The sequence below is a fragment of the Halorubrum tropicale genome (assembly GCF_001280455.1).
Taxonomy (GTDB): domain Archaea; phylum Halobacteriota; class Halobacteria; order Halobacteriales; family Haloferacaceae; genus Halorubrum; species Halorubrum tropicale.
Map to the genome: position 1 here is coordinate 111,286 of NZ_LIST01000003.1, position 54,419 is coordinate 165,704.

The following is a 54,419-nucleotide window of genomic DNA, read 5'->3' on the forward strand; positions in this document are numbered from 1 at the left end:
GCCCTCGACCAGCGAGATGTCGAGCGCGCGTTCGAGCTTCCGCTGGACCTCGTCGGTCGGGAGCGTGTCGCCGCGCTCCAGCTTGCGGATGAGGCTCGCCTTCTCGTTGAGCTGGTCGGCCAGCTCCTCCTGGCTCAGCCCGCGCGACTCCCGCGCCTCGCGGATCCGCTCGTCGTAGTCGGTAGCGATCTCGTCCATGTCGTCGAACATGTCGCGGCGGCGGGTCGAGCTCCCCGGGGAGCCACCGGAGCCGGAGGAGCCGGACGACGAAGACGACTTCCCGGTGCTGGAGCTGGTGGAGTACTTGCCGCCGCCGGAGCTCGTCGACTCGTCGCGGACCTCGGTGCCGAAGTCCGTACACGAGCTACAGAGCTCCAGTTCGGCGCCTTCGACCTTCGTCGTCGTCAGCGAGGCCTCCTCGGCGCCGCACATCTCACACTGGGGCATACGCGACGCTAACGCTCCCGGTGGTATAAAGGGTGTGCCGCGGCGTCGCGGCGAGTGTCCGCGGCGGGTCGCCCGCCGCCGACGGCGCGGCCGCAATCGTGCCGCGGCCGGTACCGACTTGTCGCCGGGGGCGGCAGAGTGGGTATGGACGTCCACATCACGCGCTCGACCCTCCGGGGGACCGCCCGCGCGCCGCCGTCGAAGAGCTACACGCACCGCGCGCTCCTCGCCGCGGGGTACAGCGACGGCGCGACCGTCGAGTCACCGCTCGTCTCCGCCGACACGCGGGCCACCGCCCGCGCGGTCACCGCGTTCGGCGGGGCGGTCGAGCCCGCGGGGGCCGACGGCGGGGCCGAGGTCGAGCCGGACCTCACCGACGCCGACGCGCTCGCCGTCGAGGGGTTCGGCGGCCGCCCCGCCGTCCCGGACGACGTGATCGACTGCGCGAACTCGGGGACGACGATGCGGCTCGTCACCGCCGCGGCCGCCCTCGCCGAGGGCACGACCGTTCTCACCGGCGACGGGTCGCTGCGCTCGCGGCCCCAGGGACCGCTCCTCGACGCGCTCGGCGACCTCGGCGTCCGCGCGGAGTCGACCCGGTCGAACGGGCAGGCCCCGCTCGTGGTCGCCGGCCCGCTCGCGGGCGGCGAGGTCGCGATCCCCGGCGACGTCTCCTCGCAGTACGTCACCGCGCTGCTGATGGCCGGCGCGGTCACCGACGAGGGGATTGAGGTCGAGCTCACGACCGAGCTCAAGTCGGCGCCGTACGTCGACATCACGCTCGAACTGCTCGGCGACTTCGGCGTCGAGGCGACCCCCGTCGGCGCCGGCGGCGACCCGCTCGACGGCGCCGCGGGCGCGGCCGGCTTCTCGGTCCCCGGCGGCCAGACGTACGCGCCGAGCGGCGGGACGTACGCGGTGCCCGGCGACTTCTCGTCGATCTCGTACCTGCTCGGCGCGGGCGCGGTCGCGGCCGACCCCGGCGGGGCGGTCCGGATCGAGGGCGCGCGACCGAGCGCGCAGGGCGACGCCGCGATCGTCGACGTCGTCGAAGAGATGGGGGCGCCGGTCGACTGGGACCGCGAGGCCGGCGAGATCGCGGTCGAGCGCGCCGACCTCGCCGGCGTCGCCGTCGACGTGGGCGACACGCCCGACCTCCTCCCGACGATCGCCGCGCTCGGCGCGGTCGCGGACGGCGACACCCGGATCGAGAACTGCGAGCACGTCCGCTACAAGGAGACGGACCGCGTCTCGGCGATGGCCGAGGAGCTCGAAAAGATGGGCGCGGAGACGACCGAGGAACCGGACGTGCTCACCGTCCACGGCTCCGAGAGCGACCTCCGGGGCGCGGCGGTCGACGGCCGCGGCGACCACCGGATCGTCATGGCGCTGTCCGTCGCCGCGCTCGCGGCCGAGGGGACGACGACGGTCCGCGGCGCCGAACACGTCGACGTCTCCTTCCCCGGCTTCTTCGACGCGATGGCCGACCTCGGGACGGACGTCGAGCGCGACGGCGCGGTCGAGTAGCCGCAGTCGTCCCGCGCGACGCCGATTCGTCCGTCAGCGCGCTTCGAACGCCCGAACCAGCGTGTAGACGAGGTAAACGAGCACGAGCGGGACGGCGAGGGTTGCGAGTTTCAGCACCTCCATCGGCAGGGCTTGGAGGACGAGCATACCGCGTGTCGGTGAAGTCGAGGTAACTGTCTTGCGGGCGCTCCACCGCGGACCCCGAATCGAACGCGAACCGCCTCCGACCGGTGGGGGCGGCGACGGGGACTCGGCGAGGGTGGTTCGGCGGGTCCGACGGAACTATTGTCGGACGATAAGAGGGAGGAGCCGTGAACGTACGCGAACCGGAGAGCGCGGCGGAGGTTCGTGCGGGGAGGGAACTGACGGTCCGGGCGTGGGCGGAGGGCTACGATGACCTCCTCTCGCCGGACGCGCTGTCGACGATAGAGGAGGTGATGCTCGACCAGGGCTTCGAGCGGGAACACGCGGAGTTCACGGGATCGGCGGCCGACAACCGCGCGTTCGTCGCGGTGGCCGACGACGGATCCGAGGATTCGACGACCGTCGTCGGCTGGGCGACCCTGGTGTGGGACGACGAGTGGACCAACGAGTTCGTCGGGGACGACGAGGCTGAGCTGCGCGCCTGTTACGTCGACCCTGAGTACCAGGGCACCGGTGTCGGGGGCGCGCTGGTCGAGGCGGTCCTGTCGCGCGTTCCGGCGGGGCGGGACCGGCTCGTCTTGGAGGCGTTCGAAGCCCACGACGAGAGCCGCGCGTTCTACGAGGGGCAGGGATTCGAGCCGCGCGCGACGGGCGAGATCGTCGTGGTCGGCGAGGCGAACCCGTCGGTCGTCTACGAGCGGGAGTGCTGAGTGCGGCGTCGTCCGCCGTGGGCCGAGCCGACCGGATCTCTCGCGGCGACCGCGTCGACGTCTCCGCCGGACCGACGGGTACAGGTATCCGCCGGAACGACACGCGTGTATGGACGACATCGACGTCGAACCCGTCGACCGGGTCGACGAGCCCGAAGACGAGGAGCCCGACGAGGCCGCCGTCGAACCGGCGGACGCGGACGAGGCGCTGCCCGTCGACGACGACCTCGCCGACCTCCCGGCGGGCGTCGACGCGCCCGACTACGTGCTGTACGGCGGGAAAGGCGGCGTGGGGAAGACGACGATGGCGGCCGCGACGGGGCTCGCCTCGGCCGCGGGCGGCGTCCGGACGCTCGTCGTCTCCACCGACCCCGCGCACTCGCTGTCGGACACCTACGAGACGGAGATCCCGGCCGAACCCGCGCGCATCCGCGAGGACCTGCCGCTGTACGCCGCCGAGATCGACCCCGACGCCGCGATGGAGGAGGGGATGTTCGGCGCCGACGCCGACCCGCTCGGCGGGCTCGGCGAGATGGGAGACGCGATGGGCGGGATGGGCCCCGGCGGCGACATGGGCGACGAAGTCGGCGAAGACGAGGGGCTCGGCGGCCTCCTCGGCGGGACGATGCCGGGCGCCGACGAGGCCGCGGCGATGCGCCAGCTGCTGGAGTACCTCGACGACCCGCGCTTCGACCGCGTCGTCGTCGACACCGCCCCGACCGGCCACACGCTCCGGCTGCTCCAGCTGCCCGAGATCATGGACTCGATGCTGGGGCGCGTGATGAAGCTCCGCCAGCGCTTCTCCGGGATGATGGACGGACTCAAAGGAATGTTCGGCGGGAGCGACGACGAGCCCGACCCGTCGGCCGACCTCGACGAGCTCCGCGAGCGCATCGAGCGCCTGCGGGCCGTCCTCCGCGACCCGGCGAAGACCGACTTCCGCGTCGTGATGATCCCCGAGGAGATGAGCGTCGTCGAGTCCGAGCGGCTGGTCGCGCGCCTCGACGAGTTCGAGATTCCGGTGGACACGCTCGTCGTTAACCGGGTGATGGAGGGCGTCGACGACGTGACTGGGGAGAGCGGCGCCGGCGTCGACCCCGACTGGGTGGTCGAGCCGAACCCGGAGACCTGCGAGTTCTGCGCGCGCCGCTGGGAGGTCCAGCAGAACGCGCTCCGCGAGGCCACCGACCTGTTCCGCGGCCGCGAGGTGAAGCGCGTGCCCCTGCTCGCGAACGAGGTGCGCGGCGAGGCCGCGCTGCGGGTCGTTGCCGCCTGCCTGAACTGACCGCCGCGGCCGGCCCGGCGTCGGGTCGGCGTTACTCGGCCGCGCTCCCGAGGACCCGGTCCCGGACTAACTCGGCGACCCCGGTGAGGTGCGCCTGTCCGAACAGGCCCACCAGCACCGCGCCGATGGTGTTGTAGGTGAGGTCTTTGACCGTGTCTTCGAGCCCGTGCTGCGCGAGCGGCATGTCGATGCCCGTCTCCGTCGCGACGATGTCGAGCCCGAACTCGAACAGCTCCCAGAGCACGCCGAACGCGAGCACGACGACGACGATGAAGACGAACGCGAACCGCGGCGGGATGCGGATGCCGTCGCTGTGGAGGTCGACCGCCCGGAGCGTCGTGTACCCGACCGCGGCGACCAGCGAGGCCGACAGCGCGTGGGTCATGTGGTCCCACCACTCGACCCGGGCGTAGAACCCGGCGGACCCGACGGTGTGGAGGAACACCGCCATCGTGATCCACAGGGCGAGCCACGGGTCCAAGGGGAGGTCGTACCGGCGTTCCAGCGCCGCCGGGACCAGCGTGACGAGGAAGGCGATGATCCCGTTGCTTATCGCCTTCTGCTCGCCGGTGAGGAAGCCGTAAGCCACGATGGCGATCAGGAGGACCTGCATCGCGCCGGTGAGGCGCCGCTGCGACCGGATGGAGGGGCGCGGGAGCAGCCTCATCGCCGCACCACCCGCCGGATGGCGCGGCGGAGGCGGCGCCCGCGTCCGCGGAAGTAGCCGTCGAAGAGGAGCCCCGCCGCGAGCCCCGCCAGCGTGACGTACAGCCACTCGATCATAAGCGCGTCGTTCGTCGTGAGGTACGCCGTCCCGCCGCGCTGGTCGAGGTTCCAGCGCAGTACCGTCCACACCGCCGCCGTCGCCAGCGTCGCCATCACGACGAAGACGACCGCGAACCAGTGGGTCACCCGCAGCGACGTGAACATGTGGAGGTCCACGGTGACCACGAGCGCCAGCGCCGCGATGGCGACGTAGGTGGCGAACGTCCCCAACTCGCCGCCGAACACCGCGCGCACGAGGACCGGCAGCAGCGCGAGGCCGACCAGCTCCGCGGGGAGCATCGCCCGCCAGTCCCGCGCCGCGACCGTCGGCGCGAGGACGACCGCCCCGAGGCCGACGACGATGACCGCCGAGAGGAGGTCGTAGTCGAGCGCGCTCTCGACGAGCACCCCCGTCAGGACCGCGATCATCGTCCACGCCGCGAGCGCGTTGAACCGCCCGTCGCGGACCAGCCGCGCCAGCCGGTCCTCGACGGTCTCCGGCTCCCCGGCGTCCCGCTCGGGGCCGTCACCGCCCCGAGGGCGTCGGTCTCCGTCCATACCCAGGAGGGAGACCGGCGAGAGTTATAACCTGTTGCTCCGGACCGGGCGGCGATTCCGGATCGAGGCCCGACGGGCCGGTCGCACGGCGAACGGACGGCCTTTTACCGCACACGACCGTCCGATCGGTATGAACTGCCGGCGGTGCGGGACCCCGTTGGAGAAGCCCGGGGACTACTGTCTGACCTGTAACACCGCCAACGCCGACGCCGTCGTCGCCGAGTTCGAGCCCGACCGGGCGCGCCTGACGCTGCTCGACGAGGACGACGTCGTGGGCGAGACGACCGTCACCACACGGCCGGAGGACCGGGAGCGGCTGAGCGAGGTCCAACTGCGGAACTTCGCGGGCCGCGTCGCCGACGAGATCCGTCGGAAGCGCCCCGAGACCGTCTACGCAGCCGGGGAGCGCGAGCCGCTCCGCGAGACCCGCGCGCAGCTCCACCACGAGTTCTACCGCGTGCCGGACGGCGGCGCGAGCGACGACGCCGGAGCCGCGGGCGACCCCTCGGACGACGACCGCGAGCCGGACGTGAGCCCGGTCGTCCGCTGGGTGCTCGACAGCCGGGGCGACCGGTCGCTGGCGGTGGTCGAGACGCCGCCGCGGGAGAAGATCGGCGGCTCGCACTCGACGCTCATCGGCGGCCGCAAGGGGCGGAAGGCCGTCCAGACCGTCGCGGAGCACCCGCACGTCAAGAAGATCGTTCCCGGCCCAATCGACGCCGGCGGGACGGGGTCGCGGACCGGGCTCCGCGCGAAGGCGACGCGCGCGGGGACGAACGGCAACGTCCGGCTCCTCTTGCGCGACGGCTCCAGCGTCCAGGAGAACCGGATCGTCACCACGGCGATGGACCGCGAGACCGGTGAGCGGGTCCGCAAGGACCTCAACGAGGCGCTCCGCGACGCCGAACTCCAGGACGCGTAGGCGCGGGGTCGCCGCCGGCCGGGGTTTGTCGTCCGCGGTGCGCACCGACGTTCGGATCCGTCCGTCGATGTCCCGATCCCGGGCGTGACGGCCGGTGCCGTCCGCTGCTGTCCGCCCCTTCTTCGCGGGCTTTTTCACGAAATCGGACGTTTCGAGCGACGTGAGTACCCTCGTCACGCTCGGTGCGGGCGTCGTCTTCGGCCTGGCGCTCGCGGCGCCGCCCGGACCGATGAACGCGGTGATCGCCGAGGAGTCAGTCCTCCGCGGCCGCCTCGCCGGCTTCCGGGCCGGGCTCGGCGCGGCGACCGCCGACGCGATTTTCTTCGTCCTCGCGTACGTCGGCGTCGTCGCGGTCGTCGAGTCGCTTCCGCTGTTACAGGGCCTGATGGTCGCGGTCGGCGGCGTGCTGATGCTGTACTTCGCCGCCGGCGCCGCCCGCGGGGCCCGGGAGTCGTTCCGGCCGACCGCCGGCGAGGAGCCGATGGTCGCGGAGGGGAAGGGGTTCCGCAAGGCGCTGGTGCTCGCCCTGACGAACCCGTACCAGGTGCTGTTCTGGCTGACGATCGGCGTCGGGCTGCTCCGGCCGGGCGAGCTCGACGTGCTCGCGCGGCTCCCCGTGGTCGGGAGCGACCTGGCGGGGACGCTCGTGGTCGCGACCGGCTCGCCGGCGCTCATCGGCGGGTTCTTCCTCGGCGTGCTGACCTGGATCGTCGGCTTCCCGACCGGGCTCGTCGCCGCCGAGCGCCGGATCGAGACGTTCGCGCCGATCGTCGCGGTGCTGTCCGCGGTCGTGCTCGCCGGGTTCGGCGTGTACTTCCTCTACGACGCGGCGACGACGCTGGCCGCCCTCGGCGCGTAGCGGGCGACCGCCCCCGACCGCTCGCGCCCGCCGCCCGGCCGCGTCCGCGCGGCCCGCGACGCGCATGGACAACGGCTTTGACCCGTCGGCGCGACCGCCCGATATGTTCGAGAAGACGACGTGGATCAAGCTCCCGCGGAACGTCCTCGTGGGACACGACGTCATCGACGACCTCGGCGAGGCGGTCGGCGAGCTCTACCTGACGGGGCGGCCGCTGATCGTGACGAGCCCGACGCCGAACGAGATCGCCGGCGACCGCGTCCGGGCACAGTTCGACGACCCCGCGACCGCCGTCGTCGAGGACGCCTCCTTCGACGCGGTCGAGGAGCTGAAGGCGACCGCCGAGGCGGTCGACCCCGGCTACCTGATCGCCCTCGGCGGCGGGAAGCCCATCGACATCGCGAAGATGGCCGCCGACCACCTCGACGTCGGCTTCGTCTCCGTCCCGACCGTCGCCTCCCACGACGGCATCGTCTCCGGACGCTCGTCGATCCCCGAGGGCGACACGCGCCACTCGGTCGCCGCCGACCCGCCGCTCGCCGTCGTCGCGGACACGACGCTGCTCGCGGAGGCGCCCTGGCGGCTCACGACCGCGGGCTGTGCCGACATCATCTCCAACTACACCGCCGTGAAGGACTGGCGGCTCGCCCGACGCCTCCGCAACGTCGAGTACAGCGAGTACGCGGGGGCGCTCTCGGAGATGACCGCGGAGCTGCTCGTCGAGAACGCCGACATGATCCGCCCGGGGTTAGAGGAGTCGGCGTGGGTGGTCGTGAAGGCGCTCGTCTCGTCCGGCGTCGCGATGTCCATCGCGGGCTCCTCGCGGCCCGCCTCCGGCGCGGAGCACCTCATCTCCCACCAACTCGACCGCATCGCGCCCGGCAAGGCGCTCCACGGCCACCAGGTCGGCGTCGCCTCGATCATGACGGAGTACCTCCACAGCGGCGAGAACGGGCGGTGGGCGGCGATCCGCGACGCGCTCGCCGAGCTCGACGCCCCGACGACCGCCGACGAGCTGGGGATCGAGGACGCCGAACTGATCGCCGCCCTGACGAGCGCCCACGAGATCCGCGACCGCTACACCATCCTCCAGGGCGGGATCAACGAGGAGGCCGCCGTCGAGGTGGCGACCGCGACGGGCGTCATCGACCGGTGACCCCGGATCGTCGTCGGGACCGCCCCCGGCTGCGGCGCCCGACCTCGAAAGCGAAATAACCGTGCCGCGACAACCGGTCGTATGGCCACCGCCAGCGTCCGCGACCGGGCCAAAGACCGGGCCCGCGCGATCACCGTACTCCTCACGCTCGTCGGCTACGGCGCGGTCGGCGGCGTCTTCCTCGTCCCCGAGTTCCAGGCGCTGTTCCCGACGCTCACGAAGGGCACCGTCGACCTCCTCGCGCACGCCATCGCCGTCGTCAACACGATGGCCGTGATCAGCCTCTCGCTCGGGTGGTACTGGATCCGCAACGACGAGGTGAAGAAACACGCCGCGGCGATGACGACCTCGTTCGTCCTCATCCTCGTGTTCCTCGGCATGTACCTCCCGAAGGTCGCCGGCGGCGGCACCAAGGAGTTCGTCCTGGAGTCGTCGTACGCGTGGGTACCCCTCTGGGACTGGGTGTACCCGGCGTACCTGGTCATGCTCGCGGTCCACATCGTCCTCTCGGTGGTCTCCGTACCCGTCGTCCTGTACGCCATCGTGCTCGGGCTCACGCACACGGAGCAGGAGCTCCGCACGGAGACGCCGCACCGCCGGGTCGGCCGCATCGCCGCGAGCGCGTGGATCCTCTCGCTCGTGCTCGGGGTCGTCACATACCTCCTGTTGAATCACCTGTACGGGTCGACGTTCGAGGCCGCGGAGGCCGCGGCGGTGCTCCTCCCGGCGCTCCCCGTCTGAGCCGACGGCGACCCCGTCGAATCCGGTCCCGGCCGCCTCCGCCGCCACCGAAACGCTTGAGCGGCGCCCGCGACACCGCTACCCATGACCGACTGGATCGGCGAGACGTTCACGAGCGACGCGGGCTGGAACCACCTCACCGACCTCGTCGACGTCGGCGACCGGATGGCCGGGTCCCCGGGCGAGCGCGAGGCGCTCGAGCTGACCCGCGACGCGTTCGCCGACGCCGGCGCACGAAACGCCGCGGTCGAGGAGTTCGAGATCCAGGGCTGGGAGCGCGGCGACAGCGCGGTCCGGGACGCCGCGAGCGGCGACCCGGTCGCGGTCGGCCCGAACGCCTGTATCGCGCTGCCCCGGAGTCCGAGCGGCGAGGCGACCGGCGAGTTCGTCGACCTCGGCCACGGCGTCCCCGAGGACTTCGAGGCCGACCTGGAGGGGAAAGTCGTCATGGCGTCGTCGGACACCCCCGACTCCGTCGACCGCTTCATTCACCGCCGCGAGAAGTACTACCGCGCGGTCGACGCGGGCGCCGCCGCCTTCGTCTTCGCCAACCACGTCGAAGGGACGCTCCCGCCGACCGGCAGCGTCGGGACCGCGGACGCGCCGATCGGGGCGGTCCCGGCGGTCGGCGTCTCGAAGGAGACCGGCGCCCGCCTCGCGCGCCGGAACGAGGGCGACGAGCTCACCGTCGCGGTCGACTGCGGGACCCCGACCGCGACGAGCGGGAACGCCGTCGCCGAGCTCGGCCCCGACACCGACGAGCACCTGATCGTCTCCTCGCACGTCGACGCGCACGACCTCGCGGAGGGCGCCATGGACAACGGCGCGGGCACGGCGACGATAGTCGAGGTCGCGCGGGCGCTGGCGGCACGCGAGGACGAACTCGGCGTGCGGGTGCGGTTCGCCGCGTTCGGCGCAGAGGAGGTCGGGCTCGTCGGCTCGTCGGTGGCCGCCGAGGCGGCGGACCGAGAGGCGGTCCGCGCCGTCGTCAACGTCGACAGCAACGTGTTCGGGCGGACGCTCCGCGTCGACCACCACGACTTCGACGCGCTGGCGGCCGCCGCCGAGCGCGTGAGCGACCGCTTCGATCACCCGGTGTCGACGGGCGGAGAGCTGGTCCCCCACAGCGACCACTGGCCGTTCGTGAAACGGGGGATCCCGGGGTACATGATCTCGGGCGAGACCGAGGGCCGCGGCCGCGGCTGGGGCCACACCCACGCGGACACGCTCGACAAGCTGGAGTCGCGGAACCTCCGGGAGCAGGCGATCCTGCTGACCGAACTGGTCGTCGACCTCGCCGAGGCGAGCGCGTCGATCCCGCGTCGGGACACCGACGAGATCGCGGCGGCGCTCGAAGCGGAGGGCAAGGCGACCGGGATGAAGCTCACCGGCGACTGGACGTTTTGACGAAGGAAACGTCGGGACAGGGCGATCGAGCAGGACGCCGGAAACCCGCCGCCTTCTCGGTCCTAACTAACAGCAACTTGGTTTGTCTGGAAGTGTTAATTAAGAACTGACGGAAATGTAGACGATGTGCTCGGAGACCGGGAACAACTACCGAGAGAGACTACGCGGCCGTTAGGCCGGTACAGCAAGAACAGTCGCCGAATAGGCGGTGACCGAATCGTTCGGGTCTTCAGCAGTTACGACAAGCGTGGTCTCACCGCCAGGATCAACGGTTTTTGTTTCGGTTTGTGTCACGACCGCGTTCTCGTCATTGCTGACCTCCCAGATGACCTCGGCATCCGTGTCAGCGGTCCTCTCTGAGTTGTTGCTGACGGTGATCGCCAGTTCGTATCCAGTATCAGTGGCAGAAAGATCGGTTGACGCGGAAACGCTCACCATCGGCCCCTCGACAACCATCTCACCGTCAAGACTGGGACCGGACCCGCCGTCAAGACACCCGGCGGTCGCGAGGATCGTTCCGCTAGTTACCAGCGTGGCGATTGATCTCAGTGCGCCGCGACGCGTACTGGCGTTTTCTTCCACTACCCCAAATATCTGGACGAACGCATATAAATCGCTGTGAGGAGAAGGGAGAGTGGAGAGGGGTAGATGGAGCGTGACGAAAGAATCGGGCGAGGGGGGAGATATGGGGAGCGTCGGAGCGGTGGAAAAGGGGAGCGAGAACGTCACGCGCCGAGCGCAAATTCGCTCAATCCGGAGCGCGCCCGTCAGGCGACGACGAACTGGTTCCAGATCCCCTCGACGAGGAAGAACAGCGCGTAGTACGACGACCAGATCAGCACGACGAGCGAGGCGGCGATCGAGCTCTTCGGCGCCTCGATCTCCATGTCGTTGCGGGCCTCGACGTTCCGGGCCTCCAGCTCGAAGAGGTCGGCGATGAACATCGCGAGCACGAGCACGATCAGGATCGTCCCCCGAACGGGCGCGGTGAGGATGTACAGGAACGTCAGGAGGACGAGCCCGACGTTCGTGAAGACGTGGGGCGTGTACGCCTCCACGCTGTCGGCGTCCTGACCCTGTTCGACGTGCCGCCTGTGCGCGAGGTGCCGGGTCGCGAGGTTCGCGACTGTCATCACGAATATCGCGTACGGCAGCGCCGGCCCGACGGCCGACAGCCAGCCGAGGGGTACGAGGAACTGCAGTGGGTCCATATCCACCATTTCCGTTCACGACGTATTAGAGTGTTTCCGATCGGCGCGCCGCCCGCGGGGCGGGTGTCGCCGCCGCGGACGCGGGACGGGCCGCCGCTCACTCCGCCGTCGGCGCGAGGAGATCGACCCGCGCCGCGACCTCGACAGCCACCGCGCGGTGCGGCTCGACGGTCCCGCGCCGCGTCCCGTCGACGACCAGCGCGACCGGCTCCTCCTCGCGCTCGACCGTGACCCTGACGCCGCCGCTCACGACCCAGGTGTCGGGTCGCGTGGTGAACGGCGAGACCGGGACGACCGCGAGGCCGCCGCCCGGCGACACCACCGGCCCGCCGGCCGCCGCCGCGTACCCGTCGCTGCCGAACGGCGTCGCGACCACGGCGCCGTCCGCGCGCACCGACGCCGACTCCCCGTCGTCGAGCGCGATCTCGAACTCGGAGATCCGGGCCGGCGCTGCCGTGACGAACGCGACGTCCGCGACCGCGACCCGTCGCTCGCCGTCGCCGGCGTCGACCGCCAAGAGCGGGTGCCCGACGCGGGAGAACCCCTCGACCGCGTCCGAAGCGTCGTCGAGCCCGTCGACCGCGGCCGCGACCCGCTCGGTCGCACGGTCGAGGTCGACCGCGTGACGGCCGCCGCCGACCGGGAGGATCGGCGCCGGCCGCGCGTCGCTCGCCGCCGCGCGCATCGCCTCCCGAAGCGCGGCGTCCCCGACCGCGACGACCGCGTCCGCCGCTGGGCGGTCGACGAGGCGGGCGCCCGCGGCGGTCGCCGCCGATCGGATCGCCGCCGCCGGGTCGCCGTCGCCGAGAACCGCGAGGCCGCGCGTCGGCTCACTCATGCGCGAGGCTGGGGCGAGCGGCGGTGAAAAGCTCTCGGTTCGTCGGCGGGCGCCGTCGCGTCGCTCGCGGGGGAGGGAAACGAGGGGAGAAACGGAGACGAGCGGTGTCCGGTTCAGTTCGCGGCCGCGTCGTCCTCGCCGTCGTTGAGGGCGTCGCGGAGCTGGCGGCTGGCGGGAATGAGGACCCAAAACGTCAGCGCGCCGAGGATCATGAGCCAGAACAGCACGTCGCCGGCGAGCAGGCCGATCTCGCCGTACGCCGTGTTCACGCCCTCTGCCGGGTTCACGAGCTGCGAGATCTGGTAGTACGACGGCGTCCGGTACCAGCCGCCGAAGGTGATCCACCCGAGACCGCCGATCGTGAACAGGGCGAAGCCCTTCATGAACTCGTCTGCCATTATCTCACGTTTCGCTGGAGTCGTCTTGAGACTTTCCCATCCCTTGTCCGCGGAACCGGGTCCCGAGCACGTACACGGCGGTCCCGAGGACGATGAAGCCCACGCCGGTGATGGCCATGATCGCGACGAGCACGTCCTCCGGCGGGAGGATCCCGGCGTTGTCGAGCAGGTAGACGATGGTCGTCCGGACGAAGCTGATCTGGAGCGTCGCGGCGTCGATGAGCGTGAACCCGATGAAGTACGTGACGACCGCGGCGAGCGTCGAGAAGACGGTGACGGCCTTGTACAGCCGGAACGGGACGACGACCTCTCGGCCGCTCGGTCCGTCCCGCGGGCCGGTCGGCTCGTTGCGCGGGTCGGCGTCGTCGTCGGCCGCGATCGGGTCGCCGGTCTCGTCGAACGCCTGCGAGGCGTCGCCGTCTGTTGAGGATGACATGTGTGACACGGGAAGGCGGAACGGTGACCGCGACCGCGCGTCGGTCACGGGGTCGCGGCGGGCGGGTCTCGGCCGCTTACTTCGGCGGGCGCAGCATGTAGTACCGGCGGTTGAGGTCGTACATGTACCCCTCGCGCATCGTCTTCAGCACCGCGTAGGTGATAACGCCGCCCGCTATCGGCAACATGAACACGAGCGAGAACAGCAGCTCGAGCGGGACCGAGAAGAAGTTCTGGATGGCCAGCACCGCGAGCGTGAACGCCAGGATGACCCCGGTCACGCCGAGCGCGGCCCAACCGGGCTCCTCGACGGGGCGGCGCGCGTTCCCCTTGTTGAGGAAGGGGACGAGCGTGATGACGCCGAAGATGGCGCCGTGGGCCACGAGCCCGTACAGCTCGTTGGACATGATGATGTTCCCGCCCAGCACGGCGAGCTCGGGGTTGATCGGGCTGAGCTTCAGCAGGCCGAACGACCAGTAGAGGTACCAGTCGGGCAGGATGATCGCCGGCGTCGACCCGGGGTTCGCCGGGTCCCCGAAGTGCGAGGGGAGGATCGAGGCCACGAGCAGGATGATCCCGAGGAAGAACGAGGTGATAGCGAGGTTACGGATCGTCTCGTGGGGCCACGTCGGGAAGCCGAGCACGTCGCGCTCGACGTACGTCGACTCCGTGCGCAGGTCCTCGTCCTCGCGCCGGGAGCGCTCGAAGTACTGGTAGGTGAGCTGGGCGAGCCCCTGGCTGCGCTCCTTCCGCTCGGACCAGGTCGGCGTCTCGTCGTCCGGCGGGACCGTCGCCGGCGGCCCGCCGTCGGTCCGCGCCTCGTCGTCGGTGCCTCCGTCCGTCATTGGGGTGGTGTCGTCGGTCATTGGATTAGTGCGGCTCCGCGATGCCCTGCACCCAGACGATGCCGACGTGGATCGCGATGAGCGCGGTGACCACGAACGGCAGCACGAACACGTGCAGGATGTACATTCTCACGAGCGTCGCCTGTCCGAGGGTGAACCCGCCGAACAGCAGCTGGGCCGCCCACTCACCCACGATGGGGGTCGCGAGCGCCAGTTCGACGCCGATCTGCGCCGCCCAGAAGGACAGCTGCTTCCACGGGAGGACGTACCCGGAGAACCCGAACAGCAGCGTCAGGGCGATGAGCACGACGCCGAGGATCCAGTTGACCTCGCGCGGCTCCTTGTACGCGCCGGTGAAGTAGACGCGCAGCATGTGGAGGAACACCGCCGCCACCATGAACTGCGCCGCCCAGCGGTGGATCGACCGGAGCATGAAGCCGAACTGGACGTCCTGCATGATCATCACCATCGAGTCGTACGCGGCGGTCGGGTCGCCCTGCGCCGCCGCCCCCGCGGTCGACGGCGCATAGTAGAACCCGAGCATGGCGCCGGACACCGCCGCGAGCAGGTACGCGATGATGGAGAGGGACCCGAGCGAGTACAGCGGGTACCAGTACCAGAACTTGTTGTCGAGGTCGTACTGTTCGGTGTGGCTCTTCGGCATCTGGAGGTTCGCGCGGTAGTACATCGTCTCCAGCAGTTCGAGGTAGTCGACGATGCGGAGCCGCTTGTCCAGCCAGATGAGCGTCGTCAGGAACGCCGTCTCGATGGCGGTGAGGTCCTGGCTCTTGAGCCACGCGTTGTGGTCCATGTCGTCTTGTTTTTTCAGACTCATTGTCAGATCACTTCTTGTAGTACGGGTACACCGCGCGTTTCAGCGTCTCCGTCAGCCCGCCGGTGTCGATGCCCTTGCCGTCTTTGTCCTCTTCGCGGACGTACAGGTCCTCCCACTTGCGGCGGCGCTTCTTCACGATCATCACGTCCGGAAGGAACTCTTTCCGGTACAGGAGGAGGATGAACGCGAGATCAATAAAGATGAAGGCCAGGAGCGCGCCGACGTACATGTTCCCCGCCTCCGTCGACGCCCACGCGGACATCAGCCCGTAGGTGAAAAGCGAGACGAAGACGACCTCGATGACCGTGAGGAGGACGATCGCGATCGCGGCGGCGGTGCTCTCGCGGGCCGGCTCGTACCGATGGATGTCCCCGTACGAGGAGTTTCCGGAGCTCATCTCGCACCCCCGTGGCCGGTGTGGGCCGACTCGCCGTACTTGAGCATGTAGAACGTGAACACGAACGTCATTCCGATTCCGAGTATCGCCGAGATGCCGACCCAGTGGGCGTGGAGGGGGACGCCGACCTTGGCGATGTCCTCGGGCCACCCGGTGTTCGCCCCGCCGGTCTCGACGGTGGCGACGTCCTCGCCGACGGCGATGCCGCCGTGCATGCCGACCGCGGTGTGGGGGACGCAGTGGTAGTGGGTGATGCCGGCGTCCTCGCTCGACGTCTCGTACTCGTAGGTGTACCCCTCCTCGCCGACGGGGTCTCCGCTGTCGAGGCTGGCCGGGCCGCCGTCCTCGACGGTCTGGACGTTGTGGTCGCCGCCCGCGCCCGTCCACTCCCAAGTGATCGTCGTCCCCTCGTCGACCCACACGAGGGTCGGGTCGAACGCGAGGCCGTTGCTCCCGGCGCCGACCGAGATGGTCACCGAGTCCTGGCCGCGGGCGTCGGTGTACGACCCGACGTTTCCGCTGGCCGCCCCGCTGGGCCAATCGGGCTGTACCTCCTGTGCAGCCGCCGTTCCGGTCGCCCCGGCGGAGGCCGCGACGGCGGCGGTCGCGCCGCCGGCCGTCCGCACGAAGTCCCGCCTTTTCATACGGTTTCACTCAGGACGGGCGCCGCTTAAACCCTCCGACTGAAACCGCCGACGTGGAGGAGGTTGGAGGGGCTGAGACCGTCGAAATCGGCGTAATTACTCGTCTCGGTCGCGGTCGGTCGCGGCGGCGTCGCCGTCGGTCACGACGCCGTCCTCGACGGGCACGAATTCGGGCCGCTCCTTCGCCTCGCGGAGCGCCCGGAGCCGCTCCCGGTACTCCTCCGAACGGAACCGGTCGGAGAGCCGCGCGTTCGCCACCATCGCGAACAGGAACACGCCCACCAGCAGGAAGACGATCCCCATCACCGGAGCGACGATGGTCCCGAGGTCGGCCACGGCGCTCGCGACGAGGAGCGCGGCGCCGGCGAGCACCTGGATCGCGGCGACGGCCTGTACCACGAGGTTCCCGAACTCGCCGGAGCCCTCGGGGACGCTGTCCGGGTGCGGGAGCGACCAGTCCTCCGGCGGCTCGGGCACCTCGTACGAGTCCATCGCCGCGAGCGCGACGACCGGCTCGATGTCCCGGAGCACCGTCCCCTCGCCGCGGACCTCGCCCGTGGGGCGGATGATCGCGTACCCCTCGTCGGAGTAGACGAGGATGCGTTCCTCGCCGTCCTCGCGGACGCGCTCCAAGACGCCGAACACGTCCCGGGTCGCGATCCGGGACTTCAGCTCGGCGTCGACGCGGTCTAAGAGCCGGTCGCCGGTGATCCACGTGTCGGGGTCGAACGCGGCGTCCCACTCCTCCGCGCTCATCCGAGCCATGTCGGACGGGCCGAAGTCGTCGAAGTCGTACTCCGACTCGACCCGCTCGCGGAGGGCCTCGATGTCGGTCTCGTCGTCCCGAGTCTCCTCGTCGGCCGCCGAGCGCCCTCCGTCCTCGCCCGTCGGCCCGGGGTCGTCCGGGCCGTCGGGGGCCGGATCGACCGGCTCCTCCGGCGGCGACTCCGACTCCGACCGCGTCGAGGTGTCCTCCATCACCCCGACGGTACGTGCTCCTGACGCTAACTGTTTTCGTCCGCGCCCGGCCGCCGGGGCGTCGCGAGTCGGCGACCGCGTCGCCGGACGCGGATCGCGGGGCTTTACGCGCCGGAGCACGTACCCGTCGACATGGTCGACGAGTCGGTCATCGCGGCGCTCGCCGGGGTGTCCGTGACGACGAGCCTCCCGTTCCTCCTGTACGGTGCCTGGATCATGATCGACGCGGAAACGGTGTCGTGGAACGTGCTGATGCGGCACCTCCGGTACATCCTCGTCGGGCTGGTGCTCACGACGGTCCCCATCGTCACCTGGATGATCCCGCGCGTCCTCGACCAGGTGAGCGGGATGGCGATCCTCCACGCGTTCTTCGGCGTTCAGGCGTACGCCCTGCTGGCGTTCGCGCTCACCGGCATCGTGCGGATCTTCCAGGCGAAGCGGAACGCGGACGCCTACGAGGACCCCAGCGTGGACATCGACGAGCTCCACGAGGACATGGGCCACTGGCGGAAACGCCTCAGGGCCGGCGTCGCGGGGTTCATGCTGCTGTGGCTGTGCGCGTGGGTGACCGGTCTCTACCGGCTGGTCACGCTCCACTTCGGGTCGGCGTTCTAGGCCCGGTCTCCCCGACCAACAGGTTCAATCCGGGTTTGGCCCTAACGATGGTATCGTGGCAGTCACCTTCGACCTCTTCGGGACCCTCGTCGACGTCGAGTACCCGTCAGACCCGGCGGAAGCGGTCGCACGCGAACTGGAGTCCCGCGACGTGACGGTCCCCGACGACTGGCACGTCGCGTACGGCGAACAGCACGTCGAGGCGCCGGCCGGCGCGGAGGTCCCCCTCCCCGCCCACGTCGCCCGCGCGCTCGACTCGCGCGGCGTCGACGCGTCCCAGAACGTCGCCAGGCACGCCGTGATCGCGGCGTTCGACCCCGACGTGACCCGGCGCGACGACGCGCTCGACGCGGTCAGGGGCGCCGCCGAGCGCGGCCCGGTCGGCCTCCTCTCGAACTGCGCGGTCCCCGAGCTCGTCCCGCGGACGCTGATCCGCGCGGGGCTCCGCGGCGAGTTCGACGCGGTCACGACGAGCGTCGGCTGCGGCTGGCGGAAACCGCATCCCTCCGCGTTCGAGGCCGCGGCCGAGGCGCTCGGGACCGCCACCACCGGGCTCGTCCACGTCGGCGACGACGCCGAGACCGACGGCGGCATCGTCGCCGCGGGCGGCCGCTTCGTCGACGTGACGGAGACGCCGCTGTCCGAGGTCGTCGGCGAACTCGAGGCCGAGCCGTAGGCGGGGCCGACGGCGCCGAGCGGCCCCGTCAGTCGAAGCCGCGGTCCGCCAGCCGCGCGCGCCACGCCCCGTCGACCCGCCCCTCCGCGACCAGCTTCTCGACGTGCGCGGCGACCGTCGCCAGCGCGAGGTCCCGCACGCCGGAGAGGTCCTTCTCGTAGGCGCCGTCGACGACCGCGTCGAGGTCGGCGGCGCCGCGGTCGATGGCCGCGATCACGTCGCGCTCGCGCGCCAGCCGGTGGTCGATCAGCCGCTGACAGGTCGCCTGGGGATCGCCGATCGGCGGCCCGTGCCCGGGGAGCAAGCGGCCGTAGCCGGCGTCGCGGACCCGTTCGAGGCTCGCGAGGTACGCGGACAGGTCGCCCTCGGGCGCGACGACCGCGACGCTCCCCTCGGCGACGGCGAGGTCGCCGCAGCACAGCACCGCGCGCCCGGGGGCGTCCGGGTCGCCGGCCGCGAACGCGAGGTGGTCCGGCGCGTGCCCCGGCGTGTCGACGACGCGGACGGCGGTGTCCGCGACACGCTCGCCCGGCGCGACCGTCTCGTCAGGCTCGGTCCCGGTCGTCGCGGCGAACCGGTCCGCGTGTCCCTCCCGGGCGACGACGGTCGCGCCCGTCGCGGCGGCGTAGTCGGCGACCGCGCCGACGTGGTCCGGGTGGGCGTGTGTGACCGCGATCGCCTCGACGCCGCGATCGCCCGAGCCGCGCGCCGCGACCGCGGCGTCGAGGGCGTCGGTCCGGGCGGCCGGGTCCACGAGGAGCCCGTCGAGGAGGTACGCGTTGGTGGTCCCGCCGGGGGCGCGCGTGTCGACCGGGACCTCGACACGGGTGACCGCGGGGTCGCGGGACCGCTCCGCGTCGCCGGGGTCGTCTGGCGCCATCGCTCAGTCCCCGCGGCCGAGCGACGACCGCGCGGCCGGGCCGGGGCCGGATCCGCGTCGGTCGCGGCCCGGGATCGACACGTCGGTGTCGCCCGCGACCGCGTAGGCGGCGAGGTCGACGGTCCCGGGGGCGACCGCGTCGACGGCGTCTACGGAGTCGTACGGGCGACCGACAACGACGTCGCCGGCCGTGCTCCGGTTGATCCCGGGGATCGCCGTCAGCTCGTCCATCGACGCCGCGTTCACGTCGAGCGGGTACGGGACGCCCGTCACGGAGCGGTAGCCGTGGTCGGTGATCGCCACGTCGATGCTGGTGCCTAACTCGCGCTCGCCGGGGACCGCGACCAGCAGCGCGTAGGTGCCGAGCTGGCGCCCGAACGTCTTGCCGTCCTGGTGGTACTCCAGGTGGACGTCCGGGAGGACGGTCCCCGGCGGGACCACGCGGTCGAGCATCGGGTTGTCGATGGTCTCGCGCACCTCGCGCTTGTACGCCTGGAACTGGTCTTTGTGCTCCTGTGCGACCTCGGCGCCCGTCTCGGCCATCTCCGTGCCGGCGAACGCCATCACCTGCCGGATGTTGATCCGGCGGAGCATCAGCCCCTCGTCGTAGACGGTCTGGAGGAAGCGCTTGTTGTGCTCGTAGGTCTCCGGCCGCTCGCCGGTCAGCCCGTGAACGAGGTTGATCCCGGGGAGCAGCTTCGGCAGCCGCGGCGACGCGTCCGGACCGGTGGAGGGACCGGTTACGCAGGAGGCGTCGCCCGGCGTCGTCGCCGGGTCGTCGCCGGGGCGCCAGCCGCCCTCCTCGTTGACGACCCGGACGGCCTCCAGACACTCCTCGGCGGTGACGAGCAGGTTGTTCTCCTCCTGGACGACCGGGTCGGCCGATTCGAGCCCGAACGCGGCCGTGTCGCCGGGCGTGTTGTGCTCGGCGATGACGCGGATCGCCTCGCGGGACGCCTCGGGGTAGTCGGTGATCGTCACCGGGTTCATGTTGTCGAGGTGGAGCGTGCGGAGGTCGGGCGCGACCTCGCGGATCCCGCCGTACAGCTCGCGGAGCGCGTCGGGGTTCGGCGCCTCGCCGTCGCCGCCGAACGCGAGGATGTCGGCCTGCCGCCCGAGCCGGAAGTGCCTGACCCCGCGGTCCGAGAGCGCGTCGACCTCGTCGACGACCGACCGCGCCGCGCGGAACGCCGGGTCGCCGTACAGCGGCTCCGTACAGAAGGAACAGCGGTACGCGCAGCCCCGGGAGGTCTCCATCTCGCAGATGAGGTAGTCTGGGTGGTTCGGGTGTTGTTCGACGACAAACGCCCCCCGACGCGCCCAGCGGTCGACCTCCTCGTTCGTCCGCATCCGGTTTCCGTATCCCTCTAACCCCTCGCGGACGAGGTCGTGGGCCGCGGCCTCGACGTCGCCCATCGCGACGAAGTCGTAGTCGAGGTCGTCGCGCCGCGTCTCCTGTGCGCCCGCGTTCTCCTCGCCGACCCCGAACCGCACGGGACCCCCCAGGAGCGTCACGCCGTCCGCTGTCCAGCCGAGTTCGCGGACTTCGTCCGGCTCCGCGGGGGTGCCGCCGACGTACTTGCCGGGCACCGTCATCCCGCCGACGTACACCATCAGGTCCGCGTCCGCCACGTCGGCGTGCTTCGAGCGGTCCTCGCGGAGTTCGTCGATGGTGTGATACGTGATCTGCGACTCCGGGACGCCCGCGTCGACGAGCGCGCCGGCCGTGTACCGCGGGTACGTCGAGAGGTACGGCGGGACGCCGAAGTGGGCCGGCTCGTCGACGTACCCGTCGACGATGGTGACGGCGAGGTCGTTCGGGTCGGCCGGGAGCGACCCCCGGGCCGACGCGGGCGAATCGGTCATGTTACCTCCCGTAGTCGGCCGAGAGGGGAAAAGCGTGCGGAACGCTGGGGCGGGGCGCGCGGCGCGGGGAATTGTTTATGTCAGATTGGACGGAACGATGCGGTATGCCCTCTGAGACGGTCTCGGCCAGACTGCGCGTCGCGCGATACGTCGCGTTCGGCGGTGTCATCCTCCTCGCCACCGGACAGTTCTACGCCGCCGAGCCGCGTCCGTGGGGCGCCGCGGCCGCGTGGGCGGTCGGAACCGCCCTCGTCTTCGGGCCGGTCGCGTGGCTAGCCCGCGCCCGAGTCCCGGAGGAGCGCCGCGAGACGCTGACGTACGTCGCCGCGGGCGTGGGAATCCTCACCGCGTCCGTCTGTCTGGGCGTGTCGCTCGCGTTCGCTCCGGCGCTTTTCCCGTACGGCCCGGGCGTCTGGGCGGGAGCCACGCTCGGGGTCCTCGTCGCGTTGCTCGCCGAGCGAACCGTCGTTCCGGAGCGCATGCGCGGCGCCGGAGTCTGAGTCCCGCGCCGCACGTCTCGCGTCCACGGGACGCCGCCGCCACGCCGTTTAAGCCCTCGCCGACACAACTGGCGCGTATATGCCATCGACGATAGAGGTCAAGTGCGAGAGCGACGACTGCGAGCTTGACATGTTCGAGAACCACTACACGTACGACGTGCCGGAGGACCACGCCGTCGGGGACCTCTCGTGTCCGTACTGCGGCGGGAACGACCTCGTGGAAATCGAGGTGTAAGCCGTGGGGCGACTCGTCGAAACCGGTCGGTCCGCGCTCAGGAGCGCCCTCGAACGCGTCGGTCGCGGATTGGGGCGCGTCCAGGAGCGGCGCCCGCTCTCCACCGACCTCCTCGAGAGCGACGACGCCTACCTCGTCGTCTTCGACGCCCCCGGCGTCCGCGGCGAGGACGTCGACGTCACCTTCCTCGACCGCACCGTCGAGGTGAACCTCGAACGCTTCCGCGACTTCTACGACGGCTACGACCTCGTGTTCCCGGGCCGCGGCGTCTCGCTGTCCGGGCGCGTCGACCTCCCGCGCGACGCCGACGTGACGCCCGAGGGCGCGAACGCGACGCTCACGCGGAACGGGACGCTCCACGTCGAGATACCCAAACGCGGCGGGTCGAGGGACGTCGACGTCGTCGAAGAGAGCGACTGACTCCGCCTGTTCCGGCCCCGCTCGGCCGGGCTACTCCCCGTCCGTCCGGTTCGACAGCGACATCCCCTCCGTGACCTCGAAGGACTCGTCGCCGTCGAACCGCTCGGGGTCGAACGCGCCGATCCACGGCGAGTCCGGCGCGTCGACCGCGACGCCCGCGAGCGACGCGAGCACGCCCTCGGCGACCGTCTCGCCGATCGCCGGCGCGCGCATGAACCCGTGTCCCTGCCAGCCGGCGGCGACGAACAGGGTCGGGACGGCCTCCTCGCTCCGGTCGACCGGACCGACGAGCGGGTCGCCGTCGGGCGTCGCGGTACAGAGCCCGGCCCAGGCGAGCGCGTCGTCGAGGTCGCGGCCGGTCCGCGCCGAGCGACCGGGGGCGTCGCCGCGGGCGAGCCGCTCGTCAAGGACGGCCACGACGTCCTCGCGGAACCAGTCGTCCGCCTCGCGGCGGTAGTCGTCCGGGTCGGCCGGGACCGGTTCGGTGCCGTCGCCCGCGAGCAGCCCGTCCGGATGCGGGCGGAAGTACGCGTCCGCGGTGGCGTCGTAGACCATCGGACCGTCGTAGGCGTCCCGGGCCACGAGCGCCTGAACGCGGTAGGGGACGACCGGGACCGAGACGCCGGCGTCGGCGAGCAGCGAGCGCGTGTGCGCCCCGGCCGCGACGACGACCGCGTCGAACGCGCGCCGCTCGGCCGCCGGGCTCCCGCCGCCCGCGTCGTCGCGGACCCGTATCTCGCGTCCCGCGTCGGTCCGGGAACCGACCGCGACCGGGGTATCCGTCTCGATCGCGACGCCCTCGCGAGCGGCCCGCTCGCCGAGCGCGCGGACGTAGCTCGGGGGGTCCGTCCACCCCGCGCCCGCCGCGACCGCCGCGACTGCGAGGTCGTCGGTCCGGAGCGACGGGAATCGCTCGCCGAGCGCGTCGGGGTCGACGAGCGACACCTCGCGGCCGTGCTCGCGCATGCGGTCGACCATCGCCGGGACGGCGTCGGCGTCCGGGTCGCCCTCGCAGACCGCGATGACGTACGGGCACGCGGCGAAGGAGAAGCCGGGCAGCGAGCGGTCGAACGCGCGGAACCGTTCCAGCGCGCGGGCGCCGACCGCGGCGTCGACGTCCTCGGCGTAGGCGTCGTAGAGGAGCCCGGCCGCGCGCCCGGAGCTCCCGGCCGCGAGCTCGCCGCGCTCGAACAGCGTCACGTCGGCGCCGCGAGCCGCGAGGTCGTGCGCGGCGGTGACGCCGACCGCGCCGCCGCCGACGACCGCAACCGACGGGGCGGGCTCGTCTGCTTCGGTCATACTCCGTGACACGCGAGCGACGACGAAAAGCCACCGGGACGACGATTGCGTATACACTACTGCGGTGGCGCGTGCCTGCGAGCGGCCGGAGCGAAGCGGAGGCCGCGAGACAGCACGCGCGAGGGATGCCGTGAGTGACGGGCGACAGCAGGGAGCCCGGAACGAACGGCGAGGCTGGGGAGGTATGAGGCTGCTGTGCGGTGCGGGTGGGGTGGGACTCAAAGGGGCAGTCGCGAGGGTGAAGACGGGCGACGCAAGGACCGCAGGAGCGCGCGGAGCGGGCGACGAGGACCGCAGCGAGCCCATCGAGCCCTCGCGACTGGGGCTTCGGCGGTGTTCACCGCCGATCTGTCCTCAACTGCGTACAGCCGAGCGGCCGGAGCTTTGGAGGAGTGGCCTCTCGACCCGTAGCCCCACGGTGACGCGAATCCGGATCGAAGCTCGGCCCCTTGCCGTTCGTTCGGCCGGTGACACGCGTGTCCCCGCCCACGTTATACGCGTCGAACCCCACCTTCCGAACATGAATCAGCTCGTGAACGGCGAGTGGCGCACGGACACCTACGAGGCGACCGACGAGGAGGGCGCGTTCCAGCGCGGCGAGACCACTTTCCGGAACTGGATCGCCGGCAGCGACGTTCCGGAACACGTCGACGCGGAGCCGGACGAGCGCTTCCAGCCGGCGGCCGGCCGGTACCACCTGTACGTCTCGTACGCCTGCCCGTGGGCGCACCGAGCCCTGCTCGCCCGCTCCCTCCTGGGCCTCGAAGACGCGATCAGCGTCTCCGTCGTCGACCCGTGGCGCGGCGAGGACGGGTGGCAGTTCAGCCCGGAGAAGGACGGCTGTACGCGAGACCACCTCCGCGGCAGCGACTACCTCCGCGAGCTGTACGTCGAGGCCGACCCCGACGCCACCTGCCGGGTGACCGTCCCCGTGCTGTGGGACAAAGAGGAGGAGACCATCGTCAACAACGAATCGCGCGAGATCCTGCGGATGCTCTCGACCGCGTTCGCAGACCTCGGCAACGGCGCCTCGCTGCTCCCCGACGCCGACGACGACGCGGCCGTCGCGGACGTCGACGAGGCGATCACGGACATCTACGAGCCGATCAACAACGGCGTCTACCGCGCCGGGTTCGCCACCTCGCAGGAGGCGTACGACGAGGCCATCGACGACCTCTTCGAGGCGCTCGACCGCTACGACGAGTGGCTCGCCGACCAGCGGTACCTCGTGGGCGACTCCCTGACGGAGGCGGACATCTGTCTGTTCACCACCCTGGTCCGCTTCGATCAGGTGTACCACACCCACTTCATGTGCAACCGGAAGTTCGTCCACCAGTACGACAACCTCTGGCCGTACCTGCGCGACCTCTACCAGACGCCTGGCGTCGCCGAGACGGTGGACATGACCCACATCAAGGAGCACTACTACACCACGCACCCCGACGTGACCCCCTCGGGCATCGTCGCTCGCGGGCCCGACCTCGACTTCGAGGCGTCGCACGACCGCGAGCGGCTCGGCGGCGAGGCGCCGACGCCGGCCGCGGACGACTGAGTCGGCCGCGTCGCCGAAGAAATCGAAGAAATCGAGACGGGACGGTCGGGTCCGCTACCCTTCCATCCCGCCGAACGAGAGGCCGTCCTCGACGGAGCGCTGGGCGGCGAAGTAGACGATCGCCACCGGGAGCGCGAACAGGTTCGCGAACGCCGCGAACCGCGTCCACGGCGTCGAGAACCGGCCCTCGGTCGCGATGTTGTACAGCTCCACCGAGAGCGGGTAGTTCTCGGGGCGCAGCAGCGTCTGCGCGATGATGAACTCGTTCCAGCCGGCCAGCCAGACGAAGATCAGGACGACGGCGAGCCCCGGCTTCGTCAGCGGGAGGATCACTTCCCGTATCGTGTCGAGGAAGCTCGCGCCGTCGACCATCGCCGCCTCCTCGTAGGAGACGGGAATGTTGTCCATGTACGTCTTCAGCAGCCACGTGTTGAACGGGATCGCCGACGCGGCGTAGAAGAGCCCGAGGACGAACAGGTTGTTCGTGAGCCCGTAGGTGCTGAACAGCGAGTACAGCGCCACGAGCGTCGCGATAGACAGGCCGGCGCCGATCTGCGTAAAGAGGACGTAGCCGTAGAGGATGCGCTTGCGGCCGACGAACTTGCGGCGCGAGAACGCGTACGCCGCCGGGACGATCATCCCGAAGCCGGCCGCGAGCGTCACGCTGACGATGTAGAGGCTGTTGAACACGGCCCCGGGACCGGTCTCCGTGCCGGCCCACCGGAAGCTCACGAGCCCGTCCCCACCGCCGAGGACCAGCTGGGGGTACCCCCAGTCGCCGTCGACGAAGAAGAAGTCGGACTCGAATATCACCCACCGGTACGCGCCGAGGTTGTACGTCGACGGGTCCGGGAAGATGCCGCTCGTGTTGAACAGCCGCGACCCCTCCGCGAGCGACGCGGTCGTGATCCAGAACAGCGGGAACAGCAGCACGAGCACCATCGCGAGGCCGAACAGCGTCATCAGGACGCTCTTGGCCACGTCCCAGGCGCTGCGTTTCCCCGTGCGGACGTCGTATACCGCCCGCTGGATCACCACGACGAACCGCTTCGGCGCGGTCGCGAGGCCGATCAGCTTCGAGCGGACCAGCCCGACCGCGCCGGCGACCAGCGCGACCGCGGACTCGAGGGGGTTCATTCGTCACCCACCCCCTCGGCGAGGCCGCCGTAGCGCACGGCGACGTACATGAACAGCCCGACGAACCCGATCCCGACGATCAGGATCGCGGCCGACAGGCCGAACTGGTTGAACGTGATCGCCTCGCGGTAGCCGTACACGATGATCAGCTCGTTCTGTCTCGACGGCCCGCCCTGGTTGAACACCCACGGGATCAGGAACTGCTGGAACGACGTCGCGGCCGTGAGGATCGACGCGAACAGGACCGGCCCCTTGATCGCGGGCAGCGTCACGGTCCGGAACCGCTGGAGCGCTCCCGCGCCGTCGACCATCGCGGCCTCGTGGAGCGACTTCGGCACGTCCTGAAGGGCGCTCACGATGATGATCACCATGAACGGGTACGCCAGCCACACTTCGGTGGTGACGTACGCGAAGAACGCCTCCCAGCGACCGCTGAGGAACCCGACGGGCACGTCGAACAGCAGGGCCTGCGGGGCCGACAGCGACGACATCACGTCGTTGTACCGGCCCAGGATGGTGTTGAACACGCCGAAGCGCGCGTCGCTGAACATCCCGCGCCAGACGGTGATCGTGAAGATGCCGGGGAACCCCAGCGGGACGATCACCGCCGCGCGCATGTAGCGCTTGCCCGCGACCCGGACGTGGTTCAAGAGGAGCGCGATCCCGACCGCGAGGATCACCTTGATCACGAGCGAGACGGCGACGAACAGCCACGTCGTCGTCATCGACGTCCAGAACTGCGAGTCGCCGATCAGCTGGACGTAGTTCGCTAGCCCGATCAGCTCGGCGCCGCCGCCGATCACCGACCCGGCGAACGTCGCGTCGGTGAGCGAGATGTAGAAGAGGTAGAAGATGGGGTACAGCATGAAACTCGAGAAGAGCAGCACGCCGGGCGCGACGAGGAGCAGCCCCCAGTCGCGACTGGAGAACGGCAGCGCCGACCGCAGGCGCGCCAGTGCGCTCACGCCGGTTCCGGGTTGCGAAGAGGCCATCGCTCCGAGCGGTGCCTACAGCGCCTCCCGGATCTCGGAGGCTGCTTGGTCGAGCGCGGCGTCGCTGTCCTGTTCGTCGTTGAAGACGCGCTCCAACGCCTCCGTCACGGGCGTCCAGACGCTGTCCATGTCCGGGTGCGTCGGGATCGGGACGCCGTGGTCGACCTGCTTGGCGAACGCCTGGACCTCCGAGGAGAGGTCGCCGTTGCCAACGACGTCGGCTAGGACGGGGATGTACCCCTGTTCCGCGGCGTTGGTCTGGATGATCTCCTCGTTGGTGGTGTACCACTCGGCGAGGCCGGTCGCCGCGTCAACCGTGGACTGGTCGGCGTCGGCCAGCATCGACGAGAAGTAGAACAGCTGGATGCCCGAGTACGTGCGCGGGTGGTTCCCGTCGACGGTCGGCAGCGTCGTGACGCCGAGGTTCTCGATCGACTCCTGGAGGTTCCCGAGCTCCCACGGGCCGTTGATCGCGAACGGCGCGAGGCCGTCCGCGAACGCCACGATCTGCGACTCGTAGCCGGGGTCGGCCGGGACGTACTGCGACACCGTCTCGAGGGCGTCCATCCCGCGCTTACACGCGTCGCTGTCGACGCCGACCTCGAGGTTCTGCTCGTCGAAGATGTTCCCGCCGTACGCCTGGATGAACCCGCTGGCGAAGTACGGGTCCGTCACGGGGTACGAGAGGCCGTACTGGCCGTTCTCGGGATCGTGGTGCTCGTCCATGATCGAGACCATCTCCTCTAAGGTCTCCGGCGGCTCGTCGACCATGTCCTTGTTGTAGAACAGCGTAACGGTCTCGGAGGCGAACGGGAGCCCGTAGAGCCCGTCGTTGAACTGCGCCGCCTCGCGCGCCGCCTGCGTGTAGCTGTCGAGCGAGACGTCGACGTCGTCGCTCGCGTCGTAGAGGAACGGCGGGTCCTCGCGGACCGCGAAGCGGCCGACCCAGTCGTGCGCCCAGATCCACGAGTCGGGACCGTCACCGGCCGGGATCGCGGTTTCGAGCTGCTGGTCGAGCTCGCCGCCGGGCGCCTCCTTGTTGATGGTGTTGCCCGTCTCCGACTCGTACTGGTCGATGTAGTCGGTCATCGCCTCGTCCTCGGCGTCGGAGAGGTCCGTCCACAGCCGCGCGGACCCGGTGTTTCCGCCGTCGGATCCGTCCGACCCGTCGGATCCGTCCGACCCGTCCGATCCGTCGGACCCGTCGCCGCCGTCACCGCCGTCGCCGCCGGTGCTGATACAGCCCGCGAGCCCCGCGAGCGCAGTCGTTCCCCCCATCGCCTTGAGCAGCGTTCTACGTTTCTCGTTCATGAGTCCAGAACAAATGATGAATTATATTTTCATACATTTAGTGTTTGGGGTACGTTCCGATCGATCGGGATCGATCCGCGTCGACCGAGTCGTTCGACGATCGACTCGACCGAGTCGGGAGCGCCGTTTCCGCTCGTGAGGGCTGTCTCCGCCCGATTCTGCCGGAACGACCGATCCGGACGAGGAAATGCGGATATTTGAGAAGAGATTGTTCACCATATATCAGGGAAACAGCAAAGAACTCATATGCAAGCGGACCGGTCTTCAGGGAAATGGCACGCGTCACGCTCGACACGCTCCGGAAGGAGTTCGACCGAGGAACCATCGTCGCCGTCGACGACCTGGACCTAGAGATCGACGACGGCGAGTTCGTGACCGTCGTCGGGCCGTCGGGGTGCGGGAAGACGACCACGCTCCGGATGGTCGCGGGGCTCGAAGAGCCGACCTCCGGCACCGTCAGCTTCGACGACGAGGACGTCACCGACATCCACGCGAAGGAGCGCCCGGTCGCGATGGTGTTCCAGAACTACGCGCTGTACCCCCACAAGACGGTCCGCGAGAACATGGCGTTCGGGCTCAAGATGAGCACCGATATGACGACGGAGGAGCGCCACGAGCGCGTCCGCGAGATGGCCGAGATGATGGGCATCGAGGACCTGCTCGACGACAAGCCCGACGAGCTCTCCGGCGGCCAGAAGCAGCGCGTCGCGCTCGGCCGCGCCATCGCCCGCGAGCCGGAGGTGTTCCTCTTCGACGAGCCGCTCTCGAACCTCGACGCGAAGCTCCGCACGGAGATGCGCGCGGAGATCCAGAAGCTCCAGAAGGAGTTCGGCGTCACCGCGATGTACGTCACCCACGACCAGGAGGAGGCGATGACGATGGGCGACCGCCTCGCCATCCTGAACGACGGGAAGCTCCAGCAGGTCGGCGCCCCCACGGAGGTGTACCAGAACCCGGTCAACGAGTTCGTCGCCGGCTTCATCGGCTCGCCGTCGATGAACTTCCTCGACGTCGACGTGGAGACCGACGGGACGACGGCGACGATCCGGGACGAGGCGTCCGGGCTCGCGTTCCCGCTCAGCCGCGACTACGTCGCGGGCCACGACCTCGAGAGCGGCCCGTACACCCTCGGTGTCCGCCCCGAGAACATCGGGGTCGTCGAGCGGCCGACGGGCGAGGAGACCCTCACGGCGACCGTCGAGGTCGTCGAGCCCATCGGCTCCGACAACTACGTCCACCTCGACGTGAGCGAGGACTTCCTCGCGCGGTCGCCCGCGGACGTTCAGCCCGAGGCCGGCGACGAGGTCGGCGTCACCTTCGACGAGGCGGACCTCCACCTGTTCGACCCCGAGACCGGCGAGGACGTGTTCCTGACCGAAGAGGAGATCGCGGCCGCGGTCGCTTAGGGACGGTCGATGTTCGGCGATCGCGGCGGCGTGTGAACCGATCGTTCGTACTTTCTCGCCGAATCGGAGACGGACGCTGTTAGCTCCGCTGCTCGGTATGAACCCGCCGTTTCGGCAGACCACCGCCGAACCCCGGGCCGCGACGACTCGATGCGCTCGGTGCGCTCCTTGACCGCCTGCCGACCGCTCGGAGGCGCGCGCCACCGCGGGTTTGTATATAGATCGAGCCGCGTCGCGGCGAGTCCTCCGTCTCGCGTCGCCGCCGACAACGGCTTGAAGTGCGCGCTCGTCGGACGGTCCGTACGCATGGAGCCGCCAGACATCGAGCGGTTGGACGAGCGGACCGTCCAGCGGATCGCGGCCGGCGAGGTCGTCGAGCGGCCCGCGAGCGTCGTGAAGGAGCTGGTCGAGAACAGCCTCGACGCGGGCGCGAGCCGCGTGGCGGTGTCGGTCGAGTCCGGCGGGACGGAGGGGATCCGCGTCCGCGACGACGGCGTGGGGATTCCCGAAGACCAGCTGGAGGCGGCCGTCGCGGAGCACGCCACCTCGAAGATCGGCGATATCGAGGACCTCGACCGCGGCGTCGGCACCCTCGGCTTCCGCGGCGAGGCCCTGTACACCGTCGGCGCCGTCTCCCGGCTGACGGTGCGGTCGCGCCCCCCGGACGCCGAGGCCGGCGCGGAGATCACCGTCGAGGGCGGCGACGTGGGCGAGGTCCGGCCGGCCGGCTGCCCCGCGGGCACGACCGTCGAGGTCGACGACCTCTTCTTCAACACGCCCGCCCGCGAGAAGTTCCTCAAGCGGACGGCGACGGAGTTCGACCACGTGAACACGGTCGTGACGAGCTACGCGCTCGCGAATCCCGACGTGGCGGTCTCCTTAGAACACGACGGGCGGGAGACGTTCGCGACCGAGGGGAACGGCGACCTCCGGTCGGCCGTCCTCGCGGTCTACGGCCGCGAGGTCGCCGAGTCGATGATCGACGTGGACTGGACGCCCGAGGCGGGAGAAGCGGGCGGTACGGCCGACGCCGACGACGCCCCGGTCGAGCGCGTGACGGGACTCGTCTCGCACCCCGAGACGGCGCGCTCGACGCGCGACTACCTCTCGACGTACGTCAACGGGCGGTACGTCACCGCGAGCGCGCTCCGGGAGGCGACTCTCGACGCCTACGGCGGCCAGCTGGCGCCCGACCGCTACCCGTTCGCGGTCCTCTTCGTCGAGGTCCCGGCCGGCGACGTGGACGTGAACGTCCACCCCCGAAAACTGGAGGTCCGGTTCGACGAGGAGCCGGCGGTCCGCTCGGCGGTCGAGACGGCCGTCGAGGACGCCCTCCTCGACCACGGGCTGATCCGCTCGACGGCGCCCCGCGGGCAGTCGGCGCCCGACGAGACCGCGGTCGCCCCGGAGACGCCCGACGTCGAGGCCGTCGGCGGCGCGGACACCGACCACGAGCGCGCCGCGCGCGAGGGGCGCGAGCCCGCGGCCGAGTCCGCGGCGTCGGGCGACCCGGCGGAGGCCGGAGGCGGCTCGGAGGACGCTCGCGACGACGAAGTCCTTGGGGCCGACGAGGACGCCGCCCCGGCCGACGAGGACGCGGCCGAGGGCGGCGACGACTCGTCGGCGCCGACAGAGCTGGACCCCGCGGACGACGCGGCGTGGTCGGTCGACGGGCTGGGCGGCGAGGGCGCGTCGACGGACGGATCGGCCGGCGAACAGGCGGATCCCGGGCGCACCGACGCGGGCGGCGACGCGCGCCCGTCCCCGCGGGACTGGCAGTCGGACCCCGCGGACCGCGACGACGAGTCGACGACGCAGACCGACGAGGTCGCGGGGGCGACCGGTGACGCCGCGGAGACGCTGACCGACGCGGCCGCCCGGGGCCCCGATTCGCCGGACGGCGAGTCGCCGACCGAGCGGGCGCCGGTCGGCGACGGACCCGACCGCGGCGCGGCGGCCGGCGAGGAGGACCGAACCCCCGCGGAAGAGTCGTCGCGGGCGCGCCCCGCGACGCGGCAGCGGACCCTCGGCGGCGAGGGGACCGAGCGCGAGCGCGAGTTCGACTCGCTGCCCTCGCTGCGGGTGCTGGGACAGCTCCACGAGACGTACGTCGTCGCCGAGGCGTCGGACGGGCTCGTGCTGATCGACCAGCACGCGGCCGACGAGCGGGTGAACTACGAGCGGCTGAAGGCGGCGTTCGCGGACGGCGCGGACGCGCAGGCGCTCGCGGAGCCGGTCCGCATCGAGCTGACGGCGCGCGAGGCGGCGCTGTTCGAGGAGTTCGTCGACGACCTCGCGGGGATCGGGTTCCGGGCCGAGCGCGCGGGCGACCGCGAGGTCGCCGTCACGGCCGTCCCGGCCGTCTTCGACGCCGCGCTCGACCCCGACCTCCTGCGGGACGCGCTGTCCGCGCTGGTCGACGACGCGGCCGCGGGCGACGAGCCGGTCGCCGACGCGGTCGACGAGCTGCTCGCCGACCTCGCCTGTTACCCCTCGGTGACGGGGAACACCTCGCTCACCGAGGGGCGCGTCGTCGACCTCCTCGACCGGCTCGACGCCTGCGAGAACCCCTACGCCTGCCCGCACGGGCGCCCGGTCGTGATCCGGCTCGACCGCGAGGAGATCGGGTCGCGCTTCGAGCGCGACTACCCGGGCCACGGCGGGCGACGCGCGGAGTAGCGTCCGCCGAGAGCGCGCCCGGCGACACGGGGACGCGGATTCAGGCCCGCCGCCGATTTCGAATATCACGTATGATAGCGGCGGGCCGCCGTTTAACACGTTGGTTCGCCTGTTAGATCGTATGCCGATCGCAGCGGTGAAAGACAGCTACGGGGCGAAACTGGGGGTCGGGTACGTCGCGACGGGGGCGTTCATCGTCTCAGTCGGCGTGGTCACGAACGACGCGAACGCGACGGTCGTCGCGGCGGTCGCCGGACTGCTGACGCTGGGGTCGATCAACGCGGCCGAGACGATCGCCAGCGTCACGGAGATCGGCGCGCAGACGCGACGCGTCGCGAACGGCGACATCGACCGGGAGGTCCGGTCCACGCGGACCGACGAGTTCGGCGAACTGGCGGGCTCCATCGAGGAGATGCGGGTCTCGCTGAAGGACCGCCTCGCGGAGATGGAGCGGACGCAGGACGAGTTCGAGGACGCGCGGGCGGAGGCGACGGAGATGGCCGAACGGTATCGCCGGACGGCCGACCGCTACGCCGAGGTGATGGAGGAGGCGGCGACCGGCGACCTCACGCGCCGGGTCGACGTCGACGCGAGCGACGAGAGCCTCGCGACCGTCGGGGAGTCGTTCAACCAGATGATGGACGACCTCCAGGCGACCGTGGAGACGGTCCGGGAGATGGCCGATCGGATCGAGGCCGACGCCGGCGAGATGGCGGAGATGAGCAACGAGGTTGAACAGCGCGTCGCCAGCGCGACCGAGAGCGCGACGACGATCCGGGGACAGGCGAGCGACCAGCGCGCGGAGCTGGAGTCGATCGCCGCCGACGTCGAGAACATCAGCGCCTCGGCCGAGGAGATCGCGGCGACCGTCGACGACCTGTCGGACCGGAGCGAGGCGGTCGCCGCGACGAGCGACGACGCGCGCAGCTCCTCCCAGAGCGCGCTCGACGAGATGGCCGAGGTCGAGTCGGAGGCCGAACGCGCCGTCGACCGGGTCGAGCGGCTCCAGGAGGGGATGGACGAGATCACCGAGATCGTCGACATCATCGGCGAGATCGCCGAGCAGACCGACATGCTCGCGCTGAACGCCTCGATCGAGGCGGCCCGCGCGGACGGCTCGGGCGACGGGTTCAGCGTGGTCGCCGAGGAAGTGAAGGGGCTCGCCGAGGAGACGCAGTCGCGCGCGAACGAGATCGACGAGATGATAGACGAGATCGCGGACCAGACCGAGGAGGTGACGGTGTCGATCCGCTCGACGCAGGAACGCGTCCAGACCGGGACGGACACGGTGGAGTCGACGCTCTCCGACATCGAGTCGATCGCCGACTCAGTCGACGAGATCAGCGGGTCGCTCGGGGAGATCCGCCGGACGACGGCTGACCAGGCGGACACGGTACAGGACACCGCGGAGTCCGTCGACGAGATCACGGAGCTCAGCACGGAGACCGCCGAGACGGCAGAGGAGACGGCGGCGGAGATACAGGAGGGACAGTCGGTCGTCGAGGACGTGTCCGACTCGCTGCGCGAGTTCCAGACCGACGCCGTGACGACGCTCCAGGACCGCGTCGCGGCCTTCACCGTCGAGGGGAGCGACGCCGGGACCGGCGGCCCGGCCGCCGAGGGCGGTGCCGGCCGCTCGCGGGCGACGACCGACGGGGGTGCGCGATGACCGGTCCCGTCACCGCCGCGTACTGGATCGCGGCCGTCGGCTTCCTCGTCGGGCTGGGGATCACCGCGGCGCTGTACGCGAAGCTCAACGGGTCGGAGCACCGCGGCCGACTGGCGGCGCTGGCGGCGATCCCCGGGTTCGCCGGGCTCGCGTACGTCGGGATGGCGCTCGGAATCGGGACCGTGACGGTGAACGGGAACGAGCTGGTCGGGCTCCGATACGTCGACTGGATCGTCACCACGCCGCTGCTCGTCGGGTTCATCGGCTACGTCGCCGGCGCGTCGCGCCGCGCAATCGCGGGCGTGATGGTCGCCGACGCGCTGATGATCGCGTTCGGCGCCGGTGCGGTCGTCGCCGACGGGACGCTCAGGTGGGTGCTGTTCGGCGTCTCGGCGCTGTTCCACGTCACGCTGTTCGCGTATCTGTACCTGATATTCCCGCGGTCGGTCCCCGACGACCCGATGCAGCGGGGGCTGTTCAGCCTGCTGAAGAATCACGTCGGGCTGCTGTGGCTCGCGTACCCGTTCGTCTGGCTGATGGGCCCGTCGGGGATCGGGTTCACCGGCGCGGTCGGCGCCGCGCTGACGTACGCCTTCCTCGACGTGCTGGCGAAGGTGCCGTACGTCTACTTCTTCTACGCGCGGCGGCAGGCGTTCACCGACGTGGTGTCCGCGGCGGCCGCGGACCGCGACGGCGTGGCCCCGTCGCTCGGCGACGAGACGCCGACCGGGGGCGACTGAGGCCTCGCGGGGCCTCCCGCCCGCAGGCCGGGCCGGGACACTCCGACGACGGCGACCGCAGAGAGGTACGTTTTAGGCGACTGCGACGGACCCGGCGGTATGGAACGCGTAGCGATCGTCGGCGCGTCGATGACCCCGTTCGGGCAGCGCGACGCCTGGGTGCGGGAGCTGCTGGCGGAGGCGGGCGCGGCCGCGCTTGACGACGCCGGCGTCGACGGCGACGACCTCGATCACCTGTACGTCTCGAACATGGCCAGCGGCGAGTTCGAGGGGCAGACCGGCGTCCCGAACGCGCTGGCCCACGATCTGGCGGCCCAGCCGGCCTACACCGCGCGGATCGACCAGACCTCCTCGTCGGGCGGGGCGGGCGTGTACGCCGCGTGGCAGTCGGTCGCGTCCGGCGCGAGCGACCTCACCATGCTGGTCGGCGGCGAGAAGATGACCCACCGGACGACCGCGGAGGCGACCGACGTGATCGCGTCGCTCACCCACCCGGTCGAGTACAAACACGGCGTGACGCTCCCCTCGTTCGCGGGGCTCACCGCGCGGCTCTATCTCGACGAGTACGACGCGCCACGCGAGAGCCTCGGGAAGGTCGCGGTGAAGAATCACAGGAACGGGGTCGACAACCCGCACGCGCAGTTTCGGAAGGAGGTCGACCTCGACACCGTCCTCGACTCGCCGGTCGTCGCCGACCCCCTCCGGCTGTACGACTTCTGTCCGATCACGGACGGCTCGGCGGCGCTCGTGTTCTGCCCCGAGTCCGTCGCCGAGGAGTACGCGCCCGACGGGAGCTACGCCGTGATCAGCGGGATCGGCGGCGCGACCGACACCCACGTCGTCCACGAGCGCGCGGACCCGACGACGATGGGCGGGGTCGCGGACTCCTCGGACATCGCCTACGAGATGGCCGGCATCGGTCCGGACGACGTCGACGTGGCGGAGCTCCACGACATGTTCACCATCCTGGAGTTCCTCCAGAGCGAGGACCTCGGCTTCTTCGAGAAGGGCGAGGGGTGGAAGGCGGTCGAGGAGGGCGTCACCGACCGCGACGGCGACCTCCCGATCAACACCTCGGGCGGCCTCAAGTCGAAGGGCCACCCCCTCGGGGCGAGCGGCGTCGCGCAGGTGTACGAGATATTCAAGCAGGTGACGGGCGACGCCGGCCCGCGACAGGTCGAGGCCGACACGGGCCTCGCCTGCAACGTCGGCGGGTTCGGGAACTGCGTGACCACCACTATCCTGGAGGGAAGCCAATGAGCGACAACGAGACGACCGACGGCGAGGACGGGGCAGCGCCCGGCGAGGAACCGACCTTCGAGGCGGCGGAGTACGCGGACGAGACGGTCACCTACCCGCCCCACACCGTGAGCCCGGACGGCGCCGAGCGCGTCGGGACGGTCGACCTCCGCGAGTACGAGGGCCGGGTCGTCACGTGGACGACCTCGACCGCGACGCCGCCGGGGGTCCGCGAGCCGAACACCCTCGCCATCGTCGAGTTCGAGATGGGCGACGACTACGACGGGCCGCCGGTCCGCGCGCTCGGACAGGTGGCCGAGCGGGGCGACTCGGAAGCGGGCGACGACGGAGACGGCGAGCAGTTCGACGTCGCCATCGGCGACCGCGTCGAGCCCGTCCACGCCGGCGAACTGCGCGAGCCGGGCGCCGGCATCCGCGAGCCGGAGAGCCAGGACTGGGACGGGTTCCGGTTCCGCCCCGTCGAGTAGTTCGAGAGCGCCCCGCGGCCGGGGGCCTCAGGCCCGGAACCGCGACGCGGCGGAATCGGTGAGCGCACCGAGCCGGTCCTCGTGAACCCCGTCGAGCGTGTAGACGTCGGGGCGGTACCTGATCTCCTCGGTCACGCCGTGGACCTCCCTGAGCCGACGCCGCACCCGGTCGACGTCCGCCCGGTCGAAGTAGTTCGGCGTGAACACCAGCACCGCGTGGGCCGTCTCGCCGAAGGCCTCGCGGCCGGCGCGGGTCGTGACCTTCGCGTCCCAGAACCGCCCGGCCGCGACGTCCTCGACCACGCCCTCCCAGAGGTCGTCGACCGCCGCCGCGGGGCGCTCGACGAGCCACTTCCCGCTCAGGTACGTCGTCTCCAGCGCGAGGCGGTCGGCGTCGCGGACTGTCTCGGGGGCGACCGGGAGCGCGTCCGCCCGCGATCGGTCGATCTCCGGTAGGTCCGCCTCGGTCGTCGCCGCCGGGCGCGTCACGTCGTGGGTCGGAAAGTAGGCGTCGCGGGCCTGTCGCGGGAACCCGGTCACGTGCTTCACGCGGAGCCAGTGCCACCCGGCCTCGTCGATCGCGGTCGGCGACCGGTCGGTGACCATGGCGCCGGTTCGTCGCCGCGGGTGAAAACGGTCTCGTCCGTCGCGACGCGGACGTTGGCTCGCGGCGCTCAGACCCGTCGGTAGTCGCCGAGCCGCGTCCCGTCGAGCAGGTAGGCGTCGGCGGCGGGCAGCGCCACGGGGAGGTACGGCGCGAGGAACGACTGACCCTCGACGTTCACCCACGTCCCGCCCGAGCGTTCGTTGAACGCGGGGAAGACGACGAGTTCGGGTGCGTCGGCCGCGCGGTCACTCTCGTCGCCCGACTCGGTGAACGCCGCGGAATCGAGCTCCCCGCGGAGCCACGCGCGCTCGACGCGCGAGCCGCCGACCGCGTCCTCCAGCCGCACCTGCGGGTGTTCGTGGCCGGTACACACGACGTCGGCGTCGAGGAGCCCCGGGTCCGGCCAGGTGTGCCCGTGACAGACGCCGACGGCTCCCGGGGAGTCGCCGATCAGCCCGCCCTCGGGACCTATCACGTCGAGGTCGTCGGCGAACGCCTCCGCGACGCCCGCGTCGTGGTTCCCCTCGACGAGCGTCATCGGGACGCGGTCCGTGACGGCGCGGACCAGCGTCTCCAGTTCCTCGCGCTCGTCGCCGTCCGGCGCGCCGATTCGGTGCGCGAGGTCGCCGAGGACCACGAGCCGGTCGGCGTCGGTCTCGGCGATCAGGTCGCAGAGGCGCTCGCGGCGCTCGCCGGTGCGGGAGTCCAGTTCGACGCCGCGCTCGTAGCGCAGGCCGACCTCGATGCCGGCGTGAACGTCGGCGACGAGCACCGCACGCTCGCCGTCGAGGTCGGCCACGGCGGCCGGCTCGCCGACGACCGGCTCCACCCGCGCCATCAGATCGGCTTGAGCAGCCCGTCGCCGGGCTCGTAACACTGCCCGCTCATCAGCGCGTCCTGGACGGCGTCCTCGACCGCGCCGGGATCGACGCCGTGGTCGTCGGCGACGCGCTCGACGACCGCCTCGCGGGGCGCGCCGTCGCCGTCGTCGAGGTCGCCCATCGCCGCGACCGCGGCGGCTTCGAGGTCGACGTCCTCGGCGGCCTCTGTCGCGTCGGACTCGTCGTCTTCGGTCGGTTCGGCGACCTCGGTCGCCGGGTCGGCCGGCTCGCTCTCCTCGGTCGCGGCGCCGGACGCCTCGTCCGCGGCCGCCGCGGGGTCGTCGACCGGCTCCTCGGCGAGGTCCTCGGGGTCCGGCACGTCGATGTCGGCCTCGCCCGGGTCGTCGACCTCGGTGCCGGTCGAGAAGTCGGTGCCGAACTCGGACTCGATCTCCTCGCGCTCCTCGTCGTCGAGCTGGTACATGTCGTCGGCGTCGGCGTCCGGGTCGATGTCCGCGGTCGCGTCCGCCTCGCTCCCGTCGTCGAACGTCGCGTCCGCGTCGCCGCCGGCGTCGAAGTCGCCGAGCCCGCCGTCGTCGGCTGCCGCCTCGGTTGAGTCGCCAGTGTCGCCGAGCGATTCGGGTTCGGCGGTCGGAGCGGACGCCAGTTCGGCCGTGTCGTCCGTCTGTGACCCGGCGTCGTCGGTCGACGCCTCGGTCGAGTCGCCGAGCGACGAGTCGGTCTCGGGGGACGACGAGTCGTCGTCGACGGTTGCCCCGGAGTCGGCGGCTGAGTCCGACTCAGCGGCCGAGTCCGACTCCGCGGCCGGATCGGCGTCGCTCGCGGCGGGAGACGGTTCCGCCTCGGAGGCGCCGGCCTCGCTCGGGGTTCGGTCGGCCTCGGTCGTCGCCGCCGGCTCGACGACCGTCACGTCGGTCTCCGGGAGCGGACCGAGCGCGGTCTCGCCGCCCTCGTCGGGGTCGAGGTCGAGGGCGCGGACCTCGTCGCGGTCGCCCGCGATCATCTCCAGGGCGTCGACCGCGAGGCGGCGGACCGCCTCGGCGTAGGCCGCGGTGGTGCCGTAGTGGTCGAGCGCCTTCGGGATCCCCGCGGCCAGGGGGGCGGGGGCGCCGCCCGCCTCCAGCGCCGCGCGGAGGTCGTCGCCCCGGAGGTCGGAGTCGAGCGCCCGCGCGAACACCGCGAGGCGGTCGAGCGTCGCCTCCGCGGCGGAGACGACCCAGCGGTCGCGGGTGTCGGCGTCGACCTCGTTGAGGCTCTCCGGGCGGACGGAGGTGAACACACGGTCGGAGTCCTCGGGCTCGAAGGTGCGCGCCTTGCCCGTGAGCGCGACGAACGCCGGCGGGTCGGCGCGCTCTAAGAAGGTCTGCGCCTCCGGCTGGTACTGGCCCGCGTAGGTGACGAACGCGCCGGAGGGGTCGACGACGCGGCCGCGCCGCGTCTCGTCGTTGACGCGCTCGACCTCGGTGAGCACGCCGGCGGTGAACAGGCGGTTCACCCGCGCGCCGGTCGGGGTGACGACGTAGTTCGGGGCGCGCTCCTCGTCGCTCTCGGAGTACGACAGCGAGGCGTCGTCGAACTCGGCTGCGAACACCCTGTAGGCGACCTCGCGCGTGCCGGGCCCGTCGTCGCTCATTCGCCCACCTCCGCGAGCGCGGCGCGGGCGTGCTCGGCGGGGTCGTCGGCGGCGAGCGCGAACTCGGTCGCGTCGAGGGTGGCGCCGTAGTCGTCGACCGAGAGGTTCCCGCGGACGCGGTAGGCGCGCCCCACGAGCGCGTCGGCGATGTCGTCGGCGACGACCTGCTTGTCCATCGCGTCCTTCGCGGCGGCGAGGGCGTCGTCGAGCCCGCCGCCGTACACCTCCGCGGTGAGCTCGTCGTCGAGGACGACGGTGACGGTGTCCGTGCCGTCGTCGAGGATGGCCTTCACGCGCAGGTCGTCCTCGCCGTCCACGTCGCCGTGGCTCCGGCACTGGCCGTTCTGGACGACGCGGCCGCACTCCGGACAGCGTTCGATGAGTCCGGAGCCGTCCCGGACCTCCAAGACGTTCCCGACGACCTCGACGTCGAACATCCCGCCGGAGCCGACCGCGTCGGCGACCGAGAGGCGGGGGGCGTCCTCGGCGACCTCGACCGGGTCGGGGAGCGGGGTGACCGTCGAGAACTCCGTGAGGTTGATCGAGGGGACGCCGCGGAACTCCCGGACGTACACGTCCTCGATCCGGAGGTCCGCGCCGACCGCGATCTCGGATCGGGGCTGCCAGTCGGTGAAGGGGAGCTTCGCCGTCTCGTCGCCGACGACGCCCTCCAGGATCTCCGTCTCGCCGTCGCGGCCGGAGATTGTCTTCTCGTCGACCTCCAGCACCCGGACCTCGACGTTGCGGCCGCGGTCGCCGGCCGCGATGTCGACGAGGCTCCGGTCGCCGCCGACCTCGCGGTCGACCTCGACGGGCTCGTCGGCGATGGCGACCGTCGTCGAGTCGTTGAGGTTGAGCTCCGGCGCCCCCTCCCACTCGCGGACGCCGGCGTTGCCGATCGTCAGCGAGTCGCCCGGCTCGAAGCCGAAGTCCTGCCACGCGGTGTAGGAGATGACGCCGGTCTCGTCGGCGACCTCCCCCTCCCGGATCGTGAGGTCGTCGCCCTGGTATCGGATGGTGCGCGTCCCCTGCGTCAGCACGCGGACGGTGACCGTCACGCCGTCGTTCTCAGTGGTGATCTCGCCCACGTCGACGGCGTCCGGGGTCGGCGACGACCCGCCGCCGCCCCCGCCGTGCTTCCGGCGGACGCTCTGTTTCGCCTCGTCGATGGGGACGCTGTACTCCAGTAGGTTCTGTAGGTCGGCTTTGACCTCCTCTTTGTCGACGCCGAGGTCGGAGGCGAGCTCCTCGGCATGGCTGTTGACGTCCATCGAAGCGAGGTTCGGCGCGGCCGCACAAAAGGATTCACCACCGTTCGAGCCGGCCGCGGGCGGGAGCGCGGCGCCCGCGACGGCCGGTAGGGCTAAACCGTCCCCGTCCGCATCGTGGGGCATGGACGAGATCGACGTCGACGCGCGGATAACCGACGACCGCACCGTCATCGACGTGACGGGCACGAGGGACGTCGCCGTCGTCGTGCGGTCGGCGAACGGCGAGCGGATCTACCTCCCGCCCGAGGGGTTCGACGACCCGGTCGGCGGGTCGCCGTACACCTCGCCGTATCAGGGCGCCGGCGCCGGCGGCGAGGAGAGCCCGTACGGCGGGACGACCGGCAGCACGCGCGGCGTGATGGAGACCGCGGACGGCTTCCGGGTCACGCACCCGCAGCCGGTGACGGAGTTCGACGTGTATCGGGGCGACGAGAGCTGAGCCCGCCGCGGGCGGCGGACGGGCGGGGACTGGACCGAGGGTTCAGGCGACGTCTTCGTACACGGCGAGCGTGTCCTCGGCCACGTCCAGCCACTCGCGGCGCTCGTACTCCGGCGGCTCCTCGCGGTCGAGCGCCTCGATGAGCCCGTGGACGATCGACTCCGAGTCCGTCGCGACCTCGACGAGGCAGCCGTCGGGGAGCACCTCCGCGACGCCGGACGGGGTCGCGACGACCTGCGTCCCGGCCTCCAGCGCCTCCGTGATCGTGATCCCGAACGGCTCCGCGTACGACGGCGAGACGAACGCGTCCGAGGCGGCGTAGTAGTCGCCGAGCTCCGCCTCGGGGACGTAGCCGACGAACTCGACGCGGTCCTCGATACCGAGCAGCTCCGCGAACCGCTTGAGCTGGTCGGTCTGGTGGCCGGATCCGCCGACGACGAGCGTCGCGTCGCGGCCGCGCAGCTTCTTGACCGCGTACAGGAGGTGGGAGATCCCCTTCTGGTCGGTGTGGCGCCCGACGAAGAACAGCATCTCGCCGTCGATGCCGAGGTCCTCGCGCACGTCCTTCCCGGAGAACGTCGGCGTCGAGAAGCCGTTGTACACGACCCGCGAGTCGGCGTCGTACAGCTCCCGGATGTCCGAGCGGACGATCTCGCTGACCGCGATGTTCGTGTCGGCGGCGTTCGCGAGGCGGCGCTCGGTCTCGACCTCGCGGCTCGGCGGGTCGATGTTGCGGTCGCTCGCCAGCGAGTGGAACGAGGAGACCCAGGTGGCGTCGGACGCGCGGGCGGCGGCGCGGCCGGGACCGTACCCGAACCAGTCGTGCGTGTGGACCACGTCGTGGTCGGGCGCGAGCTCGGCGAAGCGGTCGGAGAGCTCCCCGACGCGCGCCGCGACGTCGCCCTCGCCGGTCTCGACGGGTTCGAGTCCCGGCTCGTCGTCGGGGGCGAACTCCGCGGGCAACACCAGGGTGACCTCGACCCCGAGGTCGTCGCGGAGCCCGGTGAACAGTTCCCCCACGTGGACGTCGAGCCCGCCGGTGATGTTCGGCGGGAACCCCCACCCCAGCATGAGTACGCTCGGCGGCATACACCCCCGTTTCTGGAGTCACCACTTAGGTATGCCCCTCGTGGCGTGGGAGAACGGAGAGACAGAGGGCGGGGAAAGGAGTCGGCGGGAGACGCTGTCGGACCGCGTTCAGGCCGCGCGGACCGCGTCGCGCAGCGCGTCGGTGCGCTCGGTGATCGAGCCGGCGGCGTCCGCGAGCACGTCGAGCGGGTCGCCCTCCTCGGCCTTGACCGTGAGGACGGGCTCGGTCTGCCCCCCGGACTGCTCGGGGTTCATGTCGTAGGTCGCGGCCGCGACGTCGTCCGACTCCAGCAGGGCGCCCTTCAGGACGTTCATGAACGTGTGGTCCTCGCCCGCGATCTCGATGTGGAGTTCCGTGTCGGTCTTCTCGATGACCCGCAGTTCCATGTCCGAGAGGTCGGGCGAGCGGCGTTTCAAGCTTTCGTCTCCCGAATATCGGCGGATGCGGACGGATCGCACGCGACCCGAAAGCGTATGCCGCCGGCTCCGGTGGCCGCCGTATGGAGATTCAACGCCTGCCGGCCACGGCGGCCGCCGCGGAGCGGTACGCGGCGGAGCTGTGGCTCCCCTACCACCGCGACCTCGCGGCCGCGGCGGACGGGCACGCGCTCGCCGACCGCCCCGACGAGGAGCTGATCGCCGCCGAGGCCGCGTTCCGGCTCCGCCTGCTCCGCGAGAACGCCGACCGTCGCCTGTGGGTGGTCGCGGTCGATCCGGAAGTCGCTCCGGGCGACGTCGGTTCCGGGGCGCTCGATCCCGAGGCGCTCGACCCCGAGGAGCCCGCGCCGGTCGGCGTTCCCGATCCCGACCGAGACCTCGTGGCGTTCGCCTCGACGAGCGCCGACGAGTGTCCAGAGGTGTTCGACCGGCCGGACCGGCTCGTGGTCGGCGACATCTACGTGGACGAGTCCTACCGCGGGACCGGGTTGGCGGAGCGGTTGATGGAGCGAGCAGGGGTAGACGCGCGCGAGCAGGACTGCGGCGAGCTCCGGCTCGACGTCGACGCCGGCAACGCGCGGGCGGCCGCGTTCTACGAGAAGGTCGGCTTCGAGCCGCACCGCCGACAGCTGACGCGCGAGGTGTCCGGGCCGTGACCGCGACGGTCCGGCGGCTCCGCGCGTCCGACGTCCGCCCGCTCGTGACGGGGCTGTGGCTCCCCTTCGCCCGGGAGATGGCGGCCCTCGCCGACCGGAACGCGCTCGCCGACGACGTGGACCTCGTCGCGGCGGGCGTCGGGCACCGCCGGGACCGGCTCGACGACGAGGCCGTCTGTACGTGGGTCGCCGTGGACGACGAGTCGGGCGCCGAGGACGACGAGTCGGGCGCCGAGGACGGCGGGTCGGGGGACACCGACGCGGAAGCGGCGGCCGCCGACCGCGCGGTCGGCGACGGCCGTCTCGTCGGGTACGCCGCGGCCGAGGTCGAGTCCTCGGCGCCGGTGTTCGCCGCCGGCGACCGCCTCCACGTGACCGAGCTGTACGTCCGGCCGCCGCGCCGCGGCGAGGGGCTCGGGCGCCGGCTGCTCGACCGCGTCCGGACGGCGGCCGCCGAGCGCGGCTGCGAACACGTCACGCTCGACGTGGACGCCGAGAACCGCGACGCCCGCGAATTCTACGAGGCGGTCGGCTTCGAGCCGGCGCGGCTTCGCATGGCGACCGCCCCCGACGCGGAGTGAGGACCGCTCCGACGCGGAGCGGAACGGTCGCGCACGGTGCGCCGGGCGGCGAGAAGCGGGCGCGCACGAGTCGGGAACCGCCGACGGAACGGGCGGCGCGGCCGCTGGGCGGGCGATAAACGGAGAAGTCGACGTCGGTCGGCCGAAGGGGTTACTCGTCGGCGTCGACCGCCACTTCGTCGGCGTCGACGTCCACGGACGCCTCCTCCTCGGCGGCGACCTCGCTCGGGCGCGCTTCGAGGGTCAGCTTCTGGACCTCGACGCGGCGGAGCGGGTAGATCTCCTTGGCGTCGCCGTAGATGGCCGACGAGAGGTTCCCGTCGACGATGGCGTCGATGAACGCCTCGAAGGTGCGCTCCTCGGCGGCGGCGTGGACCTTGTCGATCATCACGCGGCGGATCGCCTTCTCCTGGGAGCGGTCCGCCTTCTTCGTCGTCAGCGCGACGGGCTGGACGCGGATGCGGTAGTCGTCCGTCGTCAGCACCGTGATCGACGCCTCGACCTTCGAGGCGCCCCGGCGGACGAGCGAGCGCAGGTAGTCGCGCGTCAGTTCGTACTTGATGAACTCGGTGTACGCCGAGTCGCTGCCCACGTCGGTGATCTTGAAGGTCAGCTTCGTGTTGTTCGCGTTGGAGTCGCCCGTCAGCTCGTCGAGCGTCGTCGTGATCGTGCGGCCGACGACCTGCTGGGGCTCCTCGGCGAGGGTCTCGCCGAGCTCCTGCCGGTCGAACTGTTCGGGCGCCAGCACGGTGTACCAGCGCTTCTGTTCTCTGCTCTTGGATACGGATCGTTCGCTCATGTGTCGGGTTATGTGTCGGTGTCGGTCGTCTGCGGTTCGTCTGCGGAGTCGAGGGAGTCGTCATGCGCGGCGTCTGCGTCCGCGGCGTCGACGTTCGCGGCGTCGGGAGTCGCGGCGGCGTGGTCGCGTGCGCGTTCGATCACGCGGTCGGCGACCCGCAGGTTCACGAGGTGGTCGTCCAGCGTCGACTGGAGCCCGCCGGTTGTCGGCCGCTCGACCGCGCAGGCGACGACGTCGCCGTCGACGCGCGTGCGCATCGAGTCGGTCTCGTCCGGGGCGAGCGCGGCCGCGACCGTCACGGCGTCGGCGTGCTCGGTCCGGACCGTCGCGCTCCGTGCCGCGTCGGCGCGCGGCGAGGCGTCGCCCGCCATCTCAGATCGCCTCCCGGAGCGCGGCCAGCGCCGCCGTGGCGTCGGCGTCGACGGCGTCGTTCGCGTCCGTTGCGACCGAGACGCCGCCGCGTTCGGGGGTGCCCCAGCCGTCGCCGCCGACCTCGCCGGCGGCGGTCCGGCAGGCGTCGCCGACGTCGGTCGGCTCGCCGGCCGCGTCGCCCGACGCGTGGCCACCGCCGGTGGCGGCCACGGCCAGGCGGCCCGCGCCCTCGTCGAGCGCGACCGCGACGGGCTCCGGCGACCGGAAGTCCCGAACGAGCCGGGCGACCGTCGGGAGGACCGCCTCCGAGGCGTCGACGCGGGCGACGACGCAGCCGTCGTACCGGCCGACCGTCGCGGCGTCGAGCGCGCGGTGGGCCGCCAGGCCGTGGCGGCGCCACGCGTCGAGCGCGCTCTTTCGGAGCGAGTCGTCCGGGTCGCTCGCGAGCGCGAGCGCGACGCCCGTCCCGGGCGCCTCCCGGGCGAGCGCGTCGAGCACGTCGGCGTAGCCGCCGACCGTTTCGAACGGGCCGTCCGTCGCGTACGGGCGGAGCGCGCGCTCGACCGCCGAGGCGGCGCGCTCGCTCGCGTCGTCGCCGTCGACGGCGTCGACCGCGACCAGCGACGCGAGCCGGCGGCGGTCGTCCGCGTCGGGGTCGGCCGGCAGCCCCAGCGGGGCGAGCGCGTCGCGCGCCGCCTCGGGGTCGCCGGAGTACCGCGTCGCCGCGAGCGTCGAGGCCGCGAGGGCCTCTGCCCGCGAGGGTGCGGCGCCCGCCTCTTGGTCGCCCGGCGCGCCGCCCGAGACCGGGAGCGCGACGCCGGGACGCCGCTCGACGCGGCCGGCCCGCTCCGCGGCGTCGAGCGCGTCGCCCGAGCCGTCGGCGCCGGGGATCGACCCGGCCGCGACGACGCCGGCGAGCGCGACCACGGGGTCGGGGTCGCCGCCGAGCGCGCGCGCGACCGCGAAGGCCGCCGTGCTGGCCGGGCGCCCCGTGCCGGGGATCGCGTGCGGCCCGCGGTCGACGCCGACGGTCACCGCGACGCCGTCGTCGGGGTCGGCTGGGACCGGGTCGGCGGCCACCCGCGCCTGGAACGGCGTGCCCGTCGCTCGGAGCGCTCGCGCGAGCAGCCCCGCGGCTGCCAGCGCGTCGCCGTCGTCGGTCGCGACGAGCCGGACGAACGGCGCGTCTGCGAGGACGCCGGCGAGCGCGTCGGGGGCGGGCGTGGCGGACGTCGCTTCGGTCATGGGTGGGTCTCGTGGGGTGTCGTCGCCGCGTCTCGCCGCGTTACTCCGCTAAGAGCTCGACGGCGTTCTCGTAGGTGTACGTGAACTCCTCGTCGAGCTCGTCGCCGCGGTAGTAGTTCGCGAGGCGGCGGATCTTCGACTCCGTGTTCTGGAGCGCGCGCTTGTTCTGGTGGTCCTGCCCGTTCTCCTCCATGTGCTCGCGCAGGCGGATCGCCTGCCGCATGAGGTTACGGAGGTCCTCCGGGAGGTCGGCGTCGGCGTCGTGCTCCTCGAGGATCTCGGTGACCTTCTTCCCGGTCGCCAGCTTCACGTCCGGGATCGGGACGCCCTTGACGCCCTCGTCGCGCAGCTTGAGGCCGATGACGCTGGGGTCGTGGCCCTGCTCCGCCAGTTCGACGACGCGGGACTCGATGTCCTCGGCGTCGACGTCGCTCCACTCCGGGGTCTCGTCCGTCGCCGGCTTGTCCGAACCGGACGAACCGCGACGGCGCGTGTGCATTCGTGCCATTGTCTGTCTGGTTGGAACGGCACAACCGCAACGTGACCGCGACTCCGCGCGGCGCGGCTACGGATCGCTCGCGGACCGGGCGATCCGACCGGACGGCCCGCGCGAGCGGGCCGCCCGACCGCGACGCCGGAGGCGTCGGCGCACTGCTACATTCCCAAGCCGCGGGCGAAAGGGCCCCGGCGAGTCGGATCTGCAGCTGTGCTGTTCCCGTGTGAGGGGTCGCCGTCGGGGTTCTTAAGCGTGTTCTTGTGGGGCGGAGCGTTCTCGCGGAGCGAAGCGGCGAGCGGGGTCGCGCTCCCGACCGCCCTCGGTCCGCGCCGCTCGGGATTCTGTTCCGCGCGAGTTCTCCGCCGAAAGGAGGATTTAGGGGAGTCGTCGGTGTTCGGGGCGATGTGACCGACAGATGACCGAGACCAGCGACGGGGCTCCGCCGGCGACCGACGGCGGGGACCCGCCCGACGGTAGCGAGTTCGGCGTCGGCGACCAGGACGGCGACGGCCCGCGGATCGAGTTCCGCGGAGGCAAGTGGGCGAGCACGATCCCGCTCGCCTTCTTCATCCTCTGGGCCATCTTCCAGAGCGGTGTTCTCAGAGTCGGCGGCTCGGATGGACTGGTGATCGGTGCGCTGATCGGGACGATCCTCGGGATGTTCTTCGTTCGCGGGAGCTGGAAGACGTACGCGGACACCATATTCGAGGGGATGACCCAGCGCGTCGCCGCCACGGCGATCGTCGCGTGGCTGTGGGCCGGGATGTTCGCCGACACGCTCCAAGCCGGCGGATTCGTCAACGGACTCATCTTCGCCGCCGAGGCGTTGAACGTCAGCGGAGCGACGTTCCCGGCGGCCGCGTTCGTCCTCTGCGGGCTGCTCGCGACCGGGATCGGGACGGGGTACGGCGCGACCATCGCGTTCGTGACCCTGTTCTTCCCGGCCGGCGTGCTCCTCGGCGCGAACCCGGTGCTGCTGTTCGCCGCCATCCTCTCGGGCGCCGTCTTCGGCGACAACCTCGCGCCCGTCAGCGACACGACGATCGTGAGCGCGGTGACGCAGGACGCCGACATCGGCGGTGTCGTCGCCTCGCGGTTCAAGTACGCGATCCTCGCTGCGGTGCCGGCGTTCGTCGCCTACCTGATCATGGGTTCGGTGCTGCCGGGCGCGACCCTCGAGGGCGCGGCCGAACTCGACGCGGCCGCGGCGGGGTTGGTCCACCTGGGCTCGATGGGCGTCGTGATCGTCACGGCGGTCGCGGGCCGCCACATCGTCGAGGCGATCTCGTGGGGGATCGTCGTCGCCGTCGCGTCCAACCTCGTGTTCGGGCTCTCGTCGGTGAGCGACATCCTCGTGTTCACCGTGAGCGAGGCCGGGACGTTCACCTCGCTCCCGTTCGTCGCGGTCGGCGAGACCACGGGCGTTAGCGGAAGCCTCTACACGGGCGCGACCGGCTTCTTCCCGCTCATCGTGTTGACGCTTTTGATCGTGTCGATGGCGCAGATCATGATCCGCGGCGGCGGCTTCGAGGCGATCCTGGAGTTATTATTGAATTCCGTCGCGACGACGGTCCGCCGCGCGGAGCTGACGATGGTCCTCGGCACCGCGACCATCAACGGGATGATCACGATCAACACCGCGGCCGAAATCGCGATCGCCCCGTATATCGCGCGGATCGGCGAGAAGTTCAACATCAACGGCTACCGCCGCGCGAACATCCTCGACGCCAACACCTCCGCGCTCGGCTACATCTTCCCGTGGGCGGGCGGCGTGCTAGTGGGCTACCAGGTGATGGTCGGGCCCGACGGCCTCGGCGCCGAGTACGGCCCCGAGATGGTCGTCAACCCCATCGAGGTCGTCCCGTACGTCTTCCACGGCTGGTTCCTCGTGGCGATATTCGTCCTCGCCGCGATCACCGGCTTCGGGCGGGAGTACATCCCCGACCGCGTCTCCGAGGAGGTGTCCCGCGCATGAGCGTCTTCGACAAGTTCCTCGCGGGCTGGTCGGCCCGCGGCCCGACGCCGGACTACGTGGCCGGCGACGTTCTCGAAGTGATGGTGACCGGCGAGGGGGGCGGCCCCGGCGAGGACGGCGACCACGTCGCCCGCATCGGCGACTCGACGCTCCGTATCGAGGGCGCGCCGCCGGACGCGGTGAACACCCGCGTGATCGTCGACGTGGAGTCGTGGGACGACGCGACTCACAGCGGCCGGGCGACCTACCGGAAGACGGTGGGCGAGAGCGCGTTCTAATCGGTAGCGAGGACGTATTCTTTCGAGGCCATCGCTCCGGCAAGTCGCCCGTACATCGCTGCTTCCGAATCTGCGGCGAACCCTTTTGATCTCTCAGCCGCTCGCCTATAACTAGTCGACTGCGGAGCGCCGACGAACATCTCCGAAGCCCCAGCCGCGAGGACTCGATGCGCTCGCTGTGGTCCTCGGCGCTCACTCCGTTCGCGCCTGCGGTCCTTACGTCGCGCGTCTTCGCCCTCGCGGCAGCGTGGCGCGTAGCGCCACGGGCAACCGGTGACTTCGTCGCCGGTGACTGCCCCTTCGAGTCCACCTACAGCACCGCAACCGCAGCCTCACACCTCCCCAGCCTCGTCGGCCTCCCTTCGGTCGGCCGACTCCCTCGCGCGTGCTCCTCGCGGCCGCCGGGGGCGGCCGCTCGCAGGCACGCGCCACCGCGGTTGTGTTTTTATATAGCAGATCGTTAGAACGGGGTTCAGCCGCCGCGAATCCGCGGGAACCGGGCCCGGACCGGGGCGCTTTTTATGACCACGCTCGAACCGTCGGGTGTGCTATCGGTCGAGCTCCACGCGCACTCCGCGCTGTCGTACGACGGGCGCGACCCGGTCGACCTCCTCTTGGAGCAGGCGGCCGCGGTCGGGCTCGACGCGCTCGCCGTCACCGACCACGACGAGATCGACGCCAGCATCGAGGCGGCCGAGAAGGCCCCCGACTACGGGCTCGTCGGCATCGTCGGCATGGAGGTGACCTCGGCGGTCGGCCACGTCCTCGCGTTCGGCATCGAGGATCGCGTCGAGAGCGGCCTCCCCTTCGACGAGACGCTCGACCGGATCCGCGACCAGGGCGGGATCGCGGTCGTCCCCCACCCCTTCCAGAAGTCCCGCCACGGCGTCGCCGCGCACATCAGCGACGAGCAGCTGGCGAGCGCCGACGCCCTCGAAGTGTACAACTCCCGGCTGTTCACCGGGCGCTCGAACCGCCAGGCCGAGAAGTTCGCCGTCCGCTACGGCCTGCCGATGACCGCCGGGAGCGACGCGCACATCTCCGAGATGGTGGGGCAGGCGGTGACCGAGGTCGGCGCCGACGAGCGCTCAGCCGCGGCGATCCTCGACGGCATCGCCGACGGCCGGACCAGCGTCGTCGGGAAGCGCACCCCGTGGCGCGTCTCGCTCCGCCAGTTCGGCGGGGGCGCGAAGCGCCGCGCGCTCCGCGCGCTCGACGCCCTCCGGTGACCGCGATGCCGGGCTCACCCGCCTCCGACCTCCGCGGCACCGACCCGGACCGCGTCCGGGCCGCGCTCCGCGACGCCGACCCCCTCCCGGGCGGGCGCGGCTTCGCCGGCCTGCTGGCCGACCCGCCGGATCGCGAGGGGCCGGTTCTGGTCCGCGACGCCCTCGGTCGGCAGCCGCTGTTCGCCGAGGCCGCGGCGCTCGATCCTGAGTCCGACCGCCGGCCGACGGAGCCCGGCGCGTGGGCGTTCGACCGGGCCGACCTCGACGACCCCGAGCCGGTTCCGGCCGGGAGCGTCGCCTCGGCGGCCGGGACGGAGCGCGTCTGGCGGCTGCCCGACGCGAGTCCGACCGCGGACCGCGACGCCGCGCTGGCGGCGGTCGACGACGCGGTGAGCGCGGCGCTCGACGACCTCGATGCCGCTCGATCCGCGGACGGCGCCGAGAGCGGCGGCGACCTCGCGGTCGCCTTCTCCGGCGGCGTCGACTCCGGGCTCGTCGCGGCCGCCGTGCCCGAGGCCCCCTGCTACGTGGCCGGCTTCGAGGGGAGCCACGATGTCGCCGCCGCGCGCGACGCCGCGGCGGCCATGGGCCGCGACCTGCGAGCGGTCGAGGTCACGCACGACGACCTCACGCGCGCCGTCCGCGCGGTCGCGGCCGCGACCGGCCGCCGGAACCCGATGGACGTCGCCATCGCGGTCCCGCTGTTCCTGACCGCCGAGGCGGCCGCCGCGGACGGGGTCGACCGGCTCGCGGTCGGGCAGGGCGCCGACGAGCTGTTCGGCGGCTACAGCAAGGTCGTCGACCCCGCCGAAGACCCCCGCGTCGAGGCCGACACCGTCCGCGGGGCGCGGACCGAGACCGTCCGCACGCTCCCCGCACAGCTGGAGCGGGACGTTCTCGCGCTCCGGGCCGCCGGCGTCGAGCCCGCGACGCCGCTGCTCGACGACCGGGTCGTCGCCGCCGCGCTGGCGCTCCCCGACGATCTGCTCGTCGACGGCGAGGAGCGGAAGGTCGCGCTGCGTCGGGTCGCGGCCGAGCGCGTCCCGGCGTCGGTCCACGCCGCGGACAAGAAGGCGGTCCAGTACGGGACGTACGTCTCCCGCGAGCTCGACCGGCTCGCGCGGCAAGCGGGCTTCAAGCGGCGGCTGGACGACCACGTCGGGAAGTACGTCGAGTCGCTGTGCGCCGACGAAAAACCGGCCGGTGAGGGCCGGAACTGACCAAGTCGCCGCGGGGAGTACCAGTCCTGCGGCCGACGCCCGATCGATCGGGCGTCTAGAAACAGATCTACGGGACAAGTATAAAATCCAGACAGTAGCGACAAATATGACACTCCCGAGCGCGGGTAGAAAACGATCGTCCGCGGACGGAGGCGATTACTGCCGAATCGAACCGACGGGGACGCGCTTTGCCGGAGAAAGTTCACGTCCATGCGGCGGTGACCGACGGGGGCGCACGCCCGGCGGGCACTCGTTCCGTCAGCGGACGAGGTACGGGTCGCTGCCAGCGATGAACCGTCCGAGGTCGCTCTCGCGGCGGAAGTCGGTCGACCGGAGCTCCCCAAGCGCGTCGACGAGCCGGTCGGCGTCGCCGTCCGTCCAGTCCGACGGGTTCTTGACCGGGACGACGAGCCACCCGGCGCCGAGCAGCTCCTCGCCGTGGAGCGCGTCCATGTCGACCTCGGTCTTCCAGGCCCGGGCGGTGTAGGTCTCAAGGACGTGTTCGGTCGCGCGCGCGCCGACCGGGAGCAGCACGTGGGCCGCGATGGCGCGGAGCTCCGCGTCGAAGAACCGCTCCATGTCGTCGTAGGCGTCGTCGTCCGGCGGCCCGTCGCTCTCGCACATGTGGAGGTACGAGAGGAACGTCCGGTCGGTCGAGACGGGGTCGACCGCGGTGGGGTCGCCGTCTGTCGCGACGCCGTCGGGGGCGACGCCCTCGGCGAGCCCGGCGATCAGTCCGGCCGACTGGAGCGTCGACAGGAACGCGGGCGACCACGGCTCGCCGGTGAACGGGACCGCGGCGGCGGTCCCGCCGTGGACGCCGGGGCGGTCGCCGACGACGTGGAAGTCGGCGTTGGCGTCGCCGTAGCCGGGGACGAACGAGGGGCAGTCGGGGCGCATCCCGAAGGGGTTCCGGATCCGGTCCGTGACGTTCTGCACGCGACCGGGTAAGCGCGCACGGCGTTAAATTCCGTTCGGTCCGGCGCGGGGCGGCGTGGCTGGTGGGGCGACGCGATCGGCGAGGCGGCGACGGACCCGCGCGAAGGGCGCCGATGCGAGGCGCACGAGCCGGCATGGATTCGCATAAGTTACGAGAATGACTTCGGTCGGACCGGCTTGGGATACGCGACGATCCGCGCGAAACGGGAGAAATTTCAGAATCGTTAATTTACGACCGAAAAACGCGAGACTGCGTCCGGATCGTCTCGGCGCCGGCCACGGAAGATATTTATACATCCCCCGGTTGGGCTGGGGCAGAAGTCCAATGTTCGACCGCATCCGAACCGCGGCCCTCTTCGGGCTGCACCAAGCGACCGTCGCCGTCGGAATCTCGCTGTTTCCGGTGGCCGTCTTCGCGCGCCGACACCTCGGCGTCAACGTCCCCGTCGGCCGGCTCGTCGAGACCACAACCGAGGCGTGCGAGACCGCCGCCGAGGAGTGATCGGCCGGCCGTAGCCCCCGTTTTGCGACGTCGACCCGACGCCGAGCGACGGCGCCGTCGCGCCCCGCGGGCCCTCGCCGCGTCGCCGTCGTCGCCGAGACGCTCGTTAGGCCGCCGTCGGGCGGTCCCGACCCGGCGACGGATAGGCCCGTCGGAACCGGTCGGCGGCCCCCGAAGGGTTGCCTTTATCAGCGCGCCGGGCCAACGAACGTGTAATGCGAACACCGACTGGCGACCTCTCCGACGGGCCGGCCGCCGACCTAGGCCGTGACCAGCCCGTCTTCGGACCGGAGCTCGGCGAGTTCGAACACAGCGACCGCCGCGCCGCGAAGGCGGAGGGCGAAGGCGAGATGAAGACCGGGACTACGACCGTCGGCATCAAGGCGGACGACGGCGTCGTGATGGCGACCGACATGCGCGCCTCCCTCGGCGGCATGGTCTCCTCGAAGGACGTCCAGAAGGTCGAAGAGATCCACCCGCGCGGCGCCCTGACCATCGCGGGCTCGGTCTCGGCGGCGCAGAACCTCATCTCGACGCTCCGCGCCGAGACGAGCCTCTACGAGGCCCGTCGCGGCAACGACATGTCGATGGAGGCGCTGTCGACGCTGACCGGTAACCTCCTCCGCTCCGGGGCGTTCTTCGTCGTCCAGCCGATCCTGGGCGGCGTCGACGACGAGGGCGCGCACATCTACTCCATCGACGCCCTCGGCGGCACGACCGAGGAGGAGTACACCGTCACCGGCTCTGGGTCGCAGTACGCGCTCGGTGTCTTAGAGCAGGAGTACGACGACGAGGTCACGATCGACGAGGCGGAGACCATCGCCGCGAAGGCGATCCAGTCCGCCGTCGAGCGCGACCTCGCCTCCGGCAACGGGATCAACGTCGCGGTCGTCACCGACGACGGCGTCGATATCACCCGGTACAAGGACTTCGACGACCTCCTGTAAGGCCGACGCGGCGGCCCCGGCGACCGCTCCTCACTGCGATTTTCGACCGTCCGCG

General features: G+C 71.4%; 59 protein-coding genes (1 of these 59 running past the window's edge). 29 read left to right on the forward strand and 30 right to left on the reverse strand.

The features are described 5' to 3' along the window. On the reverse strand, positions 1–447 hold the 5' portion of the coding sequence (locus AMR74_RS08315) for a multiprotein bridging factor aMBF1 (protein WP_053771608.1). It extends 81 nt beyond the left edge of the window; the window shows 447 of its 528 coding nt (coding positions 1–447); its start codon is at positions 445–447; its stop codon lies off the left edge, out of view. Between the two features lie 144 nt (positions 448–591). Here AMR74_RS08315 and aroA point away from each other — a divergent pair, with 144 nt between their 5' ends. From aroA to AMR74_RS08330, 3 genes are all read left to right on the forward strand, one after another. Further along, a complete protein-coding gene (gene aroA, locus AMR74_RS08320; RefSeq protein WP_053771609.1) occupies positions 592–1,974 on the forward strand; it encodes a 3-phosphoshikimate 1-carboxyvinyltransferase in 1,383 nt (460 codons plus the stop codon). 311 nt (positions 1,975–2,285) lie between these two features. Continuing rightward, positions 2,286–2,828 carry a GNAT family N-acetyltransferase gene (locus AMR74_RS08325; RefSeq protein WP_053771610.1) on the forward strand — a complete coding sequence of 181 codons (543 nt, stop codon included), beginning with the start codon at positions 2,286–2,288 and terminating at the stop codon, positions 2,826–2,828. A gap of 109 nt (positions 2,829–2,937) precedes the next feature. Then, complete coding sequence (locus AMR74_RS08330) at positions 2,938–4,113, forward strand: ArsA family ATPase (RefSeq protein ID WP_053771611.1); 1,176 nt, start codon at positions 2,938–2,940, stop codon at positions 4,111–4,113. A 31-nt stretch (positions 4,114–4,144) separates the two neighbouring features. Here the strand turns inward: AMR74_RS08330 and AMR74_RS08335 are convergent, their stop codons facing one another. Both AMR74_RS08335 and AMR74_RS08340 read right to left on the reverse strand, forming a co-directional pair. Continuing rightward, positions 4,145–4,780: a hypothetical protein gene (locus AMR74_RS08335; RefSeq protein ID WP_053771612.1), complete on the reverse strand. Its 636-nt coding sequence runs from the start codon at positions 4,778–4,780 to the stop codon at positions 4,145–4,147. After that, the gene (locus tag AMR74_RS08340; RefSeq protein WP_053771613.1) at positions 4,777–5,436 is read right to left on the reverse strand and encodes a hypothetical protein; all 660 of its coding nucleotides are present in this window, start codon (positions 5,434–5,436) and stop codon (positions 4,777–4,779) included. Before AMR74_RS08340 ends, AMR74_RS08335 begins: the two co-directional genes overlap by 4 nt. A 130-nt stretch (positions 5,437–5,566) precedes the next feature. Between AMR74_RS08340 and AMR74_RS08345 the strand changes: the two genes are divergently transcribed. From AMR74_RS08345 to AMR74_RS08365, 5 genes are all read left to right on the forward strand, one after another. After that, positions 5,567–6,358 (forward strand): DUF2103 domain-containing protein, encoded by a 792-nt coding sequence (locus AMR74_RS08345; RefSeq protein WP_053771614.1) that lies wholly within the window; start codon positions 5,567–5,569, stop codon positions 6,356–6,358. A 160-nt stretch (positions 6,359–6,518) separates the two neighbouring features. Further along, positions 6,519–7,217, forward strand: coding sequence for a LysE family translocator (locus AMR74_RS08350; protein ID WP_053771615.1), 699 nt, complete (start codon positions 6,519–6,521; stop codon positions 7,215–7,217). A 103-nt stretch (positions 7,218–7,320) separates the two neighbouring features. Further along, entirely contained in the window at positions 7,321–8,373 is a 1,053-nt protein-coding gene (locus tag AMR74_RS08355) for an NAD(P)-dependent glycerol-1-phosphate dehydrogenase (protein WP_053771616.1), read from the forward strand. Positions 8,374–8,454: 81 nt separating this feature from the next. After that, the gene (locus tag AMR74_RS08360; RefSeq protein ID WP_053771617.1) at positions 8,455–9,114 is read left to right on the forward strand and encodes a DUF420 domain-containing protein; all 660 of its coding nucleotides are present in this window, start codon (positions 8,455–8,457) and stop codon (positions 9,112–9,114) included. Positions 9,115–9,198: 84 nt separating this feature from the next. Beyond that, positions 9,199–10,521: a M28 family peptidase gene (locus tag AMR74_RS08365; RefSeq protein ID WP_053771618.1), complete on the forward strand. Its 1,323-nt coding sequence runs from the start codon at positions 9,199–9,201 to the stop codon at positions 10,519–10,521. 171 nt (positions 10,522–10,692) lie between these two features. On the opposite strand, the gene AMR74_RS08370 is transcribed toward AMR74_RS08365, so the two are convergent. The 10 genes from AMR74_RS08370 to AMR74_RS08415 all read right to left on the reverse strand — a co-directional run bounded on the left by AMR74_RS08370 (position 10,693) and on the right by AMR74_RS08415 (position 17,102). Beyond that, positions 10,693–11,103, reverse strand: a complete 411-nt coding sequence (locus AMR74_RS08370; RefSeq protein ID WP_053771619.1) for a hypothetical protein — start codon at positions 11,101–11,103, stop codon at positions 10,693–10,695. Between the two features lie 185 nt (positions 11,104–11,288). Continuing rightward, positions 11,289–11,732 (reverse strand): DUF7313 family protein, encoded by a 444-nt coding sequence (locus AMR74_RS08375; RefSeq protein WP_053771620.1) that lies wholly within the window; start codon positions 11,730–11,732, stop codon positions 11,289–11,291. Between the two features lie 97 nt (positions 11,733–11,829). Next, positions 11,830–12,570 (reverse strand): NAD(+)/NADH kinase, encoded by a 741-nt coding sequence (locus AMR74_RS08380; RefSeq protein WP_053771621.1) that lies wholly within the window; start codon positions 12,568–12,570, stop codon positions 11,830–11,832. 113 nt (positions 12,571–12,683) lie between these two features. Continuing rightward, positions 12,684–12,968, reverse strand: coding sequence for a DUF7314 family protein (locus AMR74_RS08385; protein ID WP_053771622.1), 285 nt, complete (start codon positions 12,966–12,968; stop codon positions 12,684–12,686). A gap of 4 nt (positions 12,969–12,972) precedes the next feature. Next, positions 12,973–13,404 carry a DUF7315 family membrane protein gene (locus AMR74_RS08390; RefSeq protein WP_053771623.1) on the reverse strand — a complete coding sequence of 144 codons (432 nt, stop codon included), beginning with the start codon at positions 13,402–13,404 and terminating at the stop codon, positions 12,973–12,975. 76 nt (positions 13,405–13,480) lie between these two features. Next, entirely contained in the window at positions 13,481–14,269 is a 789-nt protein-coding gene (locus tag AMR74_RS08395; RefSeq protein WP_053771624.1) for a cytochrome b, read from the reverse strand. A 4-nt stretch (positions 14,270–14,273) separates the two neighbouring features. Next, positions 14,274–15,083: a cytochrome b gene (locus tag AMR74_RS08400; RefSeq protein ID WP_053771625.1), complete on the reverse strand. Its 810-nt coding sequence runs from the start codon at positions 15,081–15,083 to the stop codon at positions 14,274–14,276. A 7-nt stretch (positions 15,084–15,090) separates the two neighbouring features. Continuing rightward, positions 15,091–15,480 carry a DUF7318 family protein gene (locus AMR74_RS08405; RefSeq protein WP_053771626.1) on the reverse strand — a complete coding sequence of 130 codons (390 nt, stop codon included), beginning with the start codon at positions 15,478–15,480 and terminating at the stop codon, positions 15,091–15,093. Continuing rightward, complete coding sequence (locus AMR74_RS08410; RefSeq protein WP_053771627.1) at positions 15,477–16,124, reverse strand: halocyanin domain-containing protein; 648 nt, start codon at positions 16,122–16,124, stop codon at positions 15,477–15,479. Before AMR74_RS08410 ends, AMR74_RS08405 begins: the two co-directional genes overlap by 4 nt. Before the next feature lie 96 nt (positions 16,125–16,220). Then, positions 16,221–17,102: a DUF7319 domain-containing protein gene (locus tag AMR74_RS08415; protein WP_053771628.1), complete on the reverse strand. Its 882-nt coding sequence runs from the start codon at positions 17,100–17,102 to the stop codon at positions 16,221–16,223. A gap of 132 nt (positions 17,103–17,234) precedes the next feature. On the opposite strand from AMR74_RS08415, the gene AMR74_RS08420 reads away from it, so the two are divergent. Both AMR74_RS08420 and AMR74_RS08425 read left to right on the forward strand, forming a co-directional pair. Continuing rightward, positions 17,235–17,717: a DUF7321 family protein gene (locus AMR74_RS08420; RefSeq protein WP_053771629.1), complete on the forward strand. Its 483-nt coding sequence runs from the start codon at positions 17,235–17,237 to the stop codon at positions 17,715–17,717. A gap of 55 nt (positions 17,718–17,772) precedes the next feature. Then, the gene (locus AMR74_RS08425) at positions 17,773–18,393 is read left to right on the forward strand and encodes an HAD family hydrolase (protein WP_053771630.1); all 621 of its coding nucleotides are present in this window, start codon (positions 17,773–17,775) and stop codon (positions 18,391–18,393) included. Between the two features lie 28 nt (positions 18,394–18,421). On the opposite strand, the gene AMR74_RS08430 is transcribed toward AMR74_RS08425, so the two are convergent. Continuing rightward, positions 18,422–19,273 carry an MBL fold metallo-hydrolase gene (locus tag AMR74_RS08430; protein ID WP_053771631.1) on the reverse strand — a complete coding sequence of 284 codons (852 nt, stop codon included), beginning with the start codon at positions 19,271–19,273 and terminating at the stop codon, positions 18,422–18,424. A gap of 3 nt (positions 19,274–19,276) precedes the next feature. Further along, entirely contained in the window at positions 19,277–21,139 is a 1,863-nt protein-coding gene (locus AMR74_RS08435) for a radical SAM protein (protein ID WP_053771632.1), read from the reverse strand. 104 nt (positions 21,140–21,243) lie between these two features. Here AMR74_RS08435 and AMR74_RS08440 point away from each other — a divergent pair, with 104 nt between their 5' ends. From AMR74_RS08440 to AMR74_RS08445, 3 genes are all read left to right on the forward strand, one after another. Then, a complete protein-coding gene (locus AMR74_RS08440) occupies positions 21,244–21,639 on the forward strand; it encodes a hypothetical protein (RefSeq protein WP_053771633.1) in 396 nt (131 codons plus the stop codon). Between the two features lie 79 nt (positions 21,640–21,718). After that, positions 21,719–21,874 carry a DUF7559 family protein gene (locus AMR74_RS19070; protein WP_167551899.1) on the forward strand — a complete coding sequence of 52 codons (156 nt, stop codon included), beginning with the start codon at positions 21,719–21,721 and terminating at the stop codon, positions 21,872–21,874. A gap of 3 nt (positions 21,875–21,877) precedes the next feature. After that, entirely contained in the window at positions 21,878–22,294 is a 417-nt protein-coding gene (locus AMR74_RS08445) for an Hsp20/alpha crystallin family protein (RefSeq protein ID WP_053771634.1), read from the forward strand. Positions 22,295–22,324: 30 nt separating this feature from the next. Here AMR74_RS08445 and AMR74_RS08450 read toward each other — a convergent pair whose 3' ends face one another. Next, entirely contained in the window at positions 22,325–23,593 is a 1,269-nt protein-coding gene (locus AMR74_RS08450) for an NAD(P)/FAD-dependent oxidoreductase (RefSeq protein ID WP_053771635.1), read from the reverse strand. A 520-nt stretch (positions 23,594–24,113) separates the two neighbouring features. Here AMR74_RS08450 and AMR74_RS08455 point away from each other — a divergent pair. Continuing rightward, on the forward strand, positions 24,114–25,145 hold the full coding sequence (locus AMR74_RS08455) for a glutathione S-transferase family protein (protein ID WP_053771636.1): 1,032 nt from the start codon (positions 24,114–24,116) through the stop codon (positions 25,143–25,145). A 54-nt stretch (positions 25,146–25,199) separates the two neighbouring features. Here the strand turns inward: AMR74_RS08455 and AMR74_RS08460 are convergent, their stop codons facing one another. From AMR74_RS08460 to AMR74_RS08470, 3 genes are read right to left on the reverse strand one after another with little or no spacing between them, the layout of a single operon-like run. Next, complete coding sequence (locus AMR74_RS08460) at positions 25,200–26,282, reverse strand: sugar ABC transporter permease (protein ID WP_053771637.1); 1,083 nt, start codon at positions 26,280–26,282, stop codon at positions 25,200–25,202. Further along, positions 26,279–27,274, reverse strand: coding sequence for a carbohydrate ABC transporter permease (locus tag AMR74_RS08465; RefSeq protein WP_053771638.1), 996 nt, complete (start codon positions 27,272–27,274; stop codon positions 26,279–26,281). The genes AMR74_RS08460 and AMR74_RS08465 overlap by 4 nt, the downstream gene beginning before the upstream one ends. 15 nt (positions 27,275–27,289) lie before the next feature. After that, positions 27,290–28,585, reverse strand: coding sequence for an extracellular solute-binding protein (locus AMR74_RS08470; protein ID WP_240471139.1), 1,296 nt, complete (start codon positions 28,583–28,585; stop codon positions 27,290–27,292). Positions 28,586–28,857: 272 nt separating this feature from the next. Between AMR74_RS08470 and AMR74_RS08475 the strand changes: the two genes are divergently transcribed. The 6 genes from AMR74_RS08475 to AMR74_RS08500 all read left to right on the forward strand — a co-directional run bounded on the left by AMR74_RS08475 (position 28,858) and on the right by AMR74_RS08500 (position 36,806). After that, positions 28,858–29,991, forward strand: coding sequence for an ABC transporter ATP-binding protein (locus AMR74_RS08475; protein ID WP_053771639.1), 1,134 nt, complete (start codon positions 28,858–28,860; stop codon positions 29,989–29,991). Between the two features lie 306 nt (positions 29,992–30,297). Continuing rightward, the gene (gene mutL, locus AMR74_RS08480; protein ID WP_053771640.1) at positions 30,298–32,670 is read left to right on the forward strand and encodes a DNA mismatch repair endonuclease MutL; all 2,373 of its coding nucleotides are present in this window, start codon (positions 30,298–30,300) and stop codon (positions 32,668–32,670) included. Between the two features lie 121 nt (positions 32,671–32,791). Further along, positions 32,792–34,339, forward strand: a complete 1,548-nt coding sequence (locus AMR74_RS08485) for a methyl-accepting chemotaxis protein (protein WP_053771641.1) — start codon at positions 32,792–32,794, stop codon at positions 34,337–34,339. Continuing rightward, the gene (locus AMR74_RS08490) at positions 34,336–35,079 is read left to right on the forward strand and encodes a bacteriorhodopsin (protein ID WP_053771642.1); all 744 of its coding nucleotides are present in this window, start codon (positions 34,336–34,338) and stop codon (positions 35,077–35,079) included. The genes AMR74_RS08485 and AMR74_RS08490 overlap by 4 nt, the downstream gene beginning before the upstream one ends. A 99-nt stretch (positions 35,080–35,178) precedes the next feature. Next, positions 35,179–36,339, forward strand: coding sequence for a thiolase family protein (locus tag AMR74_RS08495; RefSeq protein WP_053771643.1), 1,161 nt, complete (start codon positions 35,179–35,181; stop codon positions 36,337–36,339). Further along, complete coding sequence (locus AMR74_RS08500; protein ID WP_053771644.1) at positions 36,336–36,806, forward strand: hypothetical protein; 471 nt, start codon at positions 36,336–36,338, stop codon at positions 36,804–36,806. The genes AMR74_RS08495 and AMR74_RS08500 overlap by 4 nt, the downstream gene beginning before the upstream one ends. 27 nt (positions 36,807–36,833) lie before the next feature. Here the strand turns inward: AMR74_RS08500 and AMR74_RS08505 are convergent, their stop codons facing one another. The 4 genes from AMR74_RS08505 to AMR74_RS08520 all read right to left on the reverse strand — a co-directional run bounded on the left by AMR74_RS08505 (position 36,834) and on the right by AMR74_RS08520 (position 41,159). Then, positions 36,834–37,412: a putative phosphothreonine lyase domain-containing protein gene (locus AMR74_RS08505; RefSeq protein ID WP_053771645.1), complete on the reverse strand. Its 579-nt coding sequence runs from the start codon at positions 37,410–37,412 to the stop codon at positions 36,834–36,836. A gap of 68 nt (positions 37,413–37,480) precedes the next feature. Then, positions 37,481–38,251 (reverse strand): metallophosphoesterase, encoded by a 771-nt coding sequence (locus AMR74_RS08510; protein WP_053771646.1) that lies wholly within the window; start codon positions 38,249–38,251, stop codon positions 37,481–37,483. After that, entirely contained in the window at positions 38,251–39,888 is a 1,638-nt protein-coding gene (locus AMR74_RS08515; RefSeq protein ID WP_053771647.1) for a hypothetical protein, read from the reverse strand. The genes AMR74_RS08510 and AMR74_RS08515 overlap by 1 nt, the downstream gene beginning before the upstream one ends. Then, complete coding sequence (locus tag AMR74_RS08520) at positions 39,885–41,159, reverse strand: Single-stranded DNA binding protein (protein WP_053771648.1); 1,275 nt, start codon at positions 41,157–41,159, stop codon at positions 39,885–39,887. Before AMR74_RS08520 ends, AMR74_RS08515 begins: the two co-directional genes overlap by 4 nt. A gap of 121 nt (positions 41,160–41,280) precedes the next feature. Between AMR74_RS08520 and AMR74_RS08525 the strand changes: the two genes are divergently transcribed. After that, a complete protein-coding gene (locus tag AMR74_RS08525) occupies positions 41,281–41,598 on the forward strand; it encodes a DUF7510 family protein (RefSeq protein WP_053771649.1) in 318 nt (105 codons plus the stop codon). Between the two features lie 42 nt (positions 41,599–41,640). Here AMR74_RS08525 and AMR74_RS08530 read toward each other — a convergent pair whose 3' ends face one another. After that, positions 41,641–42,669 (reverse strand): glycosyltransferase family 4 protein, encoded by a 1,029-nt coding sequence (locus AMR74_RS08530; protein ID WP_053771961.1) that lies wholly within the window; start codon positions 42,667–42,669, stop codon positions 41,641–41,643. A gap of 126 nt (positions 42,670–42,795) precedes the next feature. Next, positions 42,796–43,074 (reverse strand): DNA-directed RNA polymerase subunit L, encoded by a 279-nt coding sequence (locus AMR74_RS08535; RefSeq protein WP_004596453.1) that lies wholly within the window; start codon positions 43,072–43,074, stop codon positions 42,796–42,798. Between the two features lie 113 nt (positions 43,075–43,187). Between AMR74_RS08535 and AMR74_RS08540 the strand changes: the two genes are divergently transcribed. Together AMR74_RS08540 and AMR74_RS08545 are read left to right on the forward strand one after the other, a co-directional pair. After that, complete coding sequence (locus AMR74_RS08540) at positions 43,188–43,781, forward strand: GNAT family N-acetyltransferase (RefSeq protein ID WP_053771650.1); 594 nt, start codon at positions 43,188–43,190, stop codon at positions 43,779–43,781. Continuing rightward, positions 43,778–44,362 (forward strand): GNAT family N-acetyltransferase, encoded by a 585-nt coding sequence (locus AMR74_RS08545; RefSeq protein WP_053771651.1) that lies wholly within the window; start codon positions 43,778–43,780, stop codon positions 44,360–44,362. Before AMR74_RS08540 ends, AMR74_RS08545 begins: the two co-directional genes overlap by 4 nt. A gap of 151 nt (positions 44,363–44,513) precedes the next feature. Here the strand turns inward: AMR74_RS08545 and AMR74_RS08550 are convergent, their stop codons facing one another. The 4 genes from AMR74_RS08550 to AMR74_RS08565 are packed head-to-tail and all read right to left on the reverse strand — an operon-like array spanning position 44,514 to position 47,286. Further along, a complete protein-coding gene (locus AMR74_RS08550; RefSeq protein WP_053771652.1) occupies positions 44,514–45,161 on the reverse strand; it encodes a 30S ribosomal protein S3ae in 648 nt (215 codons plus the stop codon). Positions 45,162–45,169: 8 nt separating this feature from the next. Continuing rightward, the gene (locus tag AMR74_RS08555) at positions 45,170–45,532 is read right to left on the reverse strand and encodes a KEOPS complex subunit Pcc1 (RefSeq protein WP_053771653.1); all 363 of its coding nucleotides are present in this window, start codon (positions 45,530–45,532) and stop codon (positions 45,170–45,172) included. A 1-nt stretch (position 45,533) separates the two neighbouring features. After that, positions 45,534–46,778, reverse strand: coding sequence for a hypothetical protein (locus AMR74_RS08560; RefSeq protein WP_053771654.1), 1,245 nt, complete (start codon positions 46,776–46,778; stop codon positions 45,534–45,536). A gap of 40 nt (positions 46,779–46,818) precedes the next feature. Further along, positions 46,819–47,286 carry a 30S ribosomal protein S15 gene (locus AMR74_RS08565; RefSeq protein ID WP_053771655.1) on the reverse strand — a complete coding sequence of 156 codons (468 nt, stop codon included), beginning with the start codon at positions 47,284–47,286 and terminating at the stop codon, positions 46,819–46,821. 403 nt (positions 47,287–47,689) lie between these two features. On the opposite strand from AMR74_RS08565, the gene AMR74_RS08570 reads away from it, so the two are divergent. The 4 genes from AMR74_RS08570 (at position 47,690) to AMR74_RS08585 (ending at position 51,976) form a co-directional block, all read left to right on the forward strand. Beyond that, on the forward strand, positions 47,690–49,249 hold the full coding sequence (locus tag AMR74_RS08570) for a Na+/H+ antiporter NhaC family protein (RefSeq protein ID WP_053771656.1): 1,560 nt from the start codon (positions 47,690–47,692) through the stop codon (positions 49,247–49,249). Next, positions 49,246–49,527, forward strand: coding sequence for a DUF7513 family protein (locus AMR74_RS08575; RefSeq protein ID WP_053771657.1), 282 nt, complete (start codon positions 49,246–49,248; stop codon positions 49,525–49,527). The genes AMR74_RS08570 and AMR74_RS08575 overlap by 4 nt, the downstream gene beginning before the upstream one ends. Before the next feature lie 545 nt (positions 49,528–50,072). Continuing rightward, the gene (locus AMR74_RS08580; RefSeq protein ID WP_053771658.1) at positions 50,073–50,756 is read left to right on the forward strand and encodes a PHP domain-containing protein; all 684 of its coding nucleotides are present in this window, start codon (positions 50,073–50,075) and stop codon (positions 50,754–50,756) included. A gap of 5 nt (positions 50,757–50,761) precedes the next feature. After that, positions 50,762–51,976: an asparagine synthase C-terminal domain-containing protein gene (locus AMR74_RS08585; protein WP_053771962.1), complete on the forward strand. Its 1,215-nt coding sequence runs from the start codon at positions 50,762–50,764 to the stop codon at positions 51,974–51,976. Positions 51,977–52,234: 258 nt separating this feature from the next. Here the strand turns inward: AMR74_RS08585 and AMR74_RS08590 are convergent, their stop codons facing one another. After that, on the reverse strand, positions 52,235–52,915 hold the full coding sequence (locus AMR74_RS08590) for a uracil-DNA glycosylase family protein (protein WP_053771659.1): 681 nt from the start codon (positions 52,913–52,915) through the stop codon (positions 52,235–52,237). Positions 52,916–53,240: 325 nt separating this feature from the next. Between AMR74_RS08590 and AMR74_RS19075 the strand changes: the two genes are divergently transcribed. Further along, positions 53,241–53,417 carry a hypothetical protein gene (locus tag AMR74_RS19075; RefSeq protein ID WP_167551900.1) on the forward strand — a complete coding sequence of 59 codons (177 nt, stop codon included), beginning with the start codon at positions 53,241–53,243 and terminating at the stop codon, positions 53,415–53,417. Between the two features lie 215 nt (positions 53,418–53,632). After that, on the forward strand, positions 53,633–54,364 hold the full coding sequence (psmB, locus tag AMR74_RS08595) for an archaeal proteasome endopeptidase complex subunit beta (protein WP_053771660.1): 732 nt from the start codon (positions 53,633–53,635) through the stop codon (positions 54,362–54,364). Positions 54,365–54,419 lie beyond the last annotated feature (55 nt).

Coding starts and splice junctions, on each gene's coding strand:
- AMR74_RS08440 (WP_053771633.1), top strand. CDS start 21,244: ATGCCCTCTGAGACGGTCTCGGCCAGACTGCGCGTCGCGCGATACGTC.
- AMR74_RS19070 (WP_167551899.1), top strand. CDS start 21,719: ATGCCATCGACGATAGAGGTCAAGTGCGAGAGCGACGACTGCGAGCTT.
- AMR74_RS08360 (WP_053771617.1), top strand. CDS start 8,455: ATGGCCACCGCCAGCGTCCGCGACCGGGCCAAAGACCGGGCCCGCGCG.
- AMR74_RS08495 (WP_053771643.1), top strand. CDS start 35,179: ATGGAACGCGTAGCGATCGTCGGCGCGTCGATGACCCCGTTCGGGCAG.
- AMR74_RS08470 (WP_240471139.1), bottom strand. CDS start 28,585: ATGAACGAGAAACGTAGAACGCTGCTCAAGGCGATGGGGGGAACGACT.
- AMR74_RS08525 (WP_053771649.1), top strand. CDS start 41,281: ATGGACGAGATCGACGTCGACGCGCGGATAACCGACGACCGCACCGTC.
- AMR74_RS08385 (WP_053771622.1), bottom strand. CDS start 12,968: ATGGCAGACGAGTTCATGAAGGGCTTCGCCCTGTTCACGATCGGCGGT.
- AMR74_RS08555 (WP_053771653.1), bottom strand. CDS start 45,532: ATGGCGGGCGACGCCTCGCCGCGCGCCGACGCGGCACGGAGCGCGACG.
- AMR74_RS08575 (WP_053771657.1), top strand. CDS start 49,246: ATGAGCGTCTTCGACAAGTTCCTCGCGGGCTGGTCGGCCCGCGGCCCG.
- AMR74_RS08465 (WP_053771638.1), bottom strand. CDS start 27,274: ATGGCCTCTTCGCAACCCGGAACCGGCGTGAGCGCACTGGCGCGCCTG.
- AMR74_RS08560 (WP_053771654.1), bottom strand. CDS start 46,778: ATGACCGAAGCGACGTCCGCCACGCCCGCCCCCGACGCGCTCGCCGGC.
- AMR74_RS08490 (WP_053771642.1), top strand. CDS start 34,336: ATGACCGGTCCCGTCACCGCCGCGTACTGGATCGCGGCCGTCGGCTTC.
- AMR74_RS08420 (WP_053771629.1), top strand. CDS start 17,235: ATGGTCGACGAGTCGGTCATCGCGGCGCTCGCCGGGGTGTCCGTGACG.
- AMR74_RS08570 (WP_053771656.1), top strand. CDS start 47,690: ATGACCGAGACCAGCGACGGGGCTCCGCCGGCGACCGACGGCGGGGAC.
- AMR74_RS08400 (WP_053771625.1), bottom strand. CDS start 15,083: ATGAGTCTGAAAAAACAAGACGACATGGACCACAACGCGTGGCTCAAG.
- AMR74_RS08530 (WP_053771961.1), bottom strand. CDS start 42,669: ATGCTGGGGTGGGGGTTCCCGCCGAACATCACCGGCGGGCTCGACGTC.
- AMR74_RS08500 (WP_053771644.1), top strand. CDS start 36,336: ATGAGCGACAACGAGACGACCGACGGCGAGGACGGGGCAGCGCCCGGC.
- AMR74_RS08415 (WP_053771628.1), bottom strand. CDS start 17,102: ATGGAGGACACCTCGACGCGGTCGGAGTCGGAGTCGCCGCCGGAGGAG.
- psmB (WP_053771660.1), top strand. CDS start 53,633: ATGCGAACACCGACTGGCGACCTCTCCGACGGGCCGGCCGCCGACCTA.
- aroA (WP_053771609.1), top strand. CDS start 592: ATGGACGTCCACATCACGCGCTCGACCCTCCGGGGGACCGCCCGCGCG.
- mutL (WP_053771640.1), top strand. CDS start 30,298: ATGGAGCCGCCAGACATCGAGCGGTTGGACGAGCGGACCGTCCAGCGG.
- AMR74_RS08485 (WP_053771641.1), top strand. CDS start 32,792: ATGCCGATCGCAGCGGTGAAAGACAGCTACGGGGCGAAACTGGGGGTC.
- AMR74_RS08460 (WP_053771637.1), bottom strand. CDS start 26,282: ATGAACCCCCTCGAGTCCGCGGTCGCGCTGGTCGCCGGCGCGGTCGGG.
- AMR74_RS08550 (WP_053771652.1), bottom strand. CDS start 45,161: ATGAGCGAACGATCCGTATCCAAGAGCAGAGAACAGAAGCGCTGGTAC.
- AMR74_RS08540 (WP_053771650.1), top strand. CDS start 43,188: ATGGAGATTCAACGCCTGCCGGCCACGGCGGCCGCCGCGGAGCGGTAC.
- AMR74_RS08345 (WP_053771614.1), top strand. CDS start 5,567: ATGAACTGCCGGCGGTGCGGGACCCCGTTGGAGAAGCCCGGGGACTAC.
- AMR74_RS08505 (WP_053771645.1), bottom strand. CDS start 37,412: ATGGTCACCGACCGGTCGCCGACCGCGATCGACGAGGCCGGGTGGCAC.
- AMR74_RS08510 (WP_053771646.1), bottom strand. CDS start 38,251: ATGGCGCGGGTGGAGCCGGTCGTCGGCGAGCCGGCCGCCGTGGCCGAC.
- AMR74_RS08435 (WP_053771632.1), bottom strand. CDS start 21,139: ATGACCGATTCGCCCGCGTCGGCCCGGGGGTCGCTCCCGGCCGACCCG.
- AMR74_RS08390 (WP_053771623.1), bottom strand. CDS start 13,404: ATGTCATCCTCAACAGACGGCGACGCCTCGCAGGCGTTCGACGAGACC.
- AMR74_RS08380 (WP_053771621.1), bottom strand. CDS start 12,570: ATGAGTGAGCCGACGCGCGGCCTCGCGGTTCTCGGCGACGGCGACCCG.
- AMR74_RS08585 (WP_053771962.1), top strand. CDS start 50,762: ATGCCGGGCTCACCCGCCTCCGACCTCCGCGGCACCGACCCGGACCGC.
- AMR74_RS08335 (WP_053771612.1), bottom strand. CDS start 4,780: ATGAGGCTGCTCCCGCGCCCCTCCATCCGGTCGCAGCGGCGCCTCACC.
- AMR74_RS08410 (WP_053771627.1), bottom strand. CDS start 16,124: ATGAAAAGGCGGGACTTCGTGCGGACGGCCGGCGGCGCGACCGCCGCC.
- AMR74_RS08520 (WP_053771648.1), bottom strand. CDS start 41,159: ATGGACGTCAACAGCCATGCCGAGGAGCTCGCCTCCGACCTCGGCGTC.
- AMR74_RS08515 (WP_053771647.1), bottom strand. CDS start 39,888: ATGAGCGACGACGGGCCCGGCACGCGCGAGGTCGCCTACAGGGTGTTC.
- AMR74_RS08535 (WP_004596453.1), bottom strand. CDS start 43,074: ATGGAACTGCGGGTCATCGAGAAGACCGACACGGAACTCCACATCGAG.
- AMR74_RS08475 (WP_053771639.1), top strand. CDS start 28,858: ATGGCACGCGTCACGCTCGACACGCTCCGGAAGGAGTTCGACCGAGGA.
- AMR74_RS08330 (WP_053771611.1), top strand. CDS start 2,938: ATGGACGACATCGACGTCGAACCCGTCGACCGGGTCGACGAGCCCGAA.
- AMR74_RS08405 (WP_053771626.1), bottom strand. CDS start 15,480: ATGAGCTCCGGAAACTCCTCGTACGGGGACATCCATCGGTACGAGCCG.
- AMR74_RS08375 (WP_053771620.1), bottom strand. CDS start 11,732: ATGGACCCACTGCAGTTCCTCGTACCCCTCGGCTGGCTGTCGGCCGTC.
- AMR74_RS08365 (WP_053771618.1), top strand. CDS start 9,199: ATGACCGACTGGATCGGCGAGACGTTCACGAGCGACGCGGGCTGGAAC.
- AMR74_RS19075 (WP_167551900.1), top strand. CDS start 53,241: ATGTTCGACCGCATCCGAACCGCGGCCCTCTTCGGGCTGCACCAAGCG.
- AMR74_RS08450 (WP_053771635.1), bottom strand. CDS start 23,593: ATGACCGAAGCAGACGAGCCCGCCCCGTCGGTTGCGGTCGTCGGCGGC.
- AMR74_RS08565 (WP_053771655.1), bottom strand. CDS start 47,286: ATGGCACGAATGCACACGCGCCGTCGCGGTTCGTCCGGTTCGGACAAG.
- AMR74_RS08340 (WP_053771613.1), bottom strand. CDS start 5,436: ATGGACGGAGACCGACGCCCTCGGGGCGGTGACGGCCCCGAGCGGGAC.
- AMR74_RS08355 (WP_053771616.1), top strand. CDS start 7,321: ATGTTCGAGAAGACGACGTGGATCAAGCTCCCGCGGAACGTCCTCGTG.
- AMR74_RS08430 (WP_053771631.1), bottom strand. CDS start 19,273: ATGGCGCCAGACGACCCCGGCGACGCGGAGCGGTCCCGCGACCCCGCG.
- AMR74_RS08395 (WP_053771624.1), bottom strand. CDS start 14,269: ATGACCGACGACACCACCCCAATGACGGACGGAGGCACCGACGACGAG.
- AMR74_RS08455 (WP_053771636.1), top strand. CDS start 24,114: ATGAATCAGCTCGTGAACGGCGAGTGGCGCACGGACACCTACGAGGCG.